Origin of the sequence: Streptomyces sp. NPDC102283, from assembly GCF_044766265.1 — a bacterium.
Lineage (GTDB): Bacteria > Actinomycetota > Actinomycetes > Streptomycetales > Streptomycetaceae > Streptomyces.
Genome location: NZ_JBIWLQ010000003.1, coordinates 222697 through 279578, shown reverse-complemented (window position 1 = coordinate 279578; position 56882 = coordinate 222697). Strand labels below are relative to the sequence as shown.

Below are 56882 nucleotides of genomic sequence, written 5' to 3'. Positions count from 1 at the left end.
TCGGGGGCGTACTTGCCCTCTGTCAGGGCTCCGCCCTTACCGGTGAAGTTGTGGCACTGGGCGCAGTTGGTGCGGAACAGTTCGCCGCCGTTGGCGACGTCCGCGCCCGCGGGGTCGACCTGCTTGTCGGTCGGCGTGATGGGACCGGCGCCGAGCGACGCGACGTACGCCGCGAGCTGGTCGATCTCCGCCTGGGTGTAGATGACCTTCTTCTTCGGTACCTGGGCGCCCGGCTGCTGCGCGGGCATACGGCCCGTACCGACCTGGAAGTCGACGGCGGCGGAGCCCACGCCCACGAGGGACGGCCCGTCGGTGGTGCCCTGACCGCCGGTTCCGTGGCAGCTGGCGCAGCCTACGGCGTAGAGCTTCTTGCCCTCTTCGATGGCGAGGGACTGGGCGGTTTCATCGGCCTGCGCCTTGCCCGCAGGCGCAAACGCGGCGTACAGCCCCCCGGTGGCCGCCAGCGCGAGGAGTAGTACGACGACCGCCGCCAGCGGATGGCGTCGTCGTGCGGAGAGCTTTTTCACGGATTACCCCGGTGTCAGGATCTTCTGCGTCGATGGTGGGCGGGTGCGAGCCCGGTTACTTGATCATGTAGATCGTTGCGAACAGGCCGATCCATACGACATCGACGAAGTGCCAGTAGTAGGACACGACGATGGCGGCGGTGGCCTGATCGTGGGTGAACCTCTTGGCTGCGTACGTTCTGCCGAGGACCAGCAGGAAGGCGATGAGACCGCCTGTCACGTGCAGACCGTGGAAGCCGGTGGTCAGGTAGAACACCGAGCCGTACGGGTCGGACGAGAGGGAGAGCCCCGCGTCCTTGACCAGCTCGGTGTACTCCAGGACCTGGCCGCCGATGAAGATCGCACCCATCACGAACGTGATGATGAACCAGGTGCGGAGCTTCTTCACATCGCCCCGCTCGGCTGCGAAAACGCCGAGCTGGCAGGTGAGTGAGGAGAGCACCAGGATCGTGGTGTTCGTCGCCGAGAACGGGAAGTTCAGATGATCGGACATCTCCTTCCAGTAATCGGGTCCCATCACCGATCGCAGGGTGAAGTACATCGCGAAGAGGGCCGCGAAGAACATCAGCTCGGAACTCAACCAGATGATGGTTCCGACGCTGGTGAGGTTCGGTCGATTGACCGACGGGTGCGCGTGCCCGGTTTCTACTGTCGTTGCTGTCGCCACGACCGACATTATGTCGGTCGCTTATCCCGCCCTCACCCCGGGGGGTGCCGTTCGGTGTGTCCGTACCGTCTGCAGGGGTCGCACCCTGCGCCGAACGGCCCATCGGAAGGTGGTCATTACCGGTGCTGACGGCCGGTCGGGCGGAGTACGATCCGCGCATCGGTTCATGCCCCGAGAGCCCCGACGACGTCGATGTCACGGAGGAACAATGCAGGCGACCGCCACGGTCCTGGTCTACAGCGACGACGCCAACATCCGCGAGCAGGTGAGGCTGGCAGCCGGTCGCAGGCCTGCCGCGGACGTCCCACCGGTGGAGTTCCTGGAGTGCGCGACACTCCCGGCCGTCCTCAAGGCGCTGGACGGCGGCGGCGTCGACGTCTGCGTGCTCGACGGGGAGACGGCTCCCGTCGGCGGCATGGGCGTCTGCCGCCAGATCAAGGACGAGATCTTCCGCTGCCCGCCGGTGCTCCTGCTGATCGGCCGCCCGCAGGACGCGTGGCTGGCCACCTGGAGCCGGGCGGAGGCCGCCGTGACGCTCCCGGTGGACCCGGTGGAGTTCGCCGACGCGCTGGCTGCGCTGCTGCGCCAGCGGCTCGCCGTGGAGGCCTGAGAGGCCCCCACGGCCCGCTGAGGGGCGTCCGGCGCGGTACGGCACCTGTCCGGGCCCGGGTCAGACGTGGGGACGCAGCCGGGCGGCCTGGAGCGTCTGCGGGCTGTCCGGCGCCCCCTCGTGGAGGGCGCTGCCCTTCTGCCACTTCTCCCAGGAGAGGTTCCAGTCGCCGAACCCGTTGCCGAACGGGTCCATGTCCTCGCCCTCGCTGCCGACGACCGTGACGATGTCGCCCTCGCGCACCGTGTCGAAGAACCATGCGGCGTTGCCGGTGCTCATGCCGGTGCAGCCGTGGCTGACGTTGGCGTTGCCCTGGGAGCCGGTGGACCAGGGGGCGGCGTGGACGTACTCGCCGCTCCAGGTCACCCGGGTGGCCCAGTAGACCGGCAGGTCGTACGACTCCGAGGAGCCGGCCGCGATGCCGACGCTCTCGCCGCGCATACGGACGAACTGCTCCTTGGCGAGCACCACCTTGACCCCGTTGCGGGTGGAGAAGCCGGGCTTGCCGGTGGTGACCGGAATGGTATTGATCACTTCTCCGTTGCGGAGCACCGTCAGGGTGTGGTCCGCGGCGTCGGTGATGGCCTCGATCCGGTCGCCGGTGGCGAGCTTCAGCGGCTTGGCCTCGGCCCCGTAGAGCGCGTTGGTCACCTTGATGCCCGCCAGGTTGGAGCGGACCTCGATGGAGGCGTTCGCGGGCCAGTACTCCTTCGGGCGGTAGTGCAGCTTCTTGTCGTCGACCCAGTACCAGGAGCCGGTGACGGCCGGGGTGGAGCGGACCTTCAGGGCGCGCTCGACGGTGGCCCTGGCCGCCTTGTCGGTGATCGGAGCGCTGAGTTCCGCCGTGATGGGCTGCCCGACGCCGTAGGTGCCCGTCTCCGGGCCGAAGGCGACCTTCAGCAGCTTCTTGGGCGAGGAGGTGCCGAAGGACAGCGTACGGACGCCTGGGGCGCCGTCGCCGTTCTCCATGGCGACCCTGACGGTGTATCCGGTGCCGGCCGCGAGCGGAGCGGTGGAGCGCCAGCGCTTCCCGTCGGCGGAGAGCTCCCCCGCGAGGTGGCGGCCGCCGGTGTCCACGGCGCTGACGTCGGTGATGCGTCCCTCGTCGCCCTTGACGGTGACTTCCAGGGGCTTGTCGGGGTCGGCCTTCTCCTTGTCGGAGGGGCCGTTGAAGGAGACCTGGTCGCCCGCGTCGTAAGGCTTCGTGGAGAGCGGGTGGCCGTCGGGCGAGCCACAGGCGGTCGCACCCGCGGCGAGGGTCACGACCAGCAGGGTGCAGCTCACTACGGTGCGGATGCGCGGCGTGTGGTTCATGCCGTCCACGCTAAGAAGATTCATCCGTTCCAGCGCGTTCAGTGACTGCAAACGAGCGAAGGACCCGCGTCGCTGTCGGCGACGCGGGCCCTTCGTGGTGTAGCGCGTGTCACCGGCGGTGCGGTGCCACGGGGTGCGGTGTCACTGGGTGCGGTTCTCGCCCCGGTAGTACTCGAAGACCCAGCCGAAGAGGCCGATCAGGAGCAGGGGTGCGGAGAAGTACATCAGCCACCAGCCGAAGACGACGCCCATGAAGGCGAAGGCTCCGCCGACCGCCAGGGAGAGGGGCTGCCAGCTGTGCGGGGCGAAGAACCCCAGCTCGCCCGCCTCGTCGGCGACGTCCGCTTCCTTGTTGTCCTGGGCCATGGCGTCGACCCGGTTGGCCGTGAAGGCCAGATAGAAGCCGATCATGATGGACAGCCCGAAGGCCAGGAAGAGGGCCGTGGTGCCGACCGGCTCCTTGGACCACACGCCGTACACGACGGCCATGGCGAGGATGAAGACGCTCAGCCAGATGAACATCTGTCCCTGGATCTTCACTTGCCTGCCTCCTTGCCGCCGGCGAGGGCCTTGTCCGACTCGGAGAGGTGGTCGAGCTGTTCGAGCGCCGTGATCTCCGGGTGGTGCAGGTCGAACGCCGGGGATTCGGAACGGATCCGCGGCAGCGTGAGGAAGTTGTGCCGCGGGGGCGGGCAGGAGGTCGCCCACTCCAGCGAACGGCCGTAACCCCACGGATCGTCGACCTCGATCTTCTTGCCGTACTTCGCGGTCTTCCAGACGTTGTAGAAGAACGGCAGCATCGACAGGCCGAGCAGGAACGAGGAGATCGTGGAGATCGTGTTCAGCGCGGTGAAGCCGTCGGCGTCGAGATAGTCCGCGTAACGACGCGGCATGCCCTCGGCACCGAGCCAGTGCTGCACCAGGAACGTGCCGTGGAAGCCCACGAACAGCGTCCAGAACGTGATCTTGCCGAGCCGCTCGTCCAGCATCTTGCCGGTGAACTTCGGCCACCAGAAGTGGAATCCGGAGAACATCGCGAAGACCACGGTGCCGAAGATGACGTAGTGGAAGTGCGCGACGACGAAGTACGAGTCCGAGACGTGGAAGTCCATCGGGGGCGAGGCGAGGATGACGCCGGTCAGACCACCGAAGGTGAAGGTGATCAGGAAGCCGACGGCCCAGAGCATCGGTGTCTCGAAGGACAACGACCCCTTCCACATCGTGCCGATCCAGTTGAAGAACTTCACGCCCGTTGGCACGGCGATGAGGAACGTCATGAAGGAGAAGAACGGCAACAGCACACCGCCCGTGACGTACATGTGGTGCGCCCACACCGTCACGGAAAGGCCGGCGATGGCGATCGTCGCGGAGATCAGACCGATGTAGCCGAACATCGGCTTGCGGCTGAATACCGGGATGACCTCGGAAATGATTCCGAAGAATGGCAACGCGATGATGTACACCTCTGGATGGCCGAAGAACCAGAAGAGGTGTTGCCAGAGCAATGCGCCGCCATTGGCCGCGTCGAAGATATGCGCACCGAATTTTCGGTCCGCCTCCAGCGCGAAGAGCGCGGCGGCGAGGACCGGGAAGGCCAGCAGGACCAGGACACCGGTCAGCAGGACGTTCCAGGTGAAGATCGGCATGCGGAACATCGTCATGCCGGGTGCGCGCATGCAGATGATCGTGGTGATGAAGTTGACCGAGCCGAGGATCGTGCCGAAGCCGGAGAAGGCCAGACCCATGATCCACATGTCGGCGCCGACACCCGGCGAACGGACCGCGTCCGAGAGCGGGGAGTAGGCGAACCAGCCGAAGTCGGCCGCACCCTGCGGGGTGAGGAAGCCGGCCACCGCGATGAGCGAGCCGAAGAGGTACAGCCAGTACGCGAACATGTTCAGCCGCGGGAACGCCACGTCGGGCGCGCCGATCTGCAGCGGCATGATCCAGTTCGCGAATCCGGCGAACAGCGGCGTCGCGAACATCAGCAGCATGATCGTGCCGTGCATCGTGAACGCCTGGTTGAACTGCTCGTTCGACATGATCTGCGTGCCCGGACGGGCCAGCTCGGCGCGCATGAAGAGCGCCATGAGTCCGCCGATGCAGAAGAACACGAACGACGTGACCAGGTAGAGCGTACCGATCGTCTTGTGGTCAGTGGTGGTCAGCCACTTCACGACGATGTTTCCCGGCTGCTTGCGCCGCACGGGCAGCTCGTCCTCGTACGAGTCGTCTGCCGGAGCGGCACCCTGAGGTTCGTTGAGGATGCTCACAGTTGGTTCTTCTCCGCATTCCTGGCCGGGTCCGTCTGCGCGATGCCTGCCGGCACGTAGCCCGTCTGACCCTTCTCAGCCAGCTCCTTGAGGTGCTGCTGGTAACGCTCCGGGGAGACGACCTTGACGTTGAAGAGCATCCGGGAGTGGTCGGCGCCACAGAGCTCGGCGCACTTGCCCATGAAGGTGCCCTCCCTGTTGGGAGTGACCTCGAACGCGTTGGTGTGGCCCGGGATGACGTCCTGCTTCATGAGGAACGGCACCACCCAGAAGGAGTGGATGACGTCACGCGAAGTCAGGACGAAGCGGACCTTCTCACCCTTCGGCAGCCACAGGGTCGGACCCGGGTTGCCGTTCTGCGGGTTGCGGGTCCCGGGGATGCCCACGTCGTAGACGCCGCCGGCGCCCTCGGGGAAGTCCTTGCGGAACCGGTCGGGGATGGCGTCGAGTTCCTTGGGGACCTCGGGGCCCGCCGCGGGCTGGCCATCCACCTTCTCGATGTAGTTGAAGCCCCAGCTCCACTGGAAGCCGACCACGTTGATGGTGTGGGCGGGCTTTTCGGAGAGCTCGAGGAGCTTCGACTCATCTCGTGCGGTGAAGTAGAAGAGCACCGAGACGATGATGAGGGGAACCACTGTGTACAACGCCTCGATGGGCATGTTGTACCTGGTCTGCGGAGGTACCTCCACCTTGGTCCTGCTACGCCGGTGGAAGAAGACGCTCCAGAGGATCAGTCCCCAGACAAGGACACCCGTGACGAGCGCTGCCGCCCACGAGCCTTGCCAGAGGGAGAGGATCCGAGGGGCCTCTTCCGTAACCGGAGTGGGCATTCCGAGGCGGGGGAAATCCTCCCAGTTGTATGAACAACCGGAGGCCGTCGCCAGGACCAGGCCCGCAGTCAGCACCTGCGGCAGCTTCCGCCGCATCGGGCGCCGCGACGAGCGGTCGGAGCCGTTGGGACTCACGTAGCGCCTTCCCGAGAGTCTCGCCCGCACGGTCGGCGCGCCCGTATGTCTCTGGTCGGTCGCCGGCCCTGACGCGGGCAGGGGTTTGGATGTTTATGCGGACCAAACCCTACTGGACGCTATTTGGGGTCGCGCGGGGAGGGTGCCCAACGCGCCGCCCGACACCCCCATGGAGTGGAATCCGGGCCTCCGGCCCCCATCTGACGCCCACTCGCCCGTCCGGGAGGAACGGCCCCCGGCGAGGTGGGGCCGGGTGCGGGCTAGCGTGGCGGGGTGCCCTACTTCGATGCCGCCTCCGCCGCCCCCCTGCACCCCGTCGCACGCCAGGCGCTGCTTGCCGCGCTCGACGAGGGCTGGGCCGATCCCGCCCGTCTGTACCGGGAGGGGCGGCGGGCCAGGCTGCTCCTGGACGCGGCCCGGGAGGCCGCCGCGGAGGCCGTCGGCTGCCGTCCCGACGAGCTGGTCTTCACCTCCTCCGGGACGACGGCGGTGCACGCGGGAATTGCCGGGGCTCTTTCGGGGCGTCGGCGTGTCGGCCGCCATCTGGCCCTGTCGGCGGTCGAACACTCGTCGGTACTCCATTCGGCGGCGGCCCACGAGGCGGCGGGCGGCTCGGTCACCGAGGTCCCGGTGGACCGCACGGGGGCCGTGGACCCGGCGGTGTACGGCGGGGCGCTGCGGGCGGACACCGCGCTGGCCTGCCTCCAGTCGGCCAACCACGAGGTGGGCACCGAGCAGCCGGTCGCCGAGGTCGCCGCGCGCTGTGCGGAGGCCGGGGTGCCGCTGCTGGTGGACGCGGCGCAGTCGCTCGGCTGGGGACCGGTCCCGGGGGGCTGGTCACTGCTGACGGCGAGCGCGCACAAGTGGGGCGGTCCGGCCGGGGTCGGGCTGCTCGCGGTCCGCAAGGGGGTGCGCTTCGCACCCCGAGGACCGGCCGGGGAGCGGGAGTCGGGGCGGGCGGCGGGGTTCGAGAACCTGCCGGCGATCGTGGCGGCGGCGGCCTCGTTGCGCGCGGTACGGAGCGAGGCGGCGGCGGAGTCGGTGCGGCTGCGGGCCCTGGTGGACCGGATCCGGGCCGTGGTGGCCGAGCGGGTGCCCGATGTCGAGGTGGTGGGTGATCCGGAGCGGCGGCTGCCGCATCTGGTCACCTTCTCCTGTCTCTATGTCGACGGGGAGACCCTGCTGCACGAGCTGGACCGGAGGGAGTTCTCCGTGTCGTCCGGCTCGTCCTGCACGAGCAGCACCCTGATTCCGAGCCATGTGCTGGGGGCGATGGGGGTGCTCTCGGAGGGGAACGTGCGGGTGTCGCTGCCGACGGGCACGGCCGGGGCGGACGTGGACCGCTTCCTGGAAGTCCTGCCCGGGGTCGTCGCCGAGGTCCGCGAGCGGCTCGGCGCGGTCGCCCCGCTCTCGACGCCGCGAGACGCCGCGGACCCGGTCATGATCCGCCGGACACCCCCCAGCTCCCCCGGGCCCGCCGCGTCCCTGGTGGTCGACGCGCTGGGCCGCCGCTGCCCCATCCCGGTGATCGAGCTCGCAAAGGTGATCGGGGAGGTAGCGGTGGGCGCGACGGTGACGGTGCTCGCCGACGACGAGGCGGCGCGCCTGGACATCCCGGCCTGGTGCGAGATGCGGGGCCAGGAGTACGTGGGCGAGGAGCCGGCGGACCGCGGGTCGGCCCATGTGGTCCGCCGGCTCAGCTGATCAGGCCAGGTGCTGCCGGACCTCGGCGGCGGCCTCGTGGCCGTACGCCTTGGTGAAGCGGTCCATGAAGTGGGTGCGGCGCAGGGTGTACTCCTGGGTGCCGACCGTCTCGATGACCAGGGTGGCGAGCATGCAGCCGACCTGGGCGGCGCGCTCCAGGCCGACGCCCCAGGCGAGGCCGGAGAGGAAGCCGGCCCGGAAGGCGTCGCCGACGCCGGTGGGGTCGGCCTTGCTGTCCTCCTCGGGGCAGCCGACCTCGATGACCGGCTCGCCGACCCGCTCGATCCGGACGCCGCGGGCGCCGAGGGTGGTGACGCGGTGGCCGACCTTGGCGAGGATCTCCTCGTTGCTCCAGCCGGTCTTGGACTCGATGAGCCCCTTCTCGTACTCGTTGGAGAAGAGGTAGGTGGCGCCGTCGAGGAGGATACGGATGTCCTCGCCGTCCATCCGCGCGATCTGCTGCGAGAAGTCGGCGGCGAACGGGATGTTCCGGGAGCGGCACTCCTCGGTGTGGCGGAGCATCGCCTCGGGGTCGTCGGCTCCGATGGAGACGAGGTCCAGGCCGCCGACGCGGTCGGCGATGCTCTTCAGCTCGATGAGGCGGGCCTCGCTCATCGCGCCCGTGTAGAAGGAGCCGATCTGGTTGTGGTCGGCGTCGGTGGTGCAGACGAAGCGGGCGGTGTGCAGTACCTCGGAGATACGGACCGAGCCGGTCTCGACGCCGTGCCGGTCGAGCCAGGCGCGGTACTCGTCGAAGTCCGAGCCCGCGGCGCCGACCAGGATCGGGCGGGTGCCGAGCAGGCCCATCCCGAAGCAGATGTTGGCGGCGACACCGCCCCGGCGCACATCGAGGTTGTCGACCAGGAAGGAGAGGGAGACCGTGTGCAGCTGATCCGCGACCAGCTGGTCGGCGAAGCGGCCGGGGAAGGTCATGAGGTGGTCGGTGGCGATCGAGCCGGTGACTGCAATACGCACGGGGAGGCTACTCCTGCGGAAGGCGAAGGGCCGTGAGTGCGCCCTCCGGGACGACGTGACAGTTCACGCTACCGGGTGAGTCGACGGCCGGAAAAAGGGGAAACTACCCGATAGTAGGGCTTTCTACCTGAGCGCGACCGTGCTTACGGTGCGGATATGTCGAAGCACACCGCATTGCCCGAGTCCGAATTGAGCCTGGCCGCACTGCGCGGCGACTGCGCGCGGATGGCGCCGCACTGGACGGCGGCCGTGAAGAGCACCCCCTCCCCGGTGAAGCCGCCCCTGATCAACGGGGTGACGGTCCCGCCCTCGTCGGTGCGGCTGATCGACGCGATGTCCGAGTACGGCGACTGAGGACCGGCCGGGACGGGACGGACGACATCACATTTCGGCCTTTTCCGTTCGGACTCCGGCGGCGATCGCACGGTGCCCGCGTCCGGTCGGCCCCGGCCGCGGGAACCGCACACTCCTCCGCTCCGTCCCATCGGTGTCCCCGCCCGGGGACGCGCGGTAGGCACCGCGACGGCAACGCAGTCGAAGGAGCGATCCGGTGAGCACCGAGCGACCCGACAACGACGTGACCGGCCCCCGGCGGCGGCGTCCGCCGCTCGCGGTGGCCTCGGTGGCCGCGGCCGTGCTGCTGGCCGGAGGGGGCGGGGCCTACTGGGCCTCGACCGCCGCGGGCGACGGCGGCAAGGCGGACAGTGGTTCGTCGGCGCGGGGCGAGGCCCTGCCGCTGGCCCTGGACGCTCCCGCCGGGGACGGTCCGGGCAGTACGTCCCCGAACTCCCCTCCCCCCGGCATCGCACCCGGCGAACCGGACCCGGGCGGTCCGCCCGTGATCTACCGGGCCGCCGGTGACCTCCCGGACGGCCCGGACGAGGCGGCGATCCACCATGCGAAGGGCGCGGTCGCGCCGGGCGACGTCGCCCGACTGGCGAAGGCGCTGGGCATCCCCGGCTCGCCGCGCACCGAGGGCACGTCCTGGGTGGTCGGCGACGACGACGGCCCCGGCGCCCTCCTGAAGGTGACGAAGCAGGCCCCGGGCACCTGGACGTTCGCCCGCAGCACCCCGTCCAAGCCGTGCGCGCCGGGGACGATGTGCGCGAACGGGGCCTCGGAGCCGGGCGGCGACCCGGTGAGCGAGACGGCGGCGAAGGCGGCCGCGGTCCCGGTGCTCAAGGCGACCGGGCAGGACGACGCGGCGCTCAACGCGGGCCAGTTGATGGGCGACGTCCGCGTGGTGAACGCCGACCCGAGGATCGACGGGCTCCCGACGTACGGCTGGTCGACCGGCGTCCAGGTGGGCCCGGACGGCAAGGTGACCGGCGGCAGCGGGCACCTGAAGGCGCTGGAGAAGGGCGACACCTACCCGACGGTCGGCGCGGACGAGGCGCTGAAGCAGCTGAACGCGGCGAGCCGGGGCAAGGGCGACGCCGAGCGGGACGTCGGCGGCTGCGCCACTCCCGTACCGCACCAGGGCGAGCCGAAGCCCTCGGACCCCCAGTGCGTCCCGTCGAACGGCAAGCGGGCGCCGGTGGAGCAGACGGTCCAGGACGCGGTGTTCGGTCTCGCGCTGAACTACGTGGACGGACGGCAGACGCTGGTGCCGTCCTGGCTGTTCACGGTCCGCCAGGCCCCGGGCGGCCCGGAGAACACGGTCACACAGGTCGCCGTGGACCCGGAGTTCATCGAGAAGCCGGAGACGCCCGTACCCTCCGGGGACCGGAAGGTGACGTCGTACGGCGCGGACGGACGAACCCTTGAGGTGACGTTCTGGGGCGGTGTGTGCAGTACGTACACCGCGAGCGCGAAGGAGAGCGCGGGCCAGGTGGCGATCTCGGTGGCGGAGAAGCCGCAGGAGGGCAAGAAGGCCTGCATCATGATCGCCAAGGAGCTGACGCGGACGGTGACCCTGGAGAAGCCGCTGGGCGACCGCACGGTGATCGACGCGGCGTCGGGCGGTGCGGTGCCGCGCGGCTGAGCGGGATGGCCGGATGAGCGGGATGAGCGGACACACGTACGGAGGCGGCCCCGGGACTGATCCCGGGGCCGCCTCCGTACGCGCAGCACTTAGCTGAACGAGTCGCCGCAGGCGCAGGAGCCGGTGGCGTTCGGGTTGTCGATCGTGAAGCCCTGCTTCTCGATGGTGTCGACGAAGTCGATGGAGGCGCCGCCCAGGTACGGGGCGCTCATCCGGTCGGTGACGACCTTGACGCCGTCGAAGTCCTTCACGACGTCACCGTCGAGCGAGCGCTCGTCGAAGAAGAGCTGGTAACGCAGGCCCGAGCAACCGCCGGGCTGAACGGCGACGCGCAGCGCCAGGTCCTCGCGGCCTTCCTGCTCCAGCAGGCCCTTGACCTTGCCGGCGGCGGCGTCGGACAGGAGGATGCCGTCGCTCACGGTGGTGGTCTCGTCCGATACGGACATCTGCTTCTCTCCCGGGTTGTACGGACTGCTTGCCGACGGTTCAACCGCCAGACCCGCGGATTCATTCCGGGCCAAGCGCTTGTCTGTTCCTTTTCATGCTCGCACACCGTGCCGCCCGGGGGATGCGTCACATCGACGCTATCGGCATCGTCAACGTGACACGAAGCGGCTATGATAGATAGCGTCAAATAGACGAAAAGGCGAGTTCGCCGAAGCGCTTCGCGGATGTCCGCGGAGTGATCTTGCATTCGCAGACTAGAAAGGGTGCGTGACGTGACCACGGCCCAGCCCCTGGACGTACAGCCGACACCGCTCGCGCTGCTGCTGCTCGGCCGTGAGGCCGACCCGAGGAGCGAGCGCGGCGTCGAATGCCCCGGCGACCTGCCCTCCCCGTCCGACCCGGACCTGGTGGAGCGCGCCCGTGCCGCGAAGGAGAAGCTCGGGGACAAGGTCTTCGTCCTCGGCCACCACTACCAGCGCGACGAGGTCATCCAGTTCGCGGACGTCACCGGCGACTCGTTCAAGCTGGCCCGCGACGCGGCCGCCCGTCCGGAGGCCGAGTACATCGTCTTCTGCGGCGTCCACTTCATGGCGGAGTCCGCGGACATCCTGACCACGGACGCCCAGGCGGTCGTGCTGCCCGACCTGGCGGCCGGCTGCTCGATGGCCGACATGGCCACCGCCGAGCAGGTCGCCGAGTGCTGGGACGTGCTGACGGAGGCCGGGGTCGCCGATCAGGTGGTGCCCGTCTCGTACATGAACTCCTCCGCCGACATCAAGGCCTTCACCGGCAAGCACGGCGGCACGATCTGTACGTCGTCCAACGCGAAGCGGGCCCTGGAGTGGGCCTTCGGGCAGGGCGAGAAGATCCTCTTCCTCCCCGACCAGCACCTGGGCCGCAACACGGCCGTGCGGGACATGGGGCTGAGCCTTGAGGACTGCGTCCTCTACAACCCGCACAAGCCGAACGGCGGCCTCACCGCCGAGCAGCTCCGTGACGCCAAGATGATCCTGTGGCGCGGGCACTGCTCGGTCCACGGCCGCTTCTCGGTCGAGTCGGTCGAGGACGTCCGGGCCCGGATGCCCGGGGTCAACGTGCTGGTGCACCCGGAGTGCAAGCACGAGGTCGTCGCCGCCGCGGACTACGTGGGCTCGACGGAGTACATCATCAAGGCCCTGGAGGCGGCCCCGGCCGGCTCGAAGTGGGCCATCGGTACGGAGCTGAACCTGGTCCGCCGGCTGGCGAACCGTTTCGCCGCGGAGGACAAGGAGATCGTCTTCCTCGACAAGACGGTCTGCTTCTGCTCGACGATGAACCGCATCGACCTGCCGCACCTGGTCTGGACCCTGGAGTCGCTGGCCGAGGGCAAGCTGGTCAACCGGATCGAGGTCGACCCGGAGACGGAGAAGTACGCGAAGCTCGCGCTGGAGCGGATGCTCGCGCTGCCGTAGGGCCGCGCAGGTCCGGCAGGAAGCGCCGGAAGTCCCGGAAGTGCCGCAAGCCCCGGTATGCCGCAGGTCGGTGTACCGGGGCTTTCGCGTACACGGGGGTGGGATGTATCGGCGTGCCGCGTACCGCGTACCGGCAGGAACGTTCCGGTCGGGCCGGTTCTCCCATACGGCGACCGATGACACCACCGTGTAACTACGCTGCTACTCACCGCAGCGAGACCCTCGCGCGGACGGGACCGGCGAAGCCCGATGAGGCTGAGCGGAACGAACAGCGAGAACGGTGGGGCGGGGCATGGGTTACGAGGACCGCGGGACGGGCGTCGGCGACGAGGCGCGGGGAGCGGGCGCGGGGCACGAGGTGCGGCAGGAGGACGCCTCCGCCGACGCGTCGGCGCGTGCCGGAGAGGCGCGTACGGAGTCGGCACGTACGGAGCTGGCGTGTGCGGAGGAGGAGGTGCGCGGCCTGCGGGTCGCCGCCGAGCAGGACCCCGCCGGCGGCCCGCCCGCTCTGGCCGGGGCCCTGCACCGGCTGTCGGACCTGCTCTCCGCCGCCGGGGACCGCACGGGCGCGCTGCCCCCGGCGAAGGAGGCCGCGCGGATCTACGCCGAACTCGGCATGAAGCGCCCCGGCGCCTTCCAGGCGGAGCTGGCCCTGGCCATGGGAGCCCTGGGCGACCGCGTCGCCGAGACCGGGGACCCGGCGGCCGCCGTGGCGTTCGCGCAGCAGGCCGTGCGGCTCCAGCGCGAGCTGGTCGAGGAGGAGCAGCCGGGCGCCTCCGTCCCGGCGCTCGCCGCCTGCCTCCTGAACTGCGCCACGCGCCTGGCGGGCGCCGGCGAGGTCGTGGAGGCCGTGCCCCGTGCCGAGGAAGCGGTCGGCCTCCTCACCGACCTCGCCGAGGAGGACCCGGCGGCCTTCCTCCCCCGGCTCGCCGCGGCTCTCCACGCCCTCGGCGGCCACCGCGCGGCCGTGAGCGACGCCTCCGGGGCGATCGAAGCGGCCGAGGAGGCGTGCGGCCGCTTCCGCGCGCTCTCGGCGCAGCGGCCGGACGTCTTCCGTCCGGAGCTGGCCGCCGCGCTCGACGGCCTGGCCGGTCACCTCGACAGGGCCGGTGACGCGGGGGCGGGCCTGCCGGTGGCGGAGGAAGCCGTCGCCCTGTACCGCCAGTCGGCCGCGCTGCGCCCCGCGGTCTTCCGCCCCGGCCTCGCCGCCGCGCTGCGCACCCTCGCCCGGAGCCTGGCCGGCACCGGCGACCCGCAGGAGGCCTTGGCCCCGGCGCGGGAGGCCGTCGACCTCCTGCGCGAACAGGGGGACGCGGTCCTGGCCGATCTGGCCGACTCGCTCCAGGTGCTCGGCACGTACGTGGAGCTGAACGGGGACGCCGAGGGGGCTGTGGAGGCGTTCTGGGAAGCGGTGGCCCTCCACCGGTCGCTGGCGCTGGAGGTCCCCGGCGCCCCCGACGCCGCCCTGGTCCGTGCCCTCGACGACCTGGCCCGGGCGCTCGCCCGTACCGGCGAGCACGCGGCGGCGATCGAGGAGTTCGACGGGACCGTCGAGGAGTTCGCCGGGGCCGGTCCGGAGACCGCCCGGCGTCTGGTCGTGGAGCGGAGCGCCTTCCTGCTGCGCTGCCCGGCCCCCTGGCCCGCGACCGGGGTGACCGAGTTGGTGAACTGGCTCGACGAGGACGCGGAGAGGACCGGCGGCGCGGACACCGTGACCGTACGGGCCCGGCAGGCGCTGCGCGCGTACGGTGACATCGCGGCGGTGCACACGGCCTGGGAGGACGAGACCTTCACGCCCGTGCCGGACTGGCTCGCCCTGTCGCCGGGGACGCTGGATCTCGTCGTTACGTGGATGTTCGCGCCCAACTGGCCCCGCTCGCGCGACTTCTGGTCCGAGCACGCCGAAGCCCTCGGCAGCGAGGAGGCGGCGTCGGCCCTGGACGAACTGGCCGTGCTGGACCCGCACGGCGCGCAGCGGCACGCCCTGCTGCGTGAGGCCGTCCTCGCCCACGGGGTGACCGCCGCCTACGATCCGCTGATCCTGCGGGAGCAGTTGGCCCAGTGGCTGGAGTGCGCGGACTGGACGGAGTCGCGGGCCTTTCTGGAGGAGCACCCGCGCCTGCTGACCGTCCAGCCGCCCGACGACACCCCGCTGGCCCACGTCGCGATGCTGGACATCGGCCGCGCCGAGGGGCTGGACGCCGCGTACCGCCTGGTCGAGGACCGTGAGGCCCTCCAGGCTTATGTGGACCGGGCGTTGGAGGCCGGGGACGGCGTCGCGCTGATGCACGGCGGGGGCATCGAGGGCCAGGTCTTCGGCGACCGGCTCTCCTCGCTCACCCACGCGCAGGTGGCCCTGGTCCTCGCGGGGGCCACCGAGGGCTTCGAGCCGGACGACCTGGCCGCGCTGCTGCACAAGGCGTCCGAGGAGACCCGGGCCCGGCTGGTGCGGGAGACGGTCGCCCTCGGCGTCCGCCGCCCCGACCCGCACGGGAAGACGTGGCACCGGATCATTCAGGCGCTGGGCGGGGACGCCTGAGGGTCACCGGCCCGACGGCGGCGGGCCGGTCGGCCGGACCTGACAGGGCTGGAGCGGCCGCCCCAGGCAGACGGTGAGCGGGTCGTCGGGGTAGTGGCCGAAGGCGGGCGTTTCGGTGTAGCCGCACGAGCGGTACAGGCCGATCGCCGCCGGGTGCCGCTGGTTCGTCTCCAGAACCATGGCCGACGCTCCCGCCGCGGCGGCCGAGCCCTCCAGCCACGCCAGGACGGTGCGGGAATGCCCCCGGCCGCGGTGCTCGTCGGTGACGTACATGCGCTTGAGCTCCGCGCGTCCGTCCTCGCGGAACCGCCAGCCGCCCATGGTGACGGGCTCCCCCTCCACGTACCCCACCGCGAAGGATCCGCGAGGGGGCGAGAACTGCCCGGGGTCGGTGGGGCTGTCGTCCGGCGACCCGTAGATCTCGACGTACTCCGCCTGCAACCGGTCGACCAGCCGGGAGACGTGCGGGTGACGGTAGGGGCGGGGCTGTATCTCCATGGCCGCAACCTAGCGGCCCGGCCGCCACGCGGGGAACGGCGAAGGGGCCTGTCCCACGCGCATGCGCGTGGGACAGGCCCCTTCGGCTTCCGGGTCAGGCCTTCGCCGGCTCGGCCTCGCGGGCCTCCTCCGGCTCCGCCCGGTCCGGTACGCCCGTCTTCGCGGCGCGCTTGGCGGCCTTCTTCTTGGCGCGGCGCTCCTTGCGGAGCTCGACCATCGCGTACAGCGTCGGCACCAGCAGCAGGGTCAGCAGCGTGGAGCTGATCAGGCCGCCGATCACCACGACGCCCAGCGGCTGCGAGATGAAGCCGCCCTCGCCGGTGACGCCGAGCGCCATCGGGAGCAGGGCGAAGATGGTCGCGAGCGCCGTCATCAGGATCGGGCGGAAGCGGTGGCGGCCGCCCTCGATGACGGCTTCCACGATCCCTAGGCCCTGGGCGCGGTACTGGTTGATCAGGTCGATCAGCACGATCGCGTTGGTGACCACGATGCCGATGAGCATCAGCATGCCGATCATCGCGGGGACGCCCAGCGGGGTGCCCGTGATGAGCAGGAGGGCCAGGGCGCCGGTCGCCGCGAACGGGACGGAGACCAGCAGGATCAGCGGCTGGACGAGCGACCGGAACGTGGCCACCAGCAGCATGAAGACGATCGCGATGGCCGCCAGCATGGCGAGGCCGAGCTGCGCGAAGGCTTCGTTCTGGTCCTCGCTGACGCCGCCGATGGTGGCGGTGGCGCCCTCCGGGAGGTCCAGGGCGTCGATCTTCTTGGCGAGATCGGTGCTGACCGCGCCGGTGTTGTCGCCGACGGGCTTGGCGGTGATCGTCGCCGATCGCTGTCCGTCGATCCGGGTCATCGAGACCGGTCCGGGGACCACCTTCACGTCGGCGATGTCACCGAGCTGGACCGGGCCGAGCGGCAGGGCCTTCAGCTCGGCCATGGTGGCGGCCGGGGTGGACGAGCGGATGACGACGTCGCGCTCGGTGTCGTCGAGCGTCGCCGTGCCGGCCGGCGTGCCGCGTACGGCTCCGGCGACGACGCCGCCCAGCGTGGCGGAGTCGAATCCGGCGGCGGCCGCCTTGTCGTTGGCGGTGACCGAGATGCGCGGGACGCTCTGCGCCAGGTCGCTCTGGACGTCGGTGACGTCCTTGATGGTGGCGACCTCGGTGCGGACCGCCTCGGCGGCCTTCTTCAGGACGTCGCCGTCTGCGGCCTTGACCACGACGCTCAGGTCCTGGGAGCCGAAGCCGTCGCCGGCGGCGATGGTGGTGTCGCCGATGCCGTCGAGCTTGCCGAGGGCCTCGTCGATGCGGTCCTGGGCGTCCTCGTAGTCCGCGGCGTCCTTCAGGGTGACCTGGTAGGAAGCCTGGTTGGCGCCCGTGCCGCCGCCGAAGGCGGCCATGAAGCCGGAGGAGCCGACGGTGACCTGGTAGTCCTTGACGCCCTTGTCCTGCTCGATGACCTTCTCGACCTTGCGGGCCGCCTCGTCGGCGGCTTCCAGGCTGGTGCCGGGGGTCAGCTCCTGCTTGACGGTCAGGACCTCCTGCTCGCCGGCGTCGAAGAAGTTCGTCTTCAGCAGCGGGACCATCGCGAAGGTGCCGAGGAGCACGGCGACGGCGATGACGAGGCTGGTGACCCGGCGGCGGGTCGCGAAGCGCAGGACCGGGACGTAGATCCGCTGGAGCTTGCTGGCCGCCTCCTTCTCCTCCGCGAGGCGGCGGGCCTCCGCCGCGTCGCCGGGCGTGCCCTTGGGCGCGCGCAGGAACCAGTACGACAGCACCGGCACCACGGTGAGCGACACCAGCAGGGAGGCCAGCAGCGCCGCGGTGATGGTCAGCGAGAACGAGCCGAAGAGCTGGCCGACCATGCCGCCGACCAGACCGATGGGCAGGAAGACGGCGACGGTGGTGAGGGTGGCGGAGGTGACCGCTCCGGCGACCTCCTTGACCGCGGTGATGATCGCCGCGTGGCGCTCCTCGCCGTAGCCGAGGTGGCGCTTGATGTTCTCCAGGACCACGATCGAGTCGTCGACGACCCGGCCGATGGCGATGGTGAGCGCGCCGAGCGTGAGCATGTTGAGCGACAGGTCGCGGGTCCAGAGCACGATCAGCGCGAGGACGATCGAGAGCGGGATGGAGACCGCGGTGACCAGCGTCGAGCGGATCGAGGCGAGGAAGACCAGGATCACGACGACCGCGAAGACCAGGCCGAGCGCGCCCTCCGTGGTCAGGCCCGAGATCGACTTGGACACGGCGGGGCCCTGGTCGGAGACGACCGTCACCTCCGCGCCCGCACCGAGGTCCTTGCGGAGGTCGGGGAGCTTGTCCTTGACGGCGTCCGAGATGGTGACGGCGCTGCCGTCCTTGTCCATCGTCGCCATCACGGCGAGGCTCGGCTTGCCGTTGGTGCGGGTGATGGAGACCGCCGTGGACGGCTCCTGCTTCACCTCGGCCACGTCACCGAGGCGCACCGGCTTTCCGGGCGCCCCGCCCGCCGGGTCCTTGGCGACGACCTGGAGGTCCTCGATCTGCTTCAGGGAGGTGTAGGCGCCGCCGACCTGGATGGTGCGGCTCTTGCCGGACTCGGAGAAGGAACCGGCCGGCACGGTGGCGCCGCCCGTCTGGAGGGCCTGGGCGAGCGTGCCCGCGTCCAGGCCGGCCGCGGCGAGCTTCCTGTCGTCGGGGACGACGGAGACCTGGAGGTCGCGCACACCGTCCACCGTGACCTGGCCGACGCCCTCGATGTCCTCCAGGGCCGGGACGACCGTGCGGTCGAGCTGGTCGGCCAGGACCTGCTGGTCCTTGTCGGAGGTGACGGCGAGGACGACGGTCGGGATGTCGTCCGTGGAACCGGCCACGACCTGCGGGTCGACTCCGTCGGGCAGCTGGGCGCGGGCGCGGTTCACCGCCTGCTGGATGTCGGCGACGAGCTGCTTGGTGCCCTCGTCGCCGAAGTCGAAGGTCGCCATGATGAGGGCGTTGCCCTCGCTGGCGGTGGAGGTGATGCCCTCGACGCCGTCGACGGCCTTGAGGGAGTTCTCCAGCGGCTCGACGACCTGCTTCTCGACCACATCGGGAGACGCACCCTGGTAGGGCGCCAGCACCGAGACCATCGGCAGTTCGATGGTGGGCAGCAGCTGCTGTTTGAGCTGCGGGATCGCTATCGCGCCGAAGACCAGCGCGACGATCGAGATCAGCCCGATCAGGGCCCTTTGCGCGAGGCTGAATCTGGACAGCCAGGACATGGGTGGGTCTCTCTTCTGTGGCGTACGCGGCAGACGGCGGGAGGGGGAGAACGTCAGGGACCCGAACCTCCAGCCCAGTCCTACGATCTCCGCTCCGCGCCGCCGAAACGTCGCCCCCCGGGCTGCTTTCTTATGCCGCGCATACCGCAGGTGGAGTACGCCGCTGTACGCCGAACCTCCACCCGGTCAGTCCGCCCGGGGACGCACCAGGCCCGATTCGTAGGCGATTACCACCAATTGGGCCCGGTCCCTGGCTCCCAGCTTCGCCATCGCCCGGTTCACATGGGTCTTGACGGTGAGCGGGCTGACCGCGAGCCGCTCGGCGATCTGGTCGTTGGAGTGGCCGCCCGCGACCAGCACCAGCACCTCGCGTTCGCGGCCGGTGAGCGCCGCCAGCCGCTCGGCGTACTCCGCGCTGTCCGGCCCCTCCCCCGAGCTGCCTCCCTGGGCCAGGAAGGTGGCGATGAGCCCCTTGGTCGCGGCCGGGGAGAGCAGCGCCTCGCCGGCCGCGGCGATCCGGATGGCGTTGAGGAGTTCGTCCGGCTCCGCGCCCTTGCCGAGGAAGCCGGAGGCTCCGGCGCGCAGCGACTGGACCACGTACTCGTCGACCTCGAAGGTGGTGAGCATGACCACCCGCACCGCGGACAGCTCCGGGTCGGCGCTGATCATGCGGGTGGCGGCGAGTCCGTCGGTGCCCGGCATCCGGATGTCCATGAGCACCACGTCGGCTCCCGTGGCGCGGGCCAGCTCGACGGCCTCGGCCCCGTCGGCGGCCTCGCCGACCACTTCCATGTCCGGCTCGGAGTCCACCAGCACCCGGAACGCGCTGCGCAGCAGCGCCTGGTCGTCGGCGAGCAGCACCTTGATCGGGGCCCGCTGCAAAACAGCCGTCGGTTCCGGTGCCGGTACCGGTGTCGGTTCCGCTGTCGGCTGGGTCATCGGCAGAGCCCCGTCCCGCCCGCTGTGCCCGGCCGCTCCGGTTCACCCGTGCGGGCCTCGACGGGAAGGATCGCATGGACCCGGAAGCCGCCGCCGTACCGAGGCCCCGCGGTGAGGGCCCCGCCGAGGGCCGTGACGCGCTCGCGCATGCCGACCAGGCCGTGACCGCCGCTGTCGAGGTCGTCGTCGGCCGCGGATCCGGGCCGCCGGGCGGTGGCCCCCCGGCCGTTGTCGAGCACGGTGACCTCGGCGGTGGCGCCCACCCGTACGACGCTCACCTCGGCCCTGGCCCCGGCGCCCGCGTGCTTGCGGACGTTGGTCAGGGCCTCCTGGATGACCCGGTACGCGGCCAGGTCGACGGCGGCGGGCAGCCGGTTCCCGTGGTCGGAGCCCGCCACCTCGACGGGGAGCCCGGCGTTGCGGAAGGTGTCGACCAGCTCGCCGAGCACAGCGAGCCCGGGGGCCGGTTCGGTGGGCGCCTCGGGGTCGCCCTGCTGGCGCAGGAGACCGACGGTGACCCGGAGTTCGTTGAGCGCGGAGCGGCTGGCGTCGCGGACGTGGGCGAGCGCTTCCTTGGCCTGGTCCGGGCGCTTGTCCATGACGTGGGCGGCGACCCCGGCCTGGACGTTGACCAGGGCGATGTGGTGGGCGACGACGTCGTGGAGATCCCGGGCGATCCGCAGCCGCTCCTCGGCGACCCGGCGGCGGGCCTCCTCCTCGCGGGTGCGCTCGGCCCGCTCGGCGCGTTCCCGGATGGCGTCGACGAACGCGCGTCTGCTGCGTACGGCGTCCCCGGCGGCCCCGGCCATCCCGGTCCAGGCGAACACCCCGAGGTTCTCCTGGCTGTACCAGGGCGTCGAGCCGAAGAACATGGAGGCCGCCGTGAGCGCCCCCATGGTCAGCAGCCCGACCCGCCAGGTGGTGGGGCGGTCGGTGCGCGAGGCGACGGTGTAGAGGGCGATGACCGTGCTCATGACGACCGGGGCGGGCGGATCCATCAGGATGTACTCGGTGGCCGAGAGGCCCGTGGTGGCGGCGAGCACCGCCATCGGACGCCGTCGCCGCAGAACCAGCGCCACGGCGGCGAGGACCATCATGAGCACGCTGAACGGCTCGGGGGTGCGGGTGCCGAAGGTCGGCCCGTGTCCGGTGCCCGGGTCCGCGAACGAGCCGGCGATCATCGCGACGAGGGAGCCGAGGGCGAGGGTCGCGTCGAACGCGAGGGGATGGTCCCGGAGCCAGCGGCGGGCGCGCGCGAAGCCGGACGAGAGGGTGGTCACGTCCAGCTACGGTACGCGGCCGGTCATCGGGGGCGGGGTCTTCCCGGGGCGGCGGACGGGAACGCCCCTGCCCCGCGTCCGGCGGACCGGGCGCGGGGCAGGGGTGCGGGGTACTGGTGCGGCGTTCCACGGGCCCGGCGGGGCCGTCCCGTGGATTCAGTTGGGGATGAGCCCACCGTCGCTGAGCATGGCCCGTACGTCTTCGAGCGTGGCGTCGGGCGCCGGCAGGATCAGCTCGGACGGCTCCAGGGAGTCGTCCGGCAGCGGAGTGCCGAGCTCGCGCACCTTGTCCAGGAGCGCGTGGAGGGTCGTGCGAAAGCCGGGGCCGTCGCCGCTCTCCATCTCCTTGAGGAGGACGTCGTCGAGCTCGTTCAGTTCGACGAAGTGACTGTCGGCCAGCTTGACCTGGCCCTCCCCCATGATCCGTACGATCATGACGCTGCCTTACTGCTTGTCGAACTTGTGCGGGGACGACTGCTGCGACTGCTGTGCGCTGTCCTGCGCGCCGCCCTCGATGGCCTGCTGCGAGGACGAGGAGCCGCCGGCCAGCTCGGCCTTCATGCGTTGCAGCTCCAGCTCCACATCGGTGCCGCCGGAGATCCGGTCCAGCTCGGCGGCGATGTCGTCCTTCGCCGTGCCGGTCGGGTCGTCCAGGGCGCCGGAGGCGAGCAGCTCGTCGATGGCGCCGGCCCGCGCCTGGAGCTGCTGCGTCTTGTCCTCGGCCCGCTGGATCGCGAGCCCCACGTCGCCCATCTCCTCGGAGATGCCGGTGAAGGCCTCGCCGATCCGGGTCTGGGCCTGGGCCGCCGTGTAGGTGGCCTTGATGGTCTCCTTCTTCGTGCGGAAGGCGTCGACCTTGGCCTGGAGACGCTGGGCCGCGAGGGTGAGCTTCTCCTCCTCGCCCTGCAGCGTGGTGTGCTGCGTCTCCAGGTCGGTGACCTGCTGCTGGAGGGCGGCGCGCCGGGACAGCGCTTCGCGCGCCAGGTCCTCGCGGCCCAGCGCCAGCGCCTTGCGGCCCTGGTCCTCCAGCTTGGACGACTGGCCCTGCAGCTGGTTCAGCTGCAGCTCCAGACGCTTGCGGGACGTCGCCACGTCGGCGACGCCGCGGCGCACCTTCTGAAGCAGCTCCAGCTGCTTCTGGTACGAGTAGTCGAGGGTCTCGCGCGGATCCTCGGCCCGGTCAAGGGCCTTGTTTGCCTTCGCGCGGAAGATCATCCCCATACGCTTCATGACACCGCTCATGGGCTTCGCGCGCCCCCTTCTGACGGACTGAGCTCCAGCACTCCCGATAGAACCCACAGTACGGGCCCTGTCTCTATTACCGCACTGTTCGGACGCGGATGTGGTCCTCCCCAAGGACGACTGCACCCCGTGGACACTCCCGCCCAGGGTGTAGGTGAGGCCCTGGAACATTCTGGTGACGGACGCGGTAACGGGCGGTTGACACCCGTATCGCCCCGTCGGGACACATGTGGGGACGCCGTCCGTTGCCGGATCGTTCCCGCCCGGGTCTCCGGGCCCGCGCGCCGACCCCGTACCCTTGGGTTTTGTGTTCCGTAGCCGTGCCAAGACAGAGAAGGCCCCCACCGACAAGGTGACGGCGGACCTCTCCCAGCAGCCCCGCGACCCGCAGGCTCCCAAGGGTCGCCCCACCCCCAAGCGCAGCGAGGCCCAGACGCAGCGCCGTCGCGCCGCGTCCAGTGCGCCGACCGATCGCAAGGCGGCCATGAAGCGCCAGCGCGAAGCGCGGCGCACCGACCTGGCCCGACAGCGCGAGGCGCTCGCGTCGGGCGACGAGCGCTACCTCCCGGTCCGCGACAAGGGCCCGGTCAGGCGCTTCGTCCGCGACTACGTGGACTCGCGCTTCTGCATCGCCGAGTGGTTCCTGCCGCTCGCCGTGATCATCCTGATCCTCAGCGTGATCCAGGTGCAGAACATCCAGAGCATCTCCCTGATGCTCTGGCTCGGCGTGATCATCCTCATCGTGATCGACTCGGTCGGTATCTCGATCCGCCTGAAGAAGCAGCTGCGCGAGCGCTTCCCGGACACGCCGAAGCGCGGAGCCGTGGCGTACGGCCTGATGCGCACGCTCCAGATGCGCCGACTGCGGCTCCCGAAGCCGCAGGTCAAGCGCGGAGAGCGGCCCTGAGTACGGAGGCCTCCGGCTTCACCGGGGTCTCCTCGGCGTGGCTGGCAGGTCTCGGCGGCGTACGCAACCGGGTCCGCCAGGAGCTCGTCGCGCGGCAGCTGGACGAGCAGATAGCCGGGCGGTTCCCGGTGGGGCAGCGGCTGCGCGTCCTGGACGTCGGCATGGGCCAGGGGACCCAGGCGCTGCGCCTGGCGCGGGCCGGTCACTCGGTGACCGGCCTGGAGTCGGACGCCGGGATGCTGACGGCGGCCCGTGAGTCCCTGGCGACCGAGCCCGAGGGCATCCGGGAGCGGGTCAGGCTCATCGAGGGCGACGGCCGGGACACCGGCGTGCACTTCCTGCCCGGCAGCTTCGACGTGGTGCTGTGCCACGGCGTCCTGATGTACGTCGAGGAGCCCGACCCGATGCTGGCGGGGCTCGCCCGGATGCTGGCCCCCGGCGGGCTGCTGTCCCTCCTCGTGAGGAACGCGGACGCGCTCGCGATGCGCCCGGGGCTGGCCGGCGACTTCGGCGCGGCCCTGACCGCCTTCGACTCCGCCACGTACACCAACCGCCTCGGCCTCACCGTGCGGGCCGACCGGCTCGACGCGCTGCGGGCCACGCTCGCGGGCATCGCCGCGCCGCTGCACGCCTGGTACGGGGTGCGGGTCTTCACGGACAACGCGGCGGACGGGGCGGAGCTGCCGGCCGAGGAGCTGGAGCGGGTCCTGGCCCTGGAGGACCGGGCAGGGCGGACCGACCCCTACCGGGGTGTGGCGGCGCTGCTGCATCTGTGCGGCGTGCGCGGCTAGAGCAGGCGTTACGGAGGCCCGTTCGGCCCATCAGCACGGGCACCCGAACGGGGCGGGCCCCAGACTCCGGATATGGACGTATCCCCCTCCCGCAGCCGGGCGCGCAGGCTGCTGCTTCCCCTGTCCGCGGCCGTCTGCGCCATCGCCCTGGCGGGCGGCTGCTCCGGTACGGGTCCGGCGGCTCCGGCCCCCGAGGCCAGTGCGTCGGGTACGGCGCAGGGTTCGGTGAAGCGCGCCCCCGACGACCTGGAGAACGCCTACCAGGACGTGATCAACGACGTCCTGCCGTCGGTGGTGCAGATCGACGCCTCGGAAGGACTCGGTTCCGGGGTCGTCTACGACGGCAAGGGGCACATCGTCACCAACGCCCATGTCGTCGGGGACGAGAAGACGTTCAAGGTCAGCGTCGCCACCGGGGAGGCGGTGCTGAGCGCATCGCTGGTCTCCTCCTACCCGGAGCAGGACCTGGCCGTGATCAAGCTCGACGAGGTGCCGGACGGGCTGAAGCCCGCGAAGTTCGGCGACGCGGAGAAGGTCGAGGTGGGGCAGATCGTGCTGGCGATGGGCTCGCCGCTCGGCCTGTCCAGCAGCGTCACCCAGGGCATCGTCTCGGCGCTCGGCCGGACCGTGAGCGAGAGCCGGGCGGGCGGCGGCACGGGCGCGACGATCGCCAACATGGTGCAGACGTCCGCGGCGATCAACCCGGGCAACAGCGGCGGGGCGCTCGTCAACCTCGACAGCGAGGTGATCGGCATTCCGACCCTCGCGGCGACCGACCCGCAGATGGGTGACAGCGCGGCTCCGGGCATCGGCTTCGCGATCCCCGTCTCGATGGTGAAGACGGTCGCCGACCAGATCATCAAGGACGGCAGGGTCACCGATTCGGGCCGGGCCGCGCTGAACATCACGGGCCGCACGGTCGTCGACGACAACTACCGCCCCGCCGGGGTCGCGCTGGTCAGCGTGGACCGGGGCGGCGCGGCGGACGACGCGGGGCTGAAGCCCGGGGACACCATCACGAGGATCGAGGACAGCGAGGTCACCACGATCACCTCGCTCTCCGAGGCGCTGGCGGGTGACGAGCCCGGTCAGAAGGTGACCGTGACGTACACGCGCGACGGCGACAGCCGGACGGCGGAGGTCACGCTCGGGGAGATCTGAGGGCTCGGGAGATCTGGGAGCGCGGGACGGCCGAAGGGCGGGTGGTACGGGAACCTTCCCGTACCACCCGCCCTTCCGCTGCCCGCTTCGGTCCGTCGGTCAGGCGCTGTCGGCCTTCAGGCTCATCGGGCCGTAGATCTTGGTGGTGTCCTCGAAGAGCGTCACCTGTGCGGCGCCGCCCTCCAGGAGTTCTTTCCAGAACTCACCGATCCAGGACTCCGCGTCGCCCTGGGTGGTGAACTCCTCCGGCTGCAGCGCCGGCTCCGTCTCCGTACCGTCGGACTTCTCGAACCGCCACGTCCACGCCATGCCAGTCTCCTTCAGTCACGTTGCTTCCCGAAGCGTAGCCGGACGCGCACCTCGCGCGGGGACACGGGAGGATCAAGGTGTGGAACTGACTCTGCTCGGCACCGGAGCCCCCGAGGGGCTGCCGCGCCCCTCCTGTCCCTGCGCGGCCTGCGCCTCGGCCCGCGGCCCGTGGGCGCGGGCCGCGACGGCGCTGCTGGTCGACGACGCGCTGCTGCTGGACCTCACCCCCGGGGCGGTGTTCGCCGCCGCCCGTGCGGGGCGTTCACTGGGCGCGGTCCGGCAGGTGCTGCTGACGCACCCGCACGACGGGCCCGCCGTCGAACTGCCGGCCCTGCTGCCCCGGGCCGGACGGGTGCCGGACGGCCAGGTCCTGACGCTGATCAGCGGGCACCGGGTGCGGGCGATGGCGATGGACGCCCCGGGGACCGGGTACGAGGTGACCGCCCCGGAGGGCGAGCGGCTGCTGTACCTGCCCCCGGGGGCCGCCCCCTCCGGCCTGCCCGAACAGCTGGACCGGCCCCTGGACACGGTCGTCCTCGATGTGATCGGGCGGCCCGACGCGGTGGCCCGGCTGCGGTCGGCCGGAGCGGTCGGGCCGGCCACCGAGGTGATCGCGGTCCACCTGGACCACGACGCCCCGCCGGGCCCGGCGCTGGAGCGGCGGTTGGCGGCGGCCGGTGCGCGGGCGGTGCCGGACGGGACGACGCTGGTGGTGGGCGAGTACCACGCGGTGCCGGACGTGCCGCGCCGGGTGCTGGTGACGGGGGGCGCGCGGTCGGGGAAGTCGCTGGAGGCGGAGCAGCGCATGGAGACGTTTCCGGACGTGGTGTACGTGGCGACCGGCGGCCGCCGCGACGGGGACCCGGAGTGGGCGGCCCGGATCGGACTGCACCGGGAGCGCAGGCCCGGCGCCTGGCGGACCGAGGAGACCTGCGAGGTCACGGAGCTGCTGCGGGCGGACGGGCCGCCGCTGCTGGTCGACTGCCTGTCGCTGTGGCTGACCGACGCGATGGACCGGGTGGAGGCCTGGGAGGACGAGCGGTGGCACGACGGCGGCGAGACGGCGTTGCGGGAGCGGGTCGTGGAGCTGGTCGCCGCGGTGCGCGGGACCCGGCGGCCGGTGGTGCTGGTGACCAACGAGGTGGGGTCCGGGGTGGTGCCGGCGACGTCGGCGGGGCGGCGGTTCCGGGACGAGCTGGGGCGGCTGAACGCGGCGGTGGCGGCCGAGTGCGAGCAGGTGCTGCTGGTGGTGGCGGGGCAGGTGCTGGTGCTGCGGGGGTGAGGGAGGTTGCCGGGGGCGGAGCGGGCCGCCCGGCCGGCCGGCCCTCTCCCGGTTCGCGGCACGGCTCCCGGGGTGGGCCGACCGGTACTGTTCCGGCTGGGGCCTGTCCGGTCCTGATCCGCCGGACACGCCCTGGGGGCCCGCCGCCGGGTTTCCCCGGACCGGACCCGACGTGACGACCCGCGAGGCAGACCTCCGTGAACCTGGACGACTTCTCCGACCTGATCCAACGCCCCGACGGGGGTGTGCGGCGCGATGCCGAGGAGCGGCGCGAGCGGCTGACCGTGCCCCCGGGGGCGCTCGGACGGCTCGACGAGCTGGGCGAGTGGCTCAGCGCCGCGCAGCAGTCCGTGCCGGTCAGAGCCGTCGAGCAGCCGCGTCTGGTGCTCTTCGCCGGTGACCACGGGGTGGCGGAGCTGGGCGTCTCGGGCCGGCCCGCGGGAAGCGCGTACGAGCTGGTGCGGTCCGCCCTCGACGGGGCGAGCCCGGTCGCGGTGCTGGCACGGCGCTTCTCGGTGCCGATGCGGATCGTGGACGTCTCCCTGGACTGCGATCCGGAGCTGCTGCCCGAGTCCGTGGTGCGGCACCGGGTGCGGCGGGGTTCGGGGCGGATCGACGTCGAGGACGCGATCAGCGCGGAGGAGGCCGAGCGGGCGGTCCGCCTGGGCATGGCGATCGCCGACGAGGAGGCGGATTCCGGCACCGATCTGGTGGTGCTCGGCGACCTCAGCGTGGGCGGCACCACGGCGGCGGCGACCCTCGTCGCGGCGCTCTGCGGAACGGACGCCTCCGTGGTGACCGGTCGCGGCGGTGCGGGCATCGACGACCTGGCGTGGATGCGCAAGTGCGCGGCGGTCAGGGACGCGCTGCGCCGGGCCAGGCCGGTGCTCGGCGACCAGCTGGAGCTGCTGGCGGCGTCGGGCGGGGCGGATCTGGCGGCGATGACGGGCTTCCTGTTGCAGAGCGCGGTGCGCCGGATGCCGGTGATCCTGGACGGGGTCGTCTCGGCGGCCTGTGCGCTGGTGGCGCAGCGGGCGGCGTTCCGGGCGCCGGACTGGTGGCTGGCCGGCCAGGTCAGCGGTGAGCCCGCGCAGACGAAGGCGCTGGACCGGATGGCGCTGACCCCGCTGCTGGACCACGGCGTGACGGTGGGCGAGGGAAGCGGCGCGCTGCTGGCCCTGCCGCTGGTACAGGCGGCGGCGGCGCTGGCCGCCGAACTGCCGGAGCGGGAACCGGAGAAGGCCGTGGACGGCGAGGACGGCGACGATACGCAGGACGCGGAGTCGGGGCCCGAGTCGGAGGCGGCGGCCCTCGACGGGGTCTGAGGCTTCCGGCTCCCCGGCCCACCACGCGGACGAGATCGGCATCACTCGGGTGTCGCTCAACTTCGCCATGTCCCGGTCCGTCTTGGAGAGGGATCGCGGTGTCGGCGCGCGTCCTCGCCGACACCGCGTACCGTCCGTCCGACCGACCGGGGACCCCTTCCATGCTGTTGTTCGAGAAGAGCGGATGAGCCGTCTCCGGGCCCTGCGCCGGGCGGGGGGACGGGAGTGGGGCCCGCTGTCCACGGCCGTACGGCGGGGCCTCGCCGGACGCGGTGTGCGGGCGCTCGCGCTGACGACGAGCGCGGTGGCGCTGACCGCGGCCGTCCAGCTGACGCAGAACCAGGCCTGGGGCTACCGGCCGGTGCAGAGCCTCGGAGCCGTACGGGCCGAGGACCCGCTCCCGCTCGCCCTCCTGCGTACCCCGCTGTCCCTGTTCGTGCCCGCGCTCGATCTGCCGGTGTGGGGCGCGCTGGCCCAGATCCTGCTGGTGTTCGGCGTCGCGGAGGTGTGTCTGGGGCGGTGGCGCACGCTCGCGGTGGCGTACGTCGCGACGCTGGCGGGGACGCTGTACGCGCGGATCGGCATCGTGCTCGGGCCGGAGACGTTCCTCGGGCTGCCCTCCTCCGACGCGCAGGTGGTGGACACCGGCCCTTCGGCGGCCGTGGTGGGACTCGCGGTGTACGTCTGCCATCAGCGGCGGGCCCGGTTCACCGGCGCGCTGGTGGTCCTCGCGATGGTGGTGGAGGTCCTCGTCAAGGACAACCTGGCGGGCCGTGAGCATCTGGCCGCCGTCGCCGCCGTCCTGGTGGTGTGTCGCGTACGAGAGTGGCGCTACGCGGCGGCGCGTTCAGGACCTGGGCGCGGGCGGCGACGGGACGCGGTCCGGGGCGCCGCCGATGAGGTCCTGGAACCTCCGGCGCGGCCCGGCCCAGCGCACGTCGTGGTGGTAGGCCCGCAGCAGTGCCCGGGAGCGGGCCCGGTGGCGGTGGCGGTAGAAGCGCCTGGCCCAGGGCGAGGCGGGGCGGGCCAGCCGGATCGCGCCGACCAGGGCCACGAACGGGACGAGGGTGCCGAGCACGGCCATCCGCAGCTTGCCCTTGAACAGGGTGATCAGGACGAAGCAGAAGTTGATCACGTAGGTCGTGATGAGGCTGAGCCTCCCCTGTTCCTCCTCGTCGGTGACGTCGTCGACGCCGAGCGGCGAGAAGCCCGCCAGGACCAGCCCCACCAGCGAGACGGTCAGCACGACCACCTCCACGCTCCGGCGGCCCTCCTCGGTCCAGTACACGTCGTCCAGATGCAGGATCAGGGCGAACTCGTCCAGCACCAGGCCGGCCCCCACCCCGAAGATCACCGCGCAGATCCCGGCGGCCACGCCGTGCCGCCCACCGGCCACCGCGCCGAATCCGCCGATCACCGTCAGCACGACCCCGGGCACCACGTGGTGGATGTGCACCCCGCCCGGGGTGATGTCGCGGAACGGGCCCTTCCCTGCGCGGATCATGCGGGTGATGGTGCGGGTGATCGCGAAGGTCAGGACGAAGGCGGCCAGCGCGAGTAGCAACGGCATCTTGCCCGGCTCCGCGATGTTGTCGTGCCACCAGTGACCCATGCCACCCACTCCCGTTACGTCAGGTTTCGCGGCGATTGGCGCGTTTCACCCAATCTATCGGCGGGGCCCAGCGGCTAGCCTGCGCGCGGTGACCTCCCTGAACAGCCACGGCATACGTTTCGCCTTCGGCACCCTGACCGTGCTGCCCGTCCGCGTGACCCGCTGGGACCGCGCGACCGCCCGCTCCGGAATGCTCTGCGCCCCGCTCGCCGGGCTCGTCGTGGGGCTGCTCGCCGGGGCCCTCGGCTCGCTGTCGCTGCTGGCGGGCTCGGGGCCGCTGCTCGCCGCGGTCGCCTCCGCCGCGGTGCCCGCCGCCCTCACCCGGGGGCTGCACCTGGACGGTCTGGCGGACACGGCGGACGGCCTCGGCAGCGGGAAGCCGGCCGAGGACGCGCTGCGGATCATGAAGCAGTCCGACATTGGGCCGTTCGGTGTCATCACACTCCTCCTGGTGCTGCTGGCCCAGGTCGCGGTCCTCTTCGAGCTGTACGGGGAGGGGTGGGCGCACGGTGCTCTCGGTGCCGTCGTCGCGGGCGTCGCCGCCCGCCTCGCGCTGACCCTGGCGTCCCGGCAGGGCGTCCCGGCGGCCCGGCCGGAGGGGCTCGGCGCGGTGGTGGCGTCCACGGTCCCGGCCGGGTGGGCGGTGCTCGCGGCGGTGGTGACGGTGGCGCTGTGCGCGTCGGCGGGCGCGCTGCTCGGCCCGTACGGGGCGCTGCACCACGCGCTCGCGGTGCTCGGCGCGCTCGCCGCCGCCGAACTGCTGCTGCGGCACTGCGTGCGGCGGTTCGGCGGGGTCACCGGGGACGTCTTCGGGGGCGTCGGGGAGACCGCGGCGACGGCGGCCCTGGTGGCGCTGGCGCTGGGTTCCTGACGGCCCGGCAGCGCCGGGGCGGGCGGAACCGACCTCCGTAGCAGTCCGGAACGGCCCGCCGCCGTCACGGAGCAGGAACCGCGCGCGTAGGCTCATTCCCGGCACATCGTCGGGGCGTCTACGATGCGCCGGGCACGGTCGGCCCACCCCTCGACCGAACTCGAACTCAACGGAAGCGAGATTTCACCACCGTGACTGCTCTCACTCTCAGCACTGCCGGTGCGGCGACGCTGCGCGCCGACGCACTCGTCGTCGGCGTCGCCAAGGGCGTCAAGGGACCGGTCCTCGCGCCCGGCTCCGAGGCCGTGGACAAGGCGTTCGACGGAAAGCTCGCCGCCATCCTCGCGACCCTGGGCGCCACCGGTGCCGAGGGCGAACTGACCAAGCTGCCCGCCGCGTCCGGTCTCAAGGCCCCGGTCGTCGTCGCGGTCGGCCTCGGTCCGGTCCCGGACAAGGAGGACGCCTACGACGCCGAGGCGCTGCGCCGCGCGGCGGGCACCGCGGCCCGTGCGCTGAACGGCTCCAAGAAGGCCGGCTTCGCGCTGCCCGCCGCCTCCGTCGAGGACGCCGCAGCCGTCGCGGAGGGCGCGCTCCTGGGCGCGTACGCCTTCACCGCCTACCAGGGTGGCGAGAACAAGCTGGCCCCCAAGGACGCGAAGTCCAAGGACAGTGGCCCGAAACTGCCGCTCGCCGAGGTGGCCCTGCTCGGCGCCAAGCCGCGCGACAAGGCCTACAAGGCGGCCGTCGAGCGCGCCCTGGCCCTGGTCGAGGAGATCAACCGGGCCCGCGACCTGATCAACACCCCGCCGAACGACCTGTACCCGGAGTCCTTCGCCGCCGTGGCCACCGCCGCGGGCAAGGAGCACGGCATCAAGGTCCAGGTCCTCGACGAGAAGGCTCTGGTCAAGGGCGGCTTCGGCGGCATCCTCGGCGTCGGCCAGGGCGCCGAGCGCGGCCCGCGCCTGGTGAAGCTCGCCTACACCCACCCGAAGGCGGAGAAGACCCTGGCCCTGGTCGGCAAGGGCATCACCTACGACTCGGGCGGCATCTCGCTCAAGCCGGCCGGCCACAACGAGACGATGAAGTGCGACATGGCCGGCGCCGCCGCCGTGTTCGCCGCCGTGGTCTCGGCCGCCCGCCTGGGCCTGAAGGTCAACGTCACCGGCTGGCTGGCGCTGGCCGAGAACATGCCCTCCGGCAACGCCACCCGCCCCGGTGACGTGCTGCGCATGTACAGCGGCAAGACCGTCGAGGTTCTCAACACCGACGCCGAGGGCCGGCTCGTCCTGGCCGACGCGCTGACCCGCGCCTCGGAGGAGAAGCCGGACGCGATCGTCGACGTGGCGACCCTGACCGGCGCGATGGTGCTGGCGCTCGGCAACCGCACCTTCGGTGTGATGGCCAACGACGACGCCTTCCGCACCTCGATCCACGAGATCGCCGAGGAGGTCGGCGAGCCCTCCTGGCCGATGCCGCTCCCCGCCGACCTGCGCAAGGGCATGGACTCCCCCACCGCCGACATCGCCAACATGGGCGAGCGGATGGGCGGCGGCCTGGTGGCCGGCCTGTTCCTGAAGGAGTTCGTGGGCGAGGGCATCGCCTGGGCGCACCTGGACATCGCGGGCCCGGCCTTCCACGAGGGCGCGCCGTACGGCTACACGCCCAAGGGCGGCACGGGCTCCGCGGTCCGCACCCTGGTGCGGCTCGCCGAGCGCACCGCCGACGGCGATCTCGGCTGAGTTCCCGCCTTCCGTCGCGTACGGCCCCGGGCATAGGTCCGGGGCCGTACGTGTTCTCCGAGCGGAAGCGGCAAGGATGAGCGGCACAGGACGCATGGGCGACGGAGGGCGAGCGACGCATGGGCGACGGAGGGCGAGCGGGTTTCGCTCTCGACGAACACCGGCCTGATCCGCAGGTATCTACGCAGCAGTAACCCTCCGGAAGGGACGATCATCCGTTCCGGACCCGGGCCCCGCGTCCCGCCCACCGTCGACAAGTGCGAAGATGGGTTCTCGGCAGGACAGGGCCCCCACCACAGGGCCGAAGACAAAAGCGGCCGCACACCAGCCGACCGGCCGGTCACACCCCAGCGACGGGGCCCGGCGTACGGCGCACATGCATGGAGGACGTGACGTGGCGAACGACGCCAGCACCGTTTTCGACCTAGTGATCCTCGGCGGTGGCAGTGGCGGTTACGCCGCGGCCCTGCGCGGAGCGCAGCTGGGCCTGGACGTCGCCCTGATCGAGAAGGGCAAGGTCGGCGGCACCTGCCTGCACAACGGCTGCATTCCCACAAAGGCACTGCTGCACGCGGGCGAGATCGCGGACCAGGCCCGCGAGTCGGCCCAGTTCGGCGTGAAGGCGACCTTCGAGGGCATCGACATGGAGGCCGTCAACAAGTACAAGGACGAGGTGATCTCGGGCCTGTACAAGGGTCTCCAGGGGCTCATCGCCTCGCGGAAGGTCCACTACATCGAGGGCGAGGGCAAGCTCTCCTCCCCCACCTCGGTGGACGTGAACGGCCAGCGCGTCCAGGGCCGCCACGTGCTGCTGGCGACCGGCTCCGTGCCGAAGTCGCTGCCCGGCCTGGAGATCGACGGCAACCGGATCATCTCCTCGGACCACGCGCTGAAGATGGACCGCGTCCCGAAGTCCGCGATCGTGCTGGGCGGCGGCGTCATCGGCGTCGAGTTCGCCTCGGCGTGGAAGTCCTTCGGCACCGAGATCACCATCGTCGAGGGCCTCAAGCACCTCGTCCCGGTCGAGGACGAGAACAGCTCCAAGCTTCTTGAGCGCGCGTTCCGCAAGCGCGGCATCAAGTTCAACCTCGGCACCTTCTTCGACAAGGCCGAGTACACCGAGGACGGCGTCCGCGTGACGCTCGCCGACGGCAAGACCTTCGAGGCCGAGCTGCTGCTCGTCGCCATCGGCCGCGGCCCGGTCTCGCAGGGCCTGGGCTACGAGGAGCAGGGCGTCGCGATGGACCGCGGCTATGTCCTGGTCGACGAGTACATGCAGACCAACGTCCCGACGATCTCGGCCGTGGGCGACCTCGTCCCGACCCTCCAGCTCGCCCACGTCGGCTTCGCCGAGGGCATCCTGGTGGCGGAGCGGCTGGCCGGTCTCAAGACCGTCCCGATCGACTACGACGGCGTGCCCAAGGTGACGTACTGCCACCCCGAGGTCGCCTCCGTCGGCATCACCGAGGCCAAGGCCAAGGAGATCTACGGCGCGGACAAGGTCGTCGCCCTCAAGTACAACCTCGCGGGCAACGGCAAGAGCAAGATCCTCAAGACCGCGGGCGAGATCAAGCTCGTCCAGGTCAAGGACGGTGCCGTGGTCGGCGTCCACATGGTGGGCGACCGCATGGGCGAGCAGGTCGGCGAAGCACAGCTGATCTACAACTGGGAGGCGCTGCCCTCCGAGGTCGCCCAGCTCATCCACGCACACCCGACGCAGAACGAGGCGATGGGCGAGGCTCACCTGGCGCTGGCCGGCAAGCCTCTCCACGCGCACGACTGATCCCCCGGTCCCGGGCGCGACGACCGACCACTTCCGCAATTTCGTAAGGAGCAACTGAAACCATGTCGGTTTCCGTAACCCTTCCGGCGCTCGGCGAGAGCGTCACCGAGGGCACTGTCACCCGTTGGCTGAAGGCCGAGGGCGAGCGCGTCGAGGCCGACGAGCCGTTGCTCGAGGTCTCGACCGACAAGGTCGACACCGAGATCCCGGCCCCCGCGTCCGGTGTTCTGGCCTCCATCAAGGTCGCCGAGGACGAGACCGTCGAGGTCGGCGCCGAGCTGGCCGTCATCGACGACGGCTCGGGCGCTCCGGCCGAGGCCGAGGCTCCGGCAGCCGAGGCCCCCGCCGCCGAGCCCGCCTCCACCCCGGCCCCGCAGGCCGAGGAGGCGCCCACCGCCCCGTCGACCGAGACCGAGGCTCCGGCCCAGGCCCCGACCGCCGAGGCGACCACCGGTGGTTCGTCCGCCGAGGGCACCGACGTCACCCTCCCGGCGCTCGGCGAGAGCGTCACCGAGGGCACCGTCACCCGCTGGCTCAAGGAGGTCGGCGAGGAGGTGGCCGAGGACGAGCCGCTGCTGGAGGTCTCCACGGACAAGGTCGACACCGAGATCCCCGCCCCGGTCGCCGGGGTGCTGCTGGAGATCGTGGTCGGCGAGGACGAGACCGCCGAGGTCGGCGCCAGGCTCGCCGTCATCGGCGCCCCGGGCGCGGCTCCGGCGCAGCCCGCCGCCCCGGCCCAGGAGGCCCCGAAGGCCGAGGCGCCGAAGGCCGAGGAGCCGAAGGCAGAGGCACCGAAGGCCGAAGAGCCGAAGGCAGAGGCACCGAAGGCCGAAGAGCCGAAGGCAGAGGCACCGAAGGCCGAAGAGCCGAAGGCAGAGGCACCGAAGGCCGAGGAGCCGAAGCAGGAGGCCCCCGCGGCTCCCGCCCCGGCCCCCGCCGCTCCGGCAGCCCCTGCGGCTCCGGCTCCCGCCGCCCCGGCGCAGCCCGCCCCCGCCGCCCCGGCGCCGGCCGCCCCGGCCGCGCCCTCCGGTGACGACGGCGCGTACGTCACGCCGCTGGTCCGCAAGCTCGCGTCCGAGAACAACGTGGACCTGAGCGCGGTCAAGGGCACCGGCGTCGGTGGCCGGATCCGCAAGCAGGACGTCGTCGCCGCCGCGGAGGCGGCCAAGGCCGCCGCAGCCGCTCCGGCCCCGGCCGCTGCTCCCGCAGCCGCCAAGGCGCCGAAGCTGGAGACGTCCCCGCTGCGCGGTCAGACGGTCAAGATGACCCGCATGCGCAAGGTCATCGGCGAGAACATGATGAAGGCGCTGCACTCGCAGGCCCAGCTGACCTCGGTCCTCGAGGTCGACATCACCAAGCTGATGAAGCTGCGCAACCAGGCGAAGGCCTCCTTCGCCGCCCGTGAGGGCGTCAAGCTGTCCCCGATGCCGTTCTTCGTGAAGGCGGCGGCCCAGGCGCTGAAGGCCCACCCGGTCGTCAACGCCCGGATCAACGAGGACGAGGGCACCATCACGTACTTCGACTCGGAGAACATCGGCATCGCCGTGGACGCCGAGAAGGGTCTGATGACCCCGGTCATCAAGGGTGCGGGCGACCTGAACATCGCCGGCATCTCCAAGAAGACCGCGGAGCTCGCGGGCAAGGCGCGCGGTGGCGGCCTGACGCCGGACGACATGTCCGGCGCCACCTTCACCATCAGCAACACCGGTTCGCGCGGCGCCCTGTTCGACACGGTCATCGTGCCGCCGAACCAGGCCGCCATCCTGGGCATCGGTGCCACGGTCCGCCGCCCGGTGGTCATCGACCACCCGGACCTCGGCGAGACCATCGCGGTGCGCGACATGACGTACCTCTCGCTCTCCTACGACCACCGCCTGGTGGACGGCGCGGACGCCGCCCGCTACCTGACGTCGGTCAAGGCGATCCTCGAGGCCGGTGAGTTCGAGGTCGAGCTCGGCCTCTGAACACCCCTGCTGTAACCAGCCTCACCAGCGACGCCCTCGTCCGGAACTCATCCGGGCGGGGGCGTCGCCGTATTGTCTAATCACCACCGGCCCCCGTGGGGTCGTGATGATGTAGGCAGCACCGGTCTGCCCTGAAGGAGCCCTCCATGACCCCGCCCGTCGTCCACTCGCTGCGCGAACAGATCCGCGAGCACATCGTGGAGGGGATCGTCAGCGGGCGCTGGAAGCCGGGTGAGCGGATCGTGGAGCGTCGCATCGCCACCGAGCTGGAGGTCAGTCAGACGCCGGTGCGCGAGGCGCTGCGCGAGCTGGAGACACTGCGGCTGATCGAGTCGGCGCCCAACAAGGGCGTCCGGGTCCGCAACCTCACCGCCGCCGACCTGGAGGAGAGCTACCCGGTCCGGGCCGGCCTGGAGCAGATCGCGGCGGAGCTGGCGGCCCCGCGGCTCGGCCGGGACTGCTCGGCGCTGGCCCCGCACGTGGCCGCGCTGTACGAGGCGGACCGGCTGGCCGACGGCGAGGCGCAGGTGCGGCACACGGTCGGCTTCCACCGGGAGCTGGTGCGGGCGGCCGGGAACGCGGTGCTGCTGCACACCTGGGAGGGGCTGGGCATCGAGGTGTTCACGGCCCTGTCGATCCGCTGGCTGGGCACGGTGCAGAAGTCGTACGCGGAGGAGCACCAGGCGCTCATCGACGCGTTCCTCGCCGAGGACCCGGGGATCGGGGCCCTGGTGAAGGCGCACGTGCTGGGCTGCGCGCCCCGCGCCTGAGCCTTCCCGGCGCCTGTGAGCTTTCCCGGCGCACCGCGCCCGACCTTCCCGCGGGGTCCGATCATCTGGCGTCCAGCCTGCTCTTCCGTGCAGGTCAGCGCCCTATTTGCACGCTATTTCGCGTCACTCCGTGCCCTCTTTCGAGGCACCCCATGCCACTTTTCTCCATATCGAGAAGTTTTGCCTTCAATCCTTTGATCGATCATCGATCAGCGCCTTACAGTTCATCCGCGGGCCCACCGGCCCCATCGCCCTGTCCTGCCAGCCAGGGCCTTCTCCACCCCCCTCCTCCCCGGAAGGCGGCGATCATGACCGACCCCGTAGGAAAGCTTCCGAGCGAGCTCGACCAGCTCCCGGACCGCGACCCCGAGGAGACCGCCGAATGGGCGGCCTCCCTGGACGCCGTCACCCGGGCCGCCGGCCCGCACCGTGCCGCGTACCTGATGCGCCGCTCGCTGCAGCACGCCGAGGGCGCCGGTCTCGCGCTGCCCAAGCTGCTGGAGACCGATTACGTCAACTCCATCCCGACCGCCGCCGAGCCCGAGTTCGACGGCGACCTGGAGATGGAGTCGAGGATCACCGCGTGGAACCGCTGGAACGCGGCCGCGATGGTGACCCGGGGCGCCCGGTACGGGGTCGGCGGCCACATCGCCACCTTCGCCTCGGCGGCCTGGCTCTACGAGACCGGCTTCAACCACTTCTTCCGCGGCAAGGAGGGGGACGGCTCCGGCGACCAGCTCTACATCCAGGGCCACGCCTCCCCCGGCATCTACGCCCGCGCCTTCCTCGACGGCCGGCTCAACGAGCGGCAGCTGGACAACTTCCGCCAGGAGACGGGCGGCGATGGTCTGCCGTCCTACCCGCACCCGCGGCGGCTGCCCTGGCTGTGGGAGTTCCCCACCGTGTCGATGGGCCTCGGCCCGCTCTCGGCCATCTACCAGGCGCGCTTCAACCGCTATCTGGCCAACCGCACCATCAAGGACACGGCCAACTCGCACGTCTGGGCCTTCCTGGGCGACGGCGAGATGGACGAGCCCGAGTCGACGGCGGCCCTCGCGCTGGCCTCCCGTGAGCAGCTCGACAACCTGACCTTCGTCATCAACTGCAACCTGCAGCGCCTCGACGGCCCGGTCCGCGCCAACTTCCGCGTGGTCCAGGAGCTGGAGGCGCAGTTCCGCGGGGCCGGCTGGAACGTCGTCAAGACGCTCTGGGGCAACGCCTGGGACGAGCTGTTCCAGCTGGACACCACGGGCGCGCTGCTGCGCCGCCTGCGGGAGGTCCCGGACGCGCAGTTCCAGACGTACGCCACCCGCGACGTCGCCTACATCCGCGAGCACTTCTTCGGCGCCGAGCCCGCGCTCGTCGAGCTGGCGAAGCTGCTGACCGACGCGAAGATCGGCGAGTGTTTCTACACCTCGCGCGGCGGCCACGAGGCCCGCAAGGTGTACGCGGCGTACAAGGCGGCCGTCGAGCACAAGGGCGCGCCGACCGTGATCCTGGCCCAGACGGTCAAGGGCTACACGCTCGGCAAGGGCTTCGAGTCCAAGAACGCCAACCACCAGATGAAGAAGCTGTCGATCGACGAGTTCAAGGGCATGCGCGAGCTGCTCGGTCTCCCGATCCCCGACAGCGCCTTCGAGGACGGTCTCGTCCCCTACGGCCACCCCGGCGCCGACTCCCCCGAGGTCCGCTACCTCCAGGAGCGCCGCGCCGCCCTCGGCGGCCCGGCCCCGGCCCGCCGCATGCACGCCTCCGCGCCGCTCCCGCAGCCCGAGGAGCGCGCGTTCAAGGCCCTGTACAAGGGGTCCGGCAAGCAGGAGATGGCCACCACCATGGCGTTCGTCCGCCTGGTGAAGGACCTGATGCGGGACAAGGAGACCGGCAAGCGCTGGGTGCCGATCGTCCCGGACGAGGCCCGTACCTTCGGTATGGAGTCGCTCTTCCCGTCCGCCGGCATCTACTCGCCGCTGGGGCAGACGTACGACCCGGTCGACCGCGACCAGCTGATGTACTACAAGGAGGCCAAGGACGGCCAGATCCTCAACGAGGGGATCACCGAGGCCGGGTCCATGGCCGACTTCATCGCCGCCGCCACGTCGTACGCGACGCACGGCGAGACGATGATCCCGTTCTACATCTTCTACTCGATGTTCGGCTGGCAGCGGACCGGCGACCAGATGTGGCAGCTCGCCGACCAGCTCGGCAAGGGCTTCATCGTCGGCGCGACGGCGGGCCGTACGACCCTGACGGGTGAGGGCCTCCAGCACGCGGACGGCCACTCGCACCTGATCGCGGCCACCAACCCGGCCTCGCTCAACTACGACCCGGCGTTCGCGTACGAGGTCGCGGTGATCGTCAAGGACGGCCTGCGCCGGATGTACGGCCCCGAGGCCGAGGACGTCTTCTACTACCTGACGGTCTACAACGAGCCGAAGCCCCAGCCCGCGATGCCCGAGGGCGTCGAGGAGGGCATCGTCAAGGGCCTGTACCGCTTCAAGGAGGGCACGCCCGCCAAGGCGGACGCGCCGCGTATCCAGCTGCTCTCCTCCGGCACGGCGATCCACTGGGCCCTGGAGGCCCAGGAGTTGCTGGCCGCCGACTGGGGCGTCACGGCCGACGTCTGGTCCGCCACCTCGTGGGGCGAGCTGCGCCGCGACGCGCTGGAGGCCGACGAGGCGCTGCTCCGCGGTGAGCAGCGGGTCCCGTACGTGACGCAGGCGCTCTCCGGTGCGCCGGGCCCGGTGCTCGCGGTCAGCGACTGGATGCGCCAGGTCCCGGACCAGATCAGCCAGTGGGTGGAGCAGGACTGGTCCTCGCTCGGCACGGACGGCTTCGGCCTCTCCGACACCCGCGCCGCGGCCCGCCGCCACTTCGGCGTCGACGCCCAGTCGATCGTGGTGGCCTCGCTGGCCCAGCTCGCCAGGCGCGGCGAGGTCCCGGCCTCCGCGATCAAGGAGGCCCGGGAGCGCTACGGGCTCTGAGCCCGCTCCCCTACGGACCTCTCCTGTACGAAGCCGGAGCCCCCGGTCACCGGAGCGGGCGCGTCCGACGACGCGCCCGCCCGGCGGCCGGGGGTTTCGGCGTCGGCGCGAGGCGGGCGTGCCTGCCGCCACAATGGGCCCATGCGCGCTGCCCGGCTGATCAAGATGGTGCTGCTCCTTCAGGCCCGCCCCGCGATGACCGCCGCCGAACTGGCGGCCGAGCTGGAGGTGTCGGAGCGTACGGTCACCCGGGACGCGCAGGCACTCTCCGACGCGGGCGTCCCGGTGTACGCGGAGCGCGGCCGGGCCGGCGGCTACCGGCTCGTCGGCGGCTACCGCACCCGGCTGACCGGTCTCGCCCGCGACGAGGCGGAGGCGCTGTTCCTCTCCGGGCTGCCCGCCGCGCTGCGCGAGATGGGCTTGGAGGACGCGGCGTCGGCCGCCCGCCTCAAGGTGTCGGCGGCGCTGCTGCCCTCCCTGCGCGACGCCTCCGCCTCCGCCGCCCGGCGCTTCCACCTGGACGCCCCCTCCTGGTACCACGAGCCGGAGACCCCCGAGCTGCTGCCCGTCATCGCCGACGCGGTCTGGGACGACCGGCTGCTGCGGGCCCGCTACCGCCGGGGCGGGGGCCGCGAGCGGGAGGGGACGGAGGTGGCGCGGGAGCTGGCTCCGTACGGCCTCGTCCTCAAGGCCGGGGTCTGGTATCTCTGTGCCCGGGCGGGCGAGGACTTCCGGGTGTACCGGATCGACCGGTTCACGGCCGTGGAGCTGGCCGATGAACGCTTCGACCGGGACGAGACCTTCGACCTGCCCGGGTTCTGGGAGGAGCGGGCCGCCGGGTTCGCCCGGTCCCTGCTGCGCGGTGAGGTGACCGTACGGGTGTCCGAGCGCGGGTCGCGGATGCTGGCGTACACCGGTGACCGGGCGGCGGCCGCCACCGCGCTCGCGGAGGCCTCCGAGCCCGGCCCGGACGGGTGGCGCACCCTCACGCTGCCGGTGGAATCACTGGACGTGGCCTACGGCCAGCTGCTCGCGCTGGGACCCGAGTTGGAGGTCCTGGCACCCGATGCGCTGCGGATCCGGTTCGCGGACGCCGCCGAACGCCTGCGCGAGATGTATCGCTGAAAGGCTTCAATTCGGTGTCTGCGCGTGCGGGAGCCCTCCGCAGGCTGGATGCTGGACCCGTGATGGACGAAACGGAATTCTGGGAGATCATCGACAGCACCCGCGAGGCCGCCGAAGGCGACCCCGAGGACCACGCCGACCTGCTGGTGGAACGGCTGGTGCAGCTCGATCCCGATTCCGTGCTGGACTTCGCCCGGCACTTCGAGGCCCGCTACAACCGCGCCTACCACTGGGATCTGTGGGGCGCGGCCGCCGTGCTGCTGGGCGGGGCGAGCGACGACGCGTTCGACTACTTCCGCTGCTGGCTGATCGGCCAGGGCCGGGAGGTCTTCGAGGGGGCGCTGCACGATCCGGACGGTCTGGCGGAGCTGCTGGAGGACTTCGACGAGGAGGCCGACGGGGACGGCGAGGAGTTGGGCTACGCGGCCGACGAGGCGTACGAGCAGCTCACCGGCGTGGTCGCGCCGGACCTGGGGCTGCCGCCGCAGGCCGCGGAGCCGCTGGGCTCCCCGGTCGACTTCGAGGACGAGGAGGCGCTGGCCGCCCGCTTCCCCGAGCTGTGGGACCGCTTCGGGCCCCGGTGACCCCCGGCGCTCAGGCGGGGCCGAGCGAGCGTCCCATGCAGACGTCGTCGACGTAACGCCCGTTCAGGAAGAACTCCCCGGGCAGCACTCCTTCGACGGCGAAGCCCTCGGAGGCGTACAGGGCGCGGGCGGGGTCGTTGTGCGCGAGCACCCGCAGCGTGATCCGGCCGGCTCCCTGGCGGCGGGCCTCGGCGAAAGCGGCCCGCACCAGGGTCCGCCCCGCGCCTGACCCGCGCGCCCAGGTCGCCACGGCGAGGCCCCGTATCTGGCGGACGTGGGCGTTGGCGGCGAGCGGGGTGGGCGGGACAAGGCGTATGTACCCGGCGACGCGGGCCGCGCCGCCCGCCGTCTCCGCGTCCGCCTCCACCACGAGGAAGTCCTCCGGCGGATACCGCTCCCCGAAGAAGGGGTCGTACGGGGGCGTCGGCCGCGGCAGGACCGCGTGCAGTGTCGACCAGGTGGACCGGTCGAGCTCGGCGAGCTGGTCTTCGTCGGCGGGCACGGCGGTGCGGACGGGGTGGAGGGTGAGTCGGGCCATGGGGCCACTGTGCCACGCGGCGTTCCCGGTATTCGAGACGTTTCATGGGGCAGGATGGGCCCATGCCGAGCTCCCGTATCGCCGTCAGCGGATCGTCCGGACTCATCGGAGCGGCGCTGGTGCGCTCGCTGCGCGCCGACGGGCACGAGGTGGCCCGCCTGGTGCGCCGCCCCGCCAGAGCCGGCGACGAGGTCGAGTGGGACCCCAAGCGCGGTTACGTGGACGTGGCCGGCCTCGTCGGCTGCGACGCCGTCGTGCACCTGGCCGGGGCCGGGGTGGGCGACCACCGCTGGACCGACGCCTACAAGCGGGAGATCCGGGACAGCCGGGTCCTGGGCACCGCCGCCGTCGCCGAGGCCGTCGCCTCGCTCGACACCCCGCCCCGCGTGCTGCTCGCCGGGTCCGCCATCGGCTTCTACGGCGACACCGGGGACCGCCCGGTGGACGAGAGCGCGCCGCCCGGGGACGGGTTCCTGCCGTCTGTCTGCGAGGAGTGGGAGGCGGCCACCGCCGCCGCCGAGGAAGCGGGCGTCCGCACGGTGCACGCGCGGACCGGGCTGGTCGTCGGCCGCGAGGGCGGGGCCTGGGGGCGGCTGTTCCCGCTGTTCAAGGCGGGGCTCGGCGGGAAGCTGGGCAACGGCCGCCAGTACTGGAGCTTCATCGCGCTGCACGACCATGTCGCGGCACTGCGCCACATCCTGGACACCGAGTCGCTGACCGGGCCGGTGAACCTGACCGGGCCGAAGCCCGTCACCAACGCCGAGGTGACCGCGGCGATGGGCCGGGTGCTGCGCCGCCCGACGCTGTTCCCCGCGCCGGCGCCCGCGTTGCGGCTGGCGCTCGGGGAGTTCGCGCAGGACGTGCTGGGCAGCCAGCGGGTGATCCCGGCGAAGCTGCTGGACTCCGGCTTCTCGTTCGCCTTCCCCGGCATCGACGGGGCGATCCGCGCCGCGCTGCGCTGAGCGGGCGGGCGGGGCCGTGGGGCCGTTGGTCCGCGCCGGAGGGCCGGGGCCGCGCGCCCTTCACCACCCGCCGGGCGCGGTGTGTGCGACCCCGTGCCCCGGTGCTCCCCGGTACGCGCGTCTGACGCAGTATCAGCCATCCTCCTAGCCTCGTTGCGAACTCCGGCATTCCGGGGGCCTGTTGGGGGCAAGAGCCTCCCACCAGTCGCACCGACTCGGGGAGGGGCACGTGCGCAGCACGGCACACCACGCAGATGTGGTCATCATCGGGGCCGGAATCGCCGGCCTGTCAGCGGCCCACCTGCTCATCCGGGCGGGGCTCGGCGTCAGTGTCCTGGAGGCCGAGCCCCGGGTGGGCGGCCGGCTCGCCACCGACGAGGTGGACGGGTTCCGGCTCGACCGGCTGGGCCCGCTCCTCTGCACGTCCTGGCCCGAGCTGACCGGCACCCCGGGGCTCGGCGCTCCGGAGTTGCGGGAGTTCGCGCCGGGTGTCCTGGTCCACAGCGGGGGCCGCCGCCAGCTCACCGGGGACATACGGAGCGCGAGGGGCGCACTCAAGGCAGTGCGCACCCGATCGAGCGCCCCCCGAGCTGTCCGAGCCCCCCGCGCTCCTCGCGCACCCTGGGCTGCGCAGGGCTCGTCCGGGCACGAGCACGGCACCCCGGCGCGCGGGGGCGGCCGGGGCGGCGTGGTGACCGGCGCGATCGACCGGGCCCGGCTGGGCGCGGCACTGTCGCGGCTGGCGGGCGCCCCGCAGGCCCGGCTCCTGGCCCGCCCGGAGCGGACCGCCGTCGGGGCCCTGCCCGGCCTCGGCCTGCCCGCCCGTACGGTGGACGGCGTCCTGCGCCCCCTGCTCACGGCCCTGCTCAGCGACCCCGCCCTCGCCACGTCGAGCCGGTGCGCCGATCTCGCCCTGCGGGACTACGCGCGCGGCGGCCTGTGCGTACCGGCGGGCGGGTCGTCGGCGCTGCCGGAGCTGCTGGCGGCCTCGCTGCCGTCGGGCACGGTCCGGACCGGGGTGCATGTGACGGCCGCCGACATCACCTCCGTACGTACCAAGGAGCACGGCGAGCTGGGGTGCCGCTCCCTGCTGCTGGCGACCGGTGCGGGGGCCGCGGCCGAGCTGCTGCCCGGTCTGCGGGTGCCGTCCTTCCACCCGGTGACGGTCCTTCACCACAGCGCGCCCGCATCGCCGCCCACGGGCAGGTCGCTGGTGCTGGACGGCGACCGGTCGGGCCCGGTGGCGTACACCGCGGTGATGAGCGAGGTCGATCCCTCGCGGGCGCCGGAGGGCCGCACGCTGATCACCTCGACGGTGTTCGGGACGCCGCCACCGGACCTGGACCGCTCGGTGCGGGCGCACCTGGCGGCGTTGTACGGCGTGCCGACGGACGGCTGGGAGCTGCTGGCGGCCCACCACGACCCGGAGGCGGTGCCCGCGATGGAGGCCCCGCACGATCCGCGCCGCCCGGTGCGGGTACTGGCCGGGCTGTACGTGTGCGGCGACCACCGCGACACGAGCACGGTCCAGGGCGCGCTGCACTCGGGGCGGCGGGCGGCCGAGGCGATCCTGACCGACCTGGCGGTCCCGGGCACGCACGAGAGGAGCCCCCGCCTGCCGGAGGCGGCGTGACGCGGCCCGACCGCGCCCCGACCGGTTCGGCCGAGGGCTTCCGCCGGGAGTCGGTTCAGCCGAGGGCGGCGACCCGGTCGCGGTAGCCGCGTACGGCGACGGCGTCCCGGTAGGGCTCCAGGCTGCGCTCGAAGGCGCGTACGTACTCCGCGGCGCGCACCGAGCGCATCTCGGCCGCCTGCTGGGCCGCCTCCGCGCCCAGCAGACAGGCCTGGTCCAGCTCGCCCAGGCCGAGCCGGGCCGAGGCGAGGACCACCCGGCAGAACAGCCTGCTGCGGGCGTACGCCGGTGCGCGCAGCTGGAGCGACCGCTCGGCGTGCTGGGCGGCGGCCCGGTACTGCTGGAGGTCGCGGTGGCAGTGGCACAGCTCGTCGGCGAGCTGCGCCTCGTCGAAGGTGCGGGCCCAGTGCGGCACCTCGTCGCCGGGGCGTGCGGTCTCCAGGGCGTGCTCGGCCCGGGTCAGGGCGGCGGTGCAGGAGCGTGCCTCGCCGAGCACGGCGTGCCCGCGCGCCTCGACCGCGTGCAGCAGTGACTGGACGAGAGGCGGGGCGGCCGAGCCGACGCCCTGCTGGGCCACGCGGGCGAGCTGGACGGCCTCCCTGCCGTGCCCGAGGTAGACCGCCTGGCGGCTCATCGTGATCAGCACGTAGGCGCCGTACCCGCGGTCCCCGGCGGCCTGGGCGAGGCGCAGCGCCTGGACGAAGTACCGCTGGGCCAGGCCGTGGGCGGCGATGTCGTACGAGGTCCAGCCGGCCAGCCGGGTCAGGTCGGCGACCGCGGCGAACAGCCGCCGCCCGGTGGCCTCGCCGTACGTACCCCGGAGCATCGGCTCGGCCTCGTGCTCCAGATACCGCACGAGGGCCTGCCGGGCGTGGCCGCCTCCGTAGGCGTGGTCGAGGGTGCGGAACAGCTCGCCGACCGAACGCAGCGCGGCGACGTCCCCGCCGCCGACCCGCTGGCCGGGGCCGCGGTCCGTCTGGCGCTGGCGCGGAACCACGGGGAGCGCTCCGGCCGCGGTCGGCGCCCCGGCGGCGGGCGGATGCGGAGCGGGCGGATGCGTAACGGAAGGGTGCGTGGCGGGTGGATGCGTGGTCGACGGGCCTGGAGGCGTGGGCCGCAGTGGTCCGCCGGTCGGGCGCGGCAGTCCCCGGGCCTCGGTGCGCGGCGCCCCGCCCGGGCGGGCGGGCGGTGGCGCTCCGGCCTCTGCCCCGGCCCGTCGGGCGGCGGCGCCCTCCCGGGCCACCCACTCGTCGGCCCGGCCGATCAGCCAGTCACGGCTGGGGACGACGAGTCCGGCCGGGGTGAAGGCGATCTTGCGCAGCTCGATGTGGGAGCCGGAGTCCTTGCGCCAGAGGCCACTGACGATGTCGACCGCCTCGGCGGGGGTGGCGGCGAACTCCAGGCCCGCGTAGACGGGTGCGCAGGCGTCGAGCCCGAGATCCTGCGCGGAGAGCCGCCGACCGAGCCGCCGGGTGAACACCTCGGCGATCAGCGCGGGCGTGGTGCCGCGCGGCTGCTGCCCCCGCAGCCAGCGGGTGACCGAGGTCTTGTCGTACCGCAGGTCGAGGCCGTGTTCGAGGCCGAGCTGATCGACCCGGCGGGCCAGGCCGGCGTGCGAGAAGCCGGCTTCCGCGATGAGTGAGGCGAGTCGGCGGTTGGGCGTGCGCTGCGGGGGTCGTTCCGACATCAGCTGTACGGTCTCCTGCCTTCGGGGCCGGACGGGCAGCCCTCATGGGAACGGCGCGAATTTAGCGGCCGCCGGAGCGGTCGCAGCCACCCTTTGCTCCACGTTCATCCGATCGTGTGAGGATTCCGGGCGGAGCTGACGGAAACGTCCGCCCCGTGGACGGTCCGGTCCAGGGCCCCCGCACCTGCCGGGGGGCCGTCCGGGCAGCGGTCGTACAGTGGACACGGGCGCGATCAGTGCAGGGTTCCGTCACCCCGGGGACACCCTCCGGGCACGCGGGGCCCACGTAGGGAGGCATCGGTGAGCGAACTGCGGTTCGTCCGTCTGGGCTTCGGCGACCAGGCCGTCGCATACACGGAGGCTTGGCAGAAGCAGCGCGAGGTGCACGCGGACCGGTTCGAGGACCGGGTGCCGGACACCTGTCTGCTGCTGGAGCACCCGCCCGTCTACACCGCGGGGCGCCGCACGGCGGAGAGCGAGCGTCCACTGGACGGCACGCCGGTCATCGATGTGGACCGCGGCGGGAAGATCACCTGGCACGGCCCCGGGCAGCTCGTCGGCTACCCGATCCAGAAGCTGCCGCGCCCGGTCGACGTCGTCGCGCACGTCCGCAGGCTGGAGGACGCGCTGATCCGCACGGCCGCCGACTTCGGTGTGGAGACCTCCCGGGTCGAGGGCCGCAGCGGCGTCTGGGTGCTCGGCGACCCGGTCGAGCGGCGCCAGGCGCTGGGCGGGCTCTCGCTGGACTTCGACCCGAGGCTCCAGGACGAGGAGTTCGACCCGCGGCTGAACGGCCCCGAGTACGCCCCGTCCAACGCCGGCCAGCGCCGCGAGGACCGCAAGCTGGCCGCGATCGGGATCCGGGTCGCCAAGGGCGTCACGATGCACGGCTTCGCCCTCAACGTGAACCCGGACAACACCTGGTTCGACCGGATCGTGCCGTGCGGCATCCGCGACGCGGGGGTCACGTCCCTCTCCAACGAGCTGGGCCGGGAGATCACCATCGAGGAGGTGCTGCCGGTCGCCGAGAAGCATCTGCGGGACATCCTGGAGAACGCGGAGCTCGCACCGCGCGTGGTCGAACAGCCGAAGGCCGCGGCTGCGGCTCCGACCCAGGCCCCGGCTCCGGCTCCGGCTCCAGCCCCGGCTCCGGCCCCCGCCTAGGGGCCACCGGCCGTACCGGCCAGTAGCACGACCGCCGCCACCGGCCGGGGAATAGGCCCCGTCGGCCGCAGGTTGGGCAGGGGCAAGGCCGTTCGATGTACGGGCGTACCCTGGTATCAGCCAAAGAATCCAAAGCGAGTCCCTCGCGCATCGCTCGCGCATCCCACGCGAACCCGACGCGAATCCAACGCAGCAGAGAGCAAAGGGGAGCCGGAGTGTCCGCTGTCGCACCCGACGGGCGCAAGATGCTGCGCCTGGAGGTCCGGAACAGCCAGACCCCCATCGAGCGCAAGCCCGAGTGGATCAAAACGCGGGCGAAGATGGGCCCCGAGTACAAGCAGCTGCAGCAGCTGGTGAAGGGCGAAGGGCTGCACACGGTCTGCCAGGAGGCGGGCTGCCCCAACATCTTCGAGTGCTGGGAGGACCGCGAGGCCACCTTCCTCATCGGCGGCGACCAGTGCACCCGGCGCTGCGACTTCTGCCAGATCGACACGGGCAAGCCGCAGGCGCTGGACCGTGACGAGCCCCGCCGCGTCGGCGAGTCGGTCGTCACGATGGACCTCAACTACGCCACCATCACCGGCGTCGCCCGCGACGACCTGGAGGACGGCGGTGCCTGGCTGTACGCCGAGACCGTCCGCCAGATCCACACGCTCACCGCGGAGCGGGAGGCCGGCGCGACCAAGGTCGAGCTGCTGATCCCCGACTTCAACGCCGAGCCCGAGCAGCTCGCCGAGGTCTTCTCCTCGCGCCCCGAGGTGCTCGCGCACAACGTGGAGACGGTGCCGCGGATCTTCAAGCGGATCCGCCCCGGCTTCCGCTACGAGCGTTCCCTGGAGGTCATCACGCGGGCCCGCGAGGCCGGCCTGATCACCAAGTCGAACCTGATCCTCGGCATGGGCGAGACCCGCGAGGAAGTCAGCGAGGCGCTCCAGGACCTGTACGACGCAGGTTGCGAGCTCATCACGATTACGCAGTACCTGCGCCCCTCCGTACGGCACCACCCGGTCGAGCGCTGGGTGAAGCCGCACGAGTTCGTCGAGCTGAAGGACGAGGCCGACGCGATCGGCTACTCCGGCGTGATGTCGGGCCCGCTGGTGCGGTCCTCGTACCGCGCGGGGCGTCTCTTCCAGCAGGCGATGGAGGCGCGTGGCGTCGCCGCCGCCGGGAGCACCCGGGCCGCGGAGGGCGTGTGAATCCGCTCACGAGCACTACCGAGCAGTAACCGCGTCATCGAAGCGGTCCGGACGCTCCCCGCAGGTCGGGGACGCGTACGGACCGCTTCGGCGTGCGCGCCGACGGAATCAAGGCTTCATTGGTGTTTGACCGCCCGGTCATGCGCTGGTAACACCAAGCAATGACCCTGGGTACACGTGCGGCAGCGACCCCAGCAGCCGCCGCCGTCACTGCTTCCCGTACTCAACCGCGCCCCACAGGCGCATCCATTCCGAGGGGGAACACCACGATGCAGGCCGCCCCGGTCCGCGCCCACGCCCTTCCGTCCGTCACCACCGCCCTGCGCGCCGTCGAGTCGCTGCTGCTGAGCGGCGGCCAGCGCACCGCCCGCCGCAACGCCTGGACGGCCGTCCTGGAGGACCGCCGCCGCGCCAAGGACCGGGTGGAGGCCCAGCACGTGCTGGAAGCCGTGGCCGACCACCGTTCCTAGGTCACTCCCACGCCACGTAAACTTCGGTACATGGCGAGGAAGGCAAAAACTGAAGGCGCGGACAGCGCCGAGAACGCAGGGCGGCTCAAGCAGATCGCCCTGACCTACAAGATGACCAGGCGGACCGACAGCAAGATCGGTCTTGTCGTCGCGGGTGTCGGAATCATCACGTTCGGTGTCCTCCTCGGCATCGGCTTCGCGATCGGACACCCGGTCTATCTGGGCATCCTGGGCTTCGTCCTGGCCGTCCTCGCGATGGCGATCATCTTCGGCCGGCGTGCCGAGCGGGCGGCCTTCGGACAGATGGAGGGCCAGCCCGGAGCGGCGGCCGCCGTCCTGGACCGGATCGGACGCGGCTGGACCACCACCCCCGCGGTGGCGATGAACCGCAGCCAGGACGTCGTCCACCGGGCGGTCGGCAAGGCCGGCATCGTCCTGGTGGCCGAGGGCAACCCGAACCGGGTGAAGAGCCTGCTGGCGTCCGAGAAGAAGAAGATGGCCCGCATCGTGGTGGACGTGCCGGTGCACGACATCATCGTCGGCAACGGCGACGGCCAGGTGCCCCTGAAAAAGGTCCGCACCAAGATGCTGAAGCTGCCCCGCGTCCTGACCGGCCCGCAGGTGACCTCCACCAACGACCGGCTGCGCGCGATGGGCGACCTGATGAGCAACATGCCGCTGCCGAAGGGCCCGATGCCCAAGGGCATGAGGATGCCGCGCGGCGGGAAGATGCGCTGACTTCGACGTGACGCAGAACGGGGCGGCCCCGGACCGGTGAACGGTCCCGGGGCCGCCCCGTTTCTCATGGGCGTGTCGGGGAGATCCCGTCCGCGCGCACCGGGAAGGTCACATCCGGACCTGCACGGCGCGGGACAGCCTGTCGTGCAGTCCGCGTCCGTCGCGGTCCCAGACCAGCGCGGGGATGACGAGCAGGAGCAGGACGGTCCGCACGGCGACCCGCACGAACCCGAGCCGTCCGCCGTCGTCGGCGACCACCCGGACGCCCAGGAGGCGCTTTCCGGGCGTGCAGCCGATGGTGCCGACCGTCAGCAGGCTCATCACGAGGAAGATGCCGAGCGCCCAGTTGCCCGCCGCCTGCTGGTCACCGCGGGCGAGCAGCCCGTATGCGATCAGCATGCAGAGGGTCCAGTCGATGAAGAGGGCCCCGAAGCGGCGGCCGAGCGGAGCGACCGAGCCGGGCCCCTCCTCGGGCAGCCCGAGCCCCTTGCCCCGGTAGCCGAAGTCGGCGCCCATCTCCTCGGCGGCCGCGCGGGGCCCCGAGAGCCACGATCCGATTGCTTGCCTGTTGTCCACCCGTCCACGGTACTGCGCCCGCGTTTGCCCGAGGCCGGGCGGGGCACCGGAAACAGTCGCGGAGGTGCCGCCCACCACCGCCCCGGTTAACTTGGGCGAAACAAATGGGTCACGCTTGAGAAATCACGCCTGCCTATGGTCGGGTCCAGCGTGTGCCACCGCACTGGCCGCACCACGAGCTACAACCCCGTCCCTCCCGGGCCGGGAGTAGGAGGAGTTGGATGTTCCAGAACGCCGACGAAGTGCAGAAGTACGTAGCGGACAACGACGTCAAGTTCATCGATGTCCGGTTCTGCGACCTGCCCGGGGTGATGCAGCACTTCACGATCCCGGCAGCGACCTTCGACCCGGCCGAGGAACTGGCCTTCGACGGTTCGTCGATCCGCGGCTTCCAGGCCATCCACGAGTCGGACATGGCGCTGCGCGCGGACCTGTCGACGGCTCGGGTGGACCCCTTCCGCCGTGACAAGACCGTCAACATCAACTTCTTCATCCACGACCCGATCACGGGCGAGCAGTACAGCCGTGACCCGCGCAACATCGCCAAGAAGGCCGAGGCGTACCTCACCTCGACCGGCATCGCGGACACCGCGTACTTCGGCCCCGAGGCGGAGTTCTACGTCTTCGACAACGTCCGCTTCCAGACGTCGGCGAACGAGAGCTTCTACCACATCGACTCCGAGGCCGGCGCCTGGAACACCGGGTCGGAGGAGAACAACCGCGGCTACAAGGTCCGCTACAAGGGCGGCTACTTCCCGGTCCCGCCGGTGGACCACTTCGCCGACCTGCGTGCCGAGATCTCCCTGGAGCTGGACAAGAACGGCCTCCAGGTCGAGCGCCAGCACCACGAGGTCGGCACGGCCGGCCAGGCCGAGATCAACTACAAGTTCAACACGCTGCTCGCCGCGGCCGACGACCTGATGCTCTTCAAGTACATCGTGAAGAACGTCGCCTGGCGCAACGGCAAGACCGCGACCTTCATGCCGAAGCCGATCTTCGGCGACAACGGCTCGGGCATGCACGTGCACCAGTCGCTGTGGCAGGGCGGCATCCCGCTCTTCTACGACGAGCAGGGTTACGCCGGCCTCTCGGACATGGCCCGCTACTACATCGGCGGCATCCTGAAGCACGCCCCGTCGCTGCTGGCCTTCACCAACCCGACGGTGAACTCCTACCACCGCCTGGTCCCCGGCTTCGAGGCCCCGGTCAACATGGTGTACTCGCAGCGCAACCGCTCCGCCGCGATGCGCATCCCGATCACCGGCTCGAACCCGAAGGCCAAGCGCGTCGAGTTCCGCGCCCCGGACCCGTCCTCGAACCCGTACCTCGCGTTCTCCGCGCTGCTGATGGCGGGCCTGGACGGTGTGAAGAACAAGATCGAGCCGGCCGAGCCGATCGACAAGGACCTCTACGAGCTGGCTCCCGAGGAGCACGCAGGCGTCCAGCAGGTCCCGACGTCCCTCCCGGCCGTGCTCGACGCCCTGGAGGCGGACAACGAGTACCTCCAGGCGGGCGGCGTCTTCACGCCGGACCTGATCGAGACGTGGATCGACTACAAGCGCACGCACGAGATCGCCCCGATCCAGCTGCGTCCGCACCCGCACGAGTTCGAGCTGTACTTCGACATCTAGGAACACCTCTCCTGACCCGCGTCAGGAACACGGCCGAGGGCCGCCGCCTCCCCCGGGAGGCGGCGGCCCTCGGCCGTTGTCGCGATCGGGTTCACGCCGGTGCGGCCGTCAGCGTCCCGCGCAGGGCCGCCAGGAGCGCGGCTTCGTTCTCGCGGAAGTAGAAGTGGCCGCCGGGGAAGGTGCGGATGGTGAGGGGCGGTGAGATGTGGTGCTGCCAGGCCTCGGGGGCGGTGGCGGCCGGGGTGTCGGTGGTGCCGGTGAAGACCGTCGTGGGGACGGGGAGCGGGGGGCCGGGGTGGTGGCGGTGGGTTTCGGCCAGGCGTAGGTCGGCGCGGAGCGGGGCACTGATCATCGCCCGTAGGTGGCGGGAGGCCAGGACCGGTTCGGGGATGCCGCCGTGGCGTGCCGAGACCGCTTCCAGGAAGGCGTCCTCGGGCAGGGTGTGCAGGGGATGCCCGGGGCGCGGCAGGTGCGGGGCCGGGAGGGCGGAGACGATCAGGCGGTCGGGCAGCGGGCGGCCGGTGGTGTGCAGGGCTCTGGTGATCTCGTACGCGACCAGGGCGCCCAGACTGTGGCCGAAGAAGGAGAACGGGCCGTTGTCGAGCGGCACGTCGGTGACGAAGTCCCGCACCAGGTCGGCCAGGGTCGCGGCGTGGGGCTCGCGGTGGCGGCCGGCGCGGCCGGGGAGCCGGACCACGTGCAGGGTGGTGTCGCCGAGGCCTTCGGCCCAGCGCGCGTACTCGGCCGGATTCCCTCCCGCGTGCGGGAAGCAGTACAGGTCCGGGGCGCCCGTGGTGGCGCCGGTCGGGGTGAGCAGCCAGCGGCGGGCCGTCGGGGCGGGGGTCATGCCGGGCGGGGGGCGAGGATGCGGCGGGACAGGTCGGGGACCAGGTCGGGGGCGGCGTCCTGGAGGTAGAAGTGGTCGCCCGGGTAGGAGACCACGGCGGTGGGGCCCGAGCCGTACGCGCGCCACTCGTCGACCCAGCGTCGCGCGTCCTCGTCCTCGGTGCCGAAGCAGGCCGTCAGCGGGGCGTCGAGCGGGGCGGCGCCGGGTGTCGGCCGGTACGTCTCGATCAGTTCGTAGTCGGCGCGGAAGGCGGGCAGCAGGAAGGCGCGGAACTCCGGGTCGGCGAGCAGTTCGCTCTCCGCCGCCCCCATGTCCAGGACGTCCGCGACGATGGCCTCGTCGCCCCGGGTGTGGATGCCCCGGGACTCGTTGCGGTGCGGCGGGACCGCTCCGGAGACCAGGAGGCCGGCCACCGGGCGGCCGAACCCCTCGCGCAGGGTGAGGGCCGTCTCGTAGGCGAGGAGTGCGCCCATGCTGTGGCCGAACAGCCACAGCGGGAGGTCGCTCCCGGTGGCCAGCACGGCGGCGAGCCGGTCCGCCATGACGCGCATGTCGGTGATGACCGGGTCCGCGAAGCGCGTCTGGCGGCCGGGATAGCAGACGGCGCTCAGCTCGATCTCCGGGTCCAGGTGGCGCGGCCAGTCGCGGAAGAACGACGGGGAGCCGCCCGCGTGCGGCAGGCAGACGAGGCGGGCCCGGGGCGTCGCGCCGGGCGGGCGGGTGGTGGCGGTGTTGGTGGTGGTGGCGAAGGGGTGCAGCCACTCCTGGTCGGCGTTCACGTCGGTCGGCCTTTCGGTGAGTTCGGGCGGTCGGTCGCTTGCGTCGCGATCCGGCGGTCGGTCGCTTGCGTCGCGATCGGGCCGTACGCGCAGCTGAGCGGTAGGCGTGAGGCGGCGCGCAGGCTGGCCCACGTGTAGCGGCCCCAGGTTCCCCCGGTGGCGCCCGGTTCGGGCTCGGCGTGGAAGGCGTGGCCCGCCAGCCCGTCTCCCGCGGCCTTGCCGAGGGCTTCCTTCACCGTCCACAGCCAGGCGAACTCCCGTGCCCTCGCCCGCGCCGGCAGCGCCAGCAGTGCGCTGCGGCCCCGCGGCGCGCACCACCGCAGGAGGGGGTCGGCGATCTCCTGGGGCGGCTGCTGTACGTCGATGCCCACGTCGCGGTCGTACGCGGCGCAGACGGCGACCGCCGTGCCGCTGTGGCTGACGCTGACGCCGAGGCGGGGCCGGTCGGGCAGGTGGGGGCGGCCGGTGGGCCCGTACGCGATGTCCGCGGCGGCGGCCTCGGGGAAGCGCTCGGTCAGCAGGGCGCGCAGGGCGCTCCGCCCGGCCCGGTGCGCGGTCCGCCGGGCCCTGCCCGTCAGCCGGTCCGCGTGGGCGCGGTCCGGTGCGGTGAGCGGTCCGGCGGCGGGGTTCCAGGCGGTCGAGAACAGGATCCAGACCCCGGGGGCCGCCGCCAGGATCGGCTCCATGTCAGTCGCCCGTGCCCGCGAGCACCTTGGCCCGGTCGATCTTCCCGGTGACGCCCAGGGGCAGTTGCTCGTGCGTCCTGATCTCGGCGGGCACCATGTACCCGGGCAGCGTGGCGCCGAGGGCGGTGCGCAGGGCCGTGCGGAAGGCGTCGGGGTCCTCCCGGTCGGCCCGGTTCTGGGGGACGACGTGGGCGACGAGCTGTTCGCCGCCGCCGGGGCGCTCCTCCACACCGACGACGGCGGTGCGCACCTCGTCGAGGCCGCGCAGCGCGACCTCGATCTCCTCCAGCTCGATGCGGAATCCGCGGATCTTGACCTGCCGGTCGGCGCGGCCCAGGAACACCAGCTCGTCGCCCTCGACGGCGACGAGGTCGCCGGTGCGGTAGTGGATCCCCTCGCGGCCGGGCAGTTCGACGAAGCGCTGCTCCGTGAGGTCGGGGAGGCCGAGATAGCCGGTGGCCACGCACGGTCCGCCGAGGTACAGCTCGCCGCTCTCGCCGTCGGCGGCCTCGCGGCCCTCGGCGTCCAGGACGACGGTCGTGTGTCCGGGCATGGCGTGGCCGATCGGGACGCGGGCGCCGTTCCAGCCGGGGGCGATCCAGTACAGCGTGGCCGTGATGATCGCCTCGGTCGGCCCGTAGGCGTTGCAGAGCGGGATCGAGGAGAGGGGGCCGCCCGCCCAGCGGCGGACGACGCCGGGGTGCACCGCCTCGCCGCCGAAGACGATCCCGCGTACGGAGGCGAGCGCGTCGCGGTCGTCCTCGGTCAGCTCCTCGCCGAAGAAGGCCTCGAAGTAGGCGGTGGTGCAGGCGATGAAGGTGACCTGGTGGAGTCGCACCCGGGCGAAGAGCTGCCGGCCGGTCCAGAGGGACGGGCCGCGCAGGAGCACGGTCGCCCCGCAGGTCAGCGGGGCCCACATCTCCTCGATGGCCGCGTCGAAGCTGGCGGAGGAGAACGAGAGCAGCACGTCCGGCTCGGTGAGTCCGTACGCCTCGCAGGTGCCCCGCAGATGCGCGGCCAGTCCGTGATGGCCGACCTGCACTCCCTTGGGGCGGCCGGTGGAGCCGGAGGTGTAGATGAGGTAGGCGGTGTCGTCCCCGGTCGCGCGGTGCGGTGAGCGGCGGGCGGCGGGCGCCGGCTGGGTGGCCGGCCTGATCCGCTCGACGGGCAGGCCCGGTTCGGGGCCGTTGTCGGCGGTGTGCAGGACGAGGCGGGCCCGGGTGTCGTCGACGATGTAGCGGACGCGATCGGCCGGCATCCGCGGGTCGACGGGCGCCCAGGCGATGCCGGACAGCCAGGCTCCGAGCGCGGCGGTGACGAACTCCGCGTTGCCCGGGCCGGCCAGGATGACGGTGTCGCCGCGCTCGCAGCCGAGGTCCCGCAGCCGTGCCGCCACGGCGTGGGCGCCGTCCCAGAGCTGCCGGTAGGTGACACGGTCCCTGCCGCAGAGCAGCGCGGTCTTGTCGGGGTGGCGAAGGACGGATCCCTCGATCAGGTCGATGACGGTGGTCATGTACGTCTCCGTGGTCGGGGTCGGTCGAACGGAGGGCCGGTTCAGCGGGGCCGGCGGTCGGCGGGGCCGGCGGACGCCTGCTGCGGCGCCGCGTCCAGGTATGCGGCCAGGGCGCCCAGAGTGGGCGAGCGGAAGAAGTCCGCCACCGCCACGCGTACGCCGGTGGCTCCGGCCAGCTCGCTCAACAGGCGCATGACGTCGAAGGAGTTGCCGCCGAGCACGAAGAACGAGTCCTGGGGGCCGGTGGGTTCGTTGCCGAGGATGCGCGTCCACAGCTCCCGTACCGTCGCCTCGGCCGGGCTCGGGGTCCAGTCGCCCGTGACGGGCCGCTCATCGGCGCTTTCGAGCTCGCCCGCCTCGTAGCGGCGGAGCAGGGCCACCCGGTCGACCTTGCCGTTGGCGGTCAGGGGCATCACGTCGATGCGCAGCACGTGCCGGGGGATCATGTACGTGGGCAGGTCCTGCCGGAGGGCGTCACGCAGGCGGGCGACGTCGAGCGGCTCGCCGGGAGCGGGCAGCACGAAGAGGCACAGGGCGGCCTGTTCACCGGTGCCGCGCACGGTCGCTGCGGCGGCCCGGACAGCGGGCAGCCGCTCGGC

The 56882-nt window shown here is 72.0% G+C and carries 50 protein-coding genes (2 of these 50 only partly in view); 26 read left to right on the top strand and 24 right to left on the bottom strand.

The genetic code is table 11. The features are described from left to right. On the bottom strand, positions 1–527 hold the 5' portion of the coding sequence (locus tag ACIRJT_RS08040; RefSeq protein WP_215102946.1) for a c-type cytochrome. It extends 283 nt beyond the left edge of the window; only the first 527 of its 810 coding nucleotides appear in the window; the start codon lies at positions 525–527; its stop codon lies beyond the left edge, outside the window. A 55-nt stretch (positions 528–582) separates the two neighbouring features. Continuing rightward, positions 583–1203, bottom strand: coding sequence for a heme-copper oxidase subunit III (locus ACIRJT_RS08035; RefSeq protein ID WP_003969635.1), 621 nt, complete (start codon positions 1201–1203; stop codon positions 583–585). A 199-nt stretch (positions 1204–1402) separates the two neighbouring features. On the opposite strand from ACIRJT_RS08035, the gene ACIRJT_RS08030 reads away from it, so the two are divergent. After that, positions 1403–1804, top strand: a complete 402-nt coding sequence (locus ACIRJT_RS08030) for a hypothetical protein (protein WP_371623006.1) — start codon at positions 1403–1405, stop codon at positions 1802–1804. Positions 1805–1864: 60 nt separating this feature from the next. Here the strand turns inward: ACIRJT_RS08030 and ACIRJT_RS08025 are convergent, their stop codons facing one another. The 4 genes from ACIRJT_RS08025 to coxB all read right to left on the bottom strand — a co-directional run bounded on the left by ACIRJT_RS08025 (position 1865) and on the right by coxB (position 6356). Further along, a complete protein-coding gene (locus tag ACIRJT_RS08025) occupies positions 1865–3118 on the bottom strand; it encodes an Ig-like domain-containing protein (protein WP_403906034.1) in 1254 nt (417 codons plus the stop codon). A gap of 141 nt (positions 3119–3259) precedes the next feature. Beyond that, positions 3260–3658 carry a cytochrome c oxidase subunit 4 gene (locus tag ACIRJT_RS08020; protein ID WP_403906031.1) on the bottom strand — a complete coding sequence of 133 codons (399 nt, stop codon included), beginning with the start codon at positions 3656–3658 and terminating at the stop codon, positions 3260–3262. Next, positions 3655–5391, bottom strand: a complete 1737-nt coding sequence (ctaD, locus tag ACIRJT_RS08015) for a cytochrome c oxidase subunit I (protein ID WP_050358013.1) — start codon at positions 5389–5391, stop codon at positions 3655–3657. Before ctaD ends, ACIRJT_RS08020 begins: the two co-directional genes overlap by 4 nt. Further along, positions 5388–6356 (bottom strand): cytochrome c oxidase subunit II, encoded by a 969-nt coding sequence (coxB, locus tag ACIRJT_RS08010; RefSeq protein ID WP_403906028.1) that lies wholly within the window; start codon positions 6354–6356, stop codon positions 5388–5390. The genes ctaD and coxB overlap by 4 nt, the downstream gene beginning before the upstream one ends. Positions 6357–6629: 273 nt before the next feature. Here coxB and ACIRJT_RS08005 point away from each other — a divergent pair, with 273 nt between their 5' ends. Continuing rightward, positions 6630–8060 carry a cysteine desulfurase/sulfurtransferase TusA family protein gene (locus tag ACIRJT_RS08005; RefSeq protein WP_403906026.1) on the top strand — a complete coding sequence of 477 codons (1431 nt, stop codon included), beginning with the start codon at positions 6630–6632 and terminating at the stop codon, positions 8058–8060. On the opposite strand, the gene ACIRJT_RS08000 is transcribed toward ACIRJT_RS08005, so the two are convergent. Further along, the gene (locus tag ACIRJT_RS08000; protein ID WP_403906023.1) at positions 8061–9035 is read right to left on the bottom strand and encodes a carbohydrate kinase family protein; all 975 of its coding nucleotides are present in this window, start codon (positions 9033–9035) and stop codon (positions 8061–8063) included. Between the two features lie 156 nt (positions 9036–9191). Between ACIRJT_RS08000 and ACIRJT_RS07995 the strand changes: the two genes are divergently transcribed. After that, positions 9192–9389 (top strand): hypothetical protein, encoded by a 198-nt coding sequence (locus ACIRJT_RS07995; RefSeq protein ID WP_403906020.1) that lies wholly within the window; start codon positions 9192–9194, stop codon positions 9387–9389. Positions 9390–9585: 196 nt separating this feature from the next. Next, positions 9586–11019, top strand: coding sequence for a hypothetical protein (locus tag ACIRJT_RS07990; RefSeq protein ID WP_403906018.1), 1434 nt, complete (start codon positions 9586–9588; stop codon positions 11017–11019). Positions 11020–11108: 89 nt separating this feature from the next. On the opposite strand, the gene ACIRJT_RS07985 is transcribed toward ACIRJT_RS07990, so the two are convergent. Next, positions 11109–11465: a HesB/IscA family protein gene (locus ACIRJT_RS07985; RefSeq protein ID WP_371623013.1), complete on the bottom strand. Its 357-nt coding sequence runs from the start codon at positions 11463–11465 to the stop codon at positions 11109–11111. Between the two features lie 264 nt (positions 11466–11729). On the opposite strand from ACIRJT_RS07985, the gene nadA reads away from it, so the two are divergent. Beyond that, complete coding sequence (gene nadA, locus ACIRJT_RS07980) at positions 11730–12917, top strand: quinolinate synthase NadA (protein WP_403906015.1); 1188 nt, start codon at positions 11730–11732, stop codon at positions 12915–12917. Between the two features lie 292 nt (positions 12918–13209). Further along, positions 13210–15456 (top strand): tetratricopeptide repeat protein, encoded by a 2247-nt coding sequence (locus ACIRJT_RS07975; RefSeq protein ID WP_403906012.1) that lies wholly within the window; start codon positions 13210–13212, stop codon positions 15454–15456. A gap of 3 nt (positions 15457–15459) precedes the next feature. On the opposite strand, the gene ACIRJT_RS07970 is transcribed toward ACIRJT_RS07975, so the two are convergent. From ACIRJT_RS07970 to ACIRJT_RS07945, 6 genes are all read right to left on the bottom strand, one after another. Then, on the bottom strand, positions 15460–15954 hold the full coding sequence (locus ACIRJT_RS07970) for a GNAT family N-acetyltransferase (protein WP_403906010.1): 495 nt from the start codon (positions 15952–15954) through the stop codon (positions 15460–15462). Positions 15955–16048: 94 nt separating this feature from the next. Next, entirely contained in the window at positions 16049–19198 is a 3150-nt protein-coding gene (locus tag ACIRJT_RS07965) for an efflux RND transporter permease subunit (RefSeq protein ID WP_403906008.1), read from the bottom strand. Positions 19199–19384: 186 nt separating this feature from the next. Further along, the gene (locus tag ACIRJT_RS07960) at positions 19385–20137 is read right to left on the bottom strand and encodes a response regulator (protein WP_403906006.1); all 753 of its coding nucleotides are present in this window, start codon (positions 20135–20137) and stop codon (positions 19385–19387) included. After that, positions 20134–21417: a sensor histidine kinase gene (locus tag ACIRJT_RS07955; RefSeq protein ID WP_403906003.1), complete on the bottom strand. Its 1284-nt coding sequence runs from the start codon at positions 21415–21417 to the stop codon at positions 20134–20136. The genes ACIRJT_RS07960 and ACIRJT_RS07955 overlap by 4 nt, the downstream gene beginning before the upstream one ends. A 156-nt stretch (positions 21418–21573) precedes the next feature. Beyond that, positions 21574–21852: a hypothetical protein gene (locus ACIRJT_RS07950; RefSeq protein ID WP_205084654.1), complete on the bottom strand. Its 279-nt coding sequence runs from the start codon at positions 21850–21852 to the stop codon at positions 21574–21576. Positions 21853–21861: 9 nt separating this feature from the next. Next, positions 21862–22647, bottom strand: a complete 786-nt coding sequence (locus tag ACIRJT_RS07945) for a PspA/IM30 family protein (protein ID WP_403906000.1) — start codon at positions 22645–22647, stop codon at positions 21862–21864. Positions 22648–22966: 319 nt separating this feature from the next. Between ACIRJT_RS07945 and ACIRJT_RS07940 the strand changes: the two genes are divergently transcribed. The 3 genes from ACIRJT_RS07940 (at position 22967) to ACIRJT_RS07930 (ending at position 25518) form a co-directional block, all read left to right on the top strand. After that, positions 22967–23566, top strand: coding sequence for a DUF3043 domain-containing protein (locus ACIRJT_RS07940; RefSeq protein ID WP_403905998.1), 600 nt, complete (start codon positions 22967–22969; stop codon positions 23564–23566). A 98-nt stretch (positions 23567–23664) separates the two neighbouring features. Continuing rightward, a complete protein-coding gene (locus tag ACIRJT_RS07935) occupies positions 23665–24357 on the top strand; it encodes a class I SAM-dependent methyltransferase (protein WP_403906565.1) in 693 nt (230 codons plus the stop codon). A 72-nt stretch (positions 24358–24429) separates the two neighbouring features. Beyond that, positions 24430–25518 (top strand): S1C family serine protease, encoded by a 1089-nt coding sequence (locus ACIRJT_RS07930; RefSeq protein ID WP_403905995.1) that lies wholly within the window; start codon positions 24430–24432, stop codon positions 25516–25518. Positions 25519–25617: 99 nt separating this feature from the next. Here ACIRJT_RS07930 and ACIRJT_RS07925 read toward each other — a convergent pair whose 3' ends face one another. After that, positions 25618–25827, bottom strand: coding sequence for a hypothetical protein (locus ACIRJT_RS07925; RefSeq protein ID WP_018958100.1), 210 nt, complete (start codon positions 25825–25827; stop codon positions 25618–25620). A gap of 79 nt (positions 25828–25906) precedes the next feature. Here ACIRJT_RS07925 and ACIRJT_RS07920 point away from each other — a divergent pair, with 79 nt between their 5' ends. After that, on the top strand, positions 25907–27109 hold the full coding sequence (locus ACIRJT_RS07920) for a bifunctional adenosylcobinamide kinase/adenosylcobinamide-phosphate guanylyltransferase (protein WP_403905993.1): 1203 nt from the start codon (positions 25907–25909) through the stop codon (positions 27107–27109). A 197-nt stretch (positions 27110–27306) separates the two neighbouring features. Then, positions 27307–28434 carry a nicotinate-nucleotide--dimethylbenzimidazole phosphoribosyltransferase gene (gene cobT, locus ACIRJT_RS07915; protein ID WP_403905991.1) on the top strand — a complete coding sequence of 376 codons (1128 nt, stop codon included), beginning with the start codon at positions 27307–27309 and terminating at the stop codon, positions 28432–28434. A gap of 847 nt (positions 28435–29281) precedes the next feature. Here cobT and ACIRJT_RS07910 read toward each other — a convergent pair. Then, positions 29282–30046, bottom strand: coding sequence for a hypothetical protein (locus ACIRJT_RS07910; RefSeq protein WP_403905989.1), 765 nt, complete (start codon positions 30044–30046; stop codon positions 29282–29284). 88 nt (positions 30047–30134) lie between these two features. Between ACIRJT_RS07910 and ACIRJT_RS07905 the strand changes: the two genes are divergently transcribed. From ACIRJT_RS07905 to ACIRJT_RS07870, 8 genes are all read left to right on the top strand, one after another. Next, positions 30135–30917 (top strand): adenosylcobinamide-GDP ribazoletransferase, encoded by a 783-nt coding sequence (locus ACIRJT_RS07905; protein WP_403905987.1) that lies wholly within the window; start codon positions 30135–30137, stop codon positions 30915–30917. Positions 30918–31108: 191 nt separating this feature from the next. After that, on the top strand, positions 31109–32656 hold the full coding sequence (locus tag ACIRJT_RS07900; protein ID WP_403905984.1) for a leucyl aminopeptidase: 1548 nt from the start codon (positions 31109–31111) through the stop codon (positions 32654–32656). 394 nt (positions 32657–33050) lie between these two features. Next, positions 33051–34439: a dihydrolipoyl dehydrogenase gene (lpdA, locus tag ACIRJT_RS07895; RefSeq protein WP_007451187.1), complete on the top strand. Its 1389-nt coding sequence runs from the start codon at positions 33051–33053 to the stop codon at positions 34437–34439. Between the two features lie 62 nt (positions 34440–34501). Further along, the gene (sucB, locus tag ACIRJT_RS07890) at positions 34502–36403 is read left to right on the top strand and encodes a 2-oxoglutarate dehydrogenase, E2 component, dihydrolipoamide succinyltransferase (protein WP_403905981.1); all 1902 of its coding nucleotides are present in this window, start codon (positions 34502–34504) and stop codon (positions 36401–36403) included. A gap of 146 nt (positions 36404–36549) precedes the next feature. Beyond that, positions 36550–37173 carry a GntR family transcriptional regulator gene (locus tag ACIRJT_RS07885; protein ID WP_219609629.1) on the top strand — a complete coding sequence of 208 codons (624 nt, stop codon included), beginning with the start codon at positions 36550–36552 and terminating at the stop codon, positions 37171–37173. A 308-nt stretch (positions 37174–37481) separates the two neighbouring features. After that, positions 37482–40154: a pyruvate dehydrogenase (acetyl-transferring), homodimeric type gene (gene aceE, locus ACIRJT_RS07880; protein ID WP_403905977.1), complete on the top strand. Its 2673-nt coding sequence runs from the start codon at positions 37482–37484 to the stop codon at positions 40152–40154. Between the two features lie 141 nt (positions 40155–40295). Next, entirely contained in the window at positions 40296–41279 is a 984-nt protein-coding gene (locus ACIRJT_RS07875; RefSeq protein WP_403905975.1) for a helix-turn-helix transcriptional regulator, read from the top strand. A 62-nt stretch (positions 41280–41341) separates the two neighbouring features. Beyond that, positions 41342–41863, top strand: coding sequence for a DUF4240 domain-containing protein (locus ACIRJT_RS07870; RefSeq protein WP_403905972.1), 522 nt, complete (start codon positions 41342–41344; stop codon positions 41861–41863). 10 nt (positions 41864–41873) lie between these two features. Here ACIRJT_RS07870 and ACIRJT_RS07865 read toward each other — a convergent pair whose 3' ends face one another. Next, the gene (locus ACIRJT_RS07865) at positions 41874–42401 is read right to left on the bottom strand and encodes a GNAT family N-acetyltransferase (protein WP_403905970.1); all 528 of its coding nucleotides are present in this window, start codon (positions 42399–42401) and stop codon (positions 41874–41876) included. A gap of 62 nt (positions 42402–42463) precedes the next feature. On the opposite strand from ACIRJT_RS07865, the gene ACIRJT_RS07860 reads away from it, so the two are divergent. Next, a complete protein-coding gene (locus tag ACIRJT_RS07860; protein WP_403905968.1) occupies positions 42464–43363 on the top strand; it encodes a TIGR01777 family oxidoreductase in 900 nt (299 codons plus the stop codon). Positions 43364–43592: 229 nt separating this feature from the next. Next, positions 43593–44996, top strand: a complete 1404-nt coding sequence (locus ACIRJT_RS07855; RefSeq protein WP_403905966.1) for an FAD-dependent oxidoreductase — start codon at positions 43593–43595, stop codon at positions 44994–44996. 55 nt (positions 44997–45051) lie between these two features. On the opposite strand, the gene ACIRJT_RS07850 is transcribed toward ACIRJT_RS07855, so the two are convergent. Further along, complete coding sequence (locus ACIRJT_RS07850; RefSeq protein WP_403905964.1) at positions 45052–46683, bottom strand: regulator; 1632 nt, start codon at positions 46681–46683, stop codon at positions 45052–45054. A 300-nt stretch (positions 46684–46983) separates the two neighbouring features. On the opposite strand from ACIRJT_RS07850, the gene lipB reads away from it, so the two are divergent. From lipB to ACIRJT_RS07830, 4 genes are all read left to right on the top strand, one after another. Next, entirely contained in the window at positions 46984–47847 is an 864-nt protein-coding gene (gene lipB / locus ACIRJT_RS07845; RefSeq protein ID WP_403905962.1) for a lipoyl(octanoyl) transferase LipB, read from the top strand. Positions 47848–48062: 215 nt separating this feature from the next. Next, a complete protein-coding gene (lipA, locus tag ACIRJT_RS07840; RefSeq protein ID WP_403905959.1) occupies positions 48063–49043 on the top strand; it encodes a lipoyl synthase in 981 nt (326 codons plus the stop codon). Positions 49044–49312: 269 nt separating this feature from the next. Continuing rightward, complete coding sequence (locus ACIRJT_RS07835; protein ID WP_096631684.1) at positions 49313–49513, top strand: hypothetical protein; 201 nt, start codon at positions 49313–49315, stop codon at positions 49511–49513. Between the two features lie 30 nt (positions 49514–49543). Beyond that, complete coding sequence (locus ACIRJT_RS07830; RefSeq protein ID WP_403905955.1) at positions 49544–50251, top strand: DUF4191 domain-containing protein; 708 nt, start codon at positions 49544–49546, stop codon at positions 50249–50251. Positions 50252–50359: 108 nt separating this feature from the next. On the opposite strand, the gene ACIRJT_RS07825 is transcribed toward ACIRJT_RS07830, so the two are convergent. After that, positions 50360–50767 (bottom strand): RDD family protein, encoded by a 408-nt coding sequence (locus ACIRJT_RS07825; protein ID WP_402012717.1) that lies wholly within the window; start codon positions 50765–50767, stop codon positions 50360–50362. 281 nt (positions 50768–51048) lie between these two features. On the opposite strand from ACIRJT_RS07825, the gene glnA reads away from it, so the two are divergent. Then, complete coding sequence (gene glnA, locus ACIRJT_RS07820) at positions 51049–52458, top strand: type I glutamate--ammonia ligase (protein WP_403905953.1); 1410 nt, start codon at positions 51049–51051, stop codon at positions 52456–52458. Positions 52459–52549: 91 nt separating this feature from the next. Here glnA and ACIRJT_RS07815 read toward each other — a convergent pair whose 3' ends face one another. The 5 genes in view from ACIRJT_RS07815 to ACIRJT_RS07795 are tightly spaced (at most 41 nt apart) and all read right to left on the bottom strand, a layout consistent with a single transcriptional unit that may run on beyond the window. Continuing rightward, on the bottom strand, positions 52550–53305 hold the full coding sequence (locus ACIRJT_RS07815; RefSeq protein ID WP_403905950.1) for a thioesterase II family protein: 756 nt from the start codon (positions 53303–53305) through the stop codon (positions 52550–52552). Continuing rightward, positions 53302–54084 carry a thioesterase II family protein gene (locus ACIRJT_RS07810; protein WP_403905948.1) on the bottom strand — a complete coding sequence of 261 codons (783 nt, stop codon included), beginning with the start codon at positions 54082–54084 and terminating at the stop codon, positions 53302–53304. Before ACIRJT_RS07810 ends, ACIRJT_RS07815 begins: the two co-directional genes overlap by 4 nt. Next, positions 54081–54770 (bottom strand): 4'-phosphopantetheinyl transferase family protein, encoded by a 690-nt coding sequence (locus tag ACIRJT_RS07805; RefSeq protein WP_403905945.1) that lies wholly within the window; start codon positions 54768–54770, stop codon positions 54081–54083. The genes ACIRJT_RS07810 and ACIRJT_RS07805 overlap by 4 nt, the downstream gene beginning before the upstream one ends. Position 54771: 1 nt before the next feature. Further along, positions 54772–56283, bottom strand: coding sequence for an amino acid adenylation domain-containing protein (locus tag ACIRJT_RS07800; RefSeq protein ID WP_403905943.1), 1512 nt, complete (start codon positions 56281–56283; stop codon positions 54772–54774). A 41-nt stretch (positions 56284–56324) separates the two neighbouring features. Then, positions 56325–56882: the 3' portion of an amino acid adenylation domain-containing protein gene (locus ACIRJT_RS07795; RefSeq protein ID WP_403905940.1), read on the bottom strand. It continues 2655 nt past the right edge of the window; the window shows 558 of its 3213 coding nt (coding positions 2656–3213); the start codon falls outside the window, past its right edge; its stop codon occupies positions 56325–56327.

Bases quoted from the DNA above. Each gene is read 5' to 3' on its own strand.
- ACIRJT_RS08035 (WP_003969635.1), bottom strand. From the start codon at position 1,203: ATGTCGGTCGTGGCGACAGCAACGACAGTAGAAACCGGGCACGCGCAC.
- ACIRJT_RS08030 (WP_371623006.1), top strand. From the start codon at position 1,403: ATGCAGGCGACCGCCACGGTCCTGGTCTACAGCGACGACGCCAACATC.
- ACIRJT_RS08025 (WP_403906034.1), bottom strand. From the start codon at position 3,118: ATGAACCACACGCCGCGCATCCGCACCGTAGTGAGCTGCACCCTGCTG.
- ACIRJT_RS07995 (WP_403906020.1), top strand. From the start codon at position 9,192: ATGTCGAAGCACACCGCATTGCCCGAGTCCGAATTGAGCCTGGCCGCA.
- ACIRJT_RS07985 (WP_371623013.1), bottom strand. From the start codon at position 11,465: ATGTCCGTATCGGACGAGACCACCACCGTGAGCGACGGCATCCTCCTG.
- ACIRJT_RS07975 (WP_403906012.1), top strand. From the start codon at position 13,210: ATGGGTTACGAGGACCGCGGGACGGGCGTCGGCGACGAGGCGCGGGGA.
- ACIRJT_RS07970 (WP_403906010.1), bottom strand. From the start codon at position 15,954: ATGGAGATACAGCCCCGCCCCTACCGTCACCCGCACGTCTCCCGGCTG.
- ACIRJT_RS07965 (WP_403906008.1), bottom strand. From the start codon at position 19,198: ATGTCCTGGCTGTCCAGATTCAGCCTCGCGCAAAGGGCCCTGATCGGG.
- ACIRJT_RS07960 (WP_403906006.1), bottom strand. From the start codon at position 20,137: ATGACCCAGCCGACAGCGGAACCGACACCGGTACCGGCACCGGAACCG.
- ACIRJT_RS07950 (WP_205084654.1), bottom strand. From the start codon at position 21,852: ATGATCGTACGGATCATGGGGGAGGGCCAGGTCAAGCTGGCCGACAGT.
- ACIRJT_RS07945 (WP_403906000.1), bottom strand. From the start codon at position 22,647: ATGAAGCGTATGGGGATGATCTTCCGCGCGAAGGCAAACAAGGCCCTT.
- ACIRJT_RS07930 (WP_403905995.1), top strand. From the start codon at position 24,430: ATGGACGTATCCCCCTCCCGCAGCCGGGCGCGCAGGCTGCTGCTTCCC.
- ACIRJT_RS07925 (WP_018958100.1), bottom strand. From the start codon at position 25,827: ATGGCGTGGACGTGGCGGTTCGAGAAGTCCGACGGTACGGAGACGGAG.
- ACIRJT_RS07910 (WP_403905989.1), bottom strand. From the start codon at position 30,046: ATGGGTCACTGGTGGCACGACAACATCGCGGAGCCGGGCAAGATGCCG.
- sucB (WP_403905981.1), top strand. From the start codon at position 34,502: ATGTCGGTTTCCGTAACCCTTCCGGCGCTCGGCGAGAGCGTCACCGAG.
- ACIRJT_RS07885 (WP_219609629.1), top strand. From the start codon at position 36,550: ATGACCCCGCCCGTCGTCCACTCGCTGCGCGAACAGATCCGCGAGCAC.
- aceE (WP_403905977.1), top strand. From the start codon at position 37,482: ATGACCGACCCCGTAGGAAAGCTTCCGAGCGAGCTCGACCAGCTCCCG.
- ACIRJT_RS07875 (WP_403905975.1), top strand. From the start codon at position 40,296: ATGCGCGCTGCCCGGCTGATCAAGATGGTGCTGCTCCTTCAGGCCCGC.
- ACIRJT_RS07870 (WP_403905972.1), top strand. From the start codon at position 41,342: ATGGACGAAACGGAATTCTGGGAGATCATCGACAGCACCCGCGAGGCC.
- ACIRJT_RS07865 (WP_403905970.1), bottom strand. From the start codon at position 42,401: ATGGCCCGACTCACCCTCCACCCCGTCCGCACCGCCGTGCCCGCCGAC.
- ACIRJT_RS07860 (WP_403905968.1), top strand. From the start codon at position 42,464: ATGCCGAGCTCCCGTATCGCCGTCAGCGGATCGTCCGGACTCATCGGA.
- ACIRJT_RS07850 (WP_403905964.1), bottom strand. From the start codon at position 46,683: ATGTCGGAACGACCCCCGCAGCGCACGCCCAACCGCCGACTCGCCTCA.
- ACIRJT_RS07835 (WP_096631684.1), top strand. From the start codon at position 49,313: ATGCAGGCCGCCCCGGTCCGCGCCCACGCCCTTCCGTCCGTCACCACC.
- ACIRJT_RS07830 (WP_403905955.1), top strand. From the start codon at position 49,544: ATGGCGAGGAAGGCAAAAACTGAAGGCGCGGACAGCGCCGAGAACGCA.
- ACIRJT_RS07825 (WP_402012717.1), bottom strand. From the start codon at position 50,767: ATGGGCGCCGACTTCGGCTACCGGGGCAAGGGGCTCGGGCTGCCCGAG.
- glnA (WP_403905953.1), top strand. From the start codon at position 51,049: ATGTTCCAGAACGCCGACGAAGTGCAGAAGTACGTAGCGGACAACGAC.
- ACIRJT_RS07815 (WP_403905950.1), bottom strand. From the start codon at position 53,305: ATGACCCCCGCCCCGACGGCCCGCCGCTGGCTGCTCACCCCGACCGGC.
- ACIRJT_RS07805 (WP_403905945.1), bottom strand. From the start codon at position 54,770: ATGGAGCCGATCCTGGCGGCGGCCCCCGGGGTCTGGATCCTGTTCTCG.
- ACIRJT_RS07800 (WP_403905943.1), bottom strand. From the start codon at position 56,283: ATGACCACCGTCATCGACCTGATCGAGGGATCCGTCCTTCGCCACCCC.